The 57,671-nt window shown below is 62.3% G+C and carries 47 protein-coding genes and 1 riboswitch; of the genes, 20 read left to right on the top strand and 27 right to left on the bottom strand.

Going from position 1 to position 57,671, the window contains the following annotated elements:
* Positions 1–319: 319 nt before the first annotated feature.
* Positions 320–1,006, bottom strand: coding sequence for a response regulator transcription factor (locus tag OC446_RS01605; protein WP_262027295.1), 687 nt, complete (start codon positions 1,004–1,006; stop codon positions 320–322).
* A gap of 762 nt (positions 1,007–1,768) precedes the next feature.
* On the opposite strand from OC446_RS01605, the gene OC446_RS30820 reads away from it, so the two are divergent.
* Together OC446_RS30820 and OC446_RS01585 are read left to right on the top strand one after the other, a co-directional pair.
* Positions 1,769–4,936, top strand: coding sequence for an EAL domain-containing protein (locus OC446_RS30820; protein WP_315986472.1), 3,168 nt, complete (start codon positions 1,769–1,771; stop codon positions 4,934–4,936).
* A 765-nt stretch (positions 4,937–5,701) separates the two neighbouring features.
* Positions 5,702–6,577: an aldose 1-epimerase family protein gene (locus tag OC446_RS01585; RefSeq protein WP_262027294.1), complete on the top strand. Its 876-nt coding sequence runs from the start codon at positions 5,702–5,704 to the stop codon at positions 6,575–6,577.
* Between the two features lie 36 nt (positions 6,578–6,613).
* Here the strand turns inward: OC446_RS01585 and OC446_RS01580 are convergent, their stop codons facing one another.
* Positions 6,614–7,000: a response regulator gene (locus tag OC446_RS01580; protein WP_262027293.1), complete on the bottom strand. Its 387-nt coding sequence runs from the start codon at positions 6,998–7,000 to the stop codon at positions 6,614–6,616.
* Positions 7,001–7,071: 71 nt separating this feature from the next.
* Here OC446_RS01580 and OC446_RS01575 point away from each other — a divergent pair, with 71 nt between their 5' ends.
* Positions 7,072–7,332, top strand: coding sequence for a hypothetical protein (locus OC446_RS01575; RefSeq protein WP_262027292.1), 261 nt, complete (start codon positions 7,072–7,074; stop codon positions 7,330–7,332).
* Positions 7,333–7,401: 69 nt separating this feature from the next.
* On the opposite strand, the gene OC446_RS01570 is transcribed toward OC446_RS01575, so the two are convergent.
* Positions 7,402–7,611 (bottom strand): hypothetical protein, encoded by a 210-nt coding sequence (locus OC446_RS01570; protein WP_262027291.1) that lies wholly within the window; start codon positions 7,609–7,611, stop codon positions 7,402–7,404.
* Positions 7,612–7,859: 248 nt separating this feature from the next.
* Here OC446_RS01570 and OC446_RS01565 point away from each other — a divergent pair, with 248 nt between their 5' ends.
* Positions 7,860–9,056: a YihY/virulence factor BrkB family protein gene (locus OC446_RS01565; RefSeq protein WP_262027290.1), complete on the top strand. Its 1,197-nt coding sequence runs from the start codon at positions 7,860–7,862 to the stop codon at positions 9,054–9,056.
* Between the two features lie 135 nt (positions 9,057–9,191).
* Here OC446_RS01565 and OC446_RS01560 read toward each other — a convergent pair whose 3' ends face one another.
* The 7 genes from OC446_RS01560 to OC446_RS01530 all read right to left on the bottom strand — a co-directional run bounded on the left by OC446_RS01560 (position 9,192) and on the right by OC446_RS01530 (position 17,079).
* Entirely contained in the window at positions 9,192–10,217 is a 1,026-nt protein-coding gene (locus OC446_RS01560) for a UDP-glucuronic acid decarboxylase family protein (protein ID WP_262027289.1), read from the bottom strand.
* A gap of 107 nt (positions 10,218–10,324) precedes the next feature.
* Entirely contained in the window at positions 10,325–11,434 is a 1,110-nt protein-coding gene (locus tag OC446_RS01555) for a glycosyltransferase (RefSeq protein ID WP_262027288.1), read from the bottom strand.
* Complete coding sequence (locus OC446_RS01550; RefSeq protein WP_262027287.1) at positions 11,431–12,525, bottom strand: glycosyltransferase; 1,095 nt, start codon at positions 12,523–12,525, stop codon at positions 11,431–11,433. The genes OC446_RS01555 and OC446_RS01550 overlap by 4 nt, the downstream gene beginning before the upstream one ends.
* Complete coding sequence (locus OC446_RS01545) at positions 12,522–13,634, bottom strand: glycosyltransferase (protein WP_262027286.1); 1,113 nt, start codon at positions 13,632–13,634, stop codon at positions 12,522–12,524. Before OC446_RS01545 ends, OC446_RS01550 begins: the two co-directional genes overlap by 4 nt.
* Entirely contained in the window at positions 13,631–14,725 is a 1,095-nt protein-coding gene (locus tag OC446_RS01540) for a glycosyltransferase family 4 protein (protein ID WP_262027285.1), read from the bottom strand. Before OC446_RS01540 ends, OC446_RS01545 begins: the two co-directional genes overlap by 4 nt.
* Before the next feature lie 84 nt (positions 14,726–14,809).
* Positions 14,810–15,925, bottom strand: coding sequence for an SDR family NAD(P)-dependent oxidoreductase (locus OC446_RS01535; protein ID WP_262027284.1), 1,116 nt, complete (start codon positions 15,923–15,925; stop codon positions 14,810–14,812).
* Positions 15,922–17,079 carry an NAD-dependent epimerase/dehydratase family protein gene (locus tag OC446_RS01530; RefSeq protein WP_262027283.1) on the bottom strand — a complete coding sequence of 386 codons (1,158 nt, stop codon included), beginning with the start codon at positions 17,077–17,079 and terminating at the stop codon, positions 15,922–15,924. Before OC446_RS01530 ends, OC446_RS01535 begins: the two co-directional genes overlap by 4 nt.
* Before the next feature lie 367 nt (positions 17,080–17,446).
* Here OC446_RS01530 and OC446_RS01525 point away from each other — a divergent pair, with 367 nt between their 5' ends.
* The 6 genes from OC446_RS01525 to OC446_RS01500 all read left to right on the top strand — a co-directional run bounded on the left by OC446_RS01525 (position 17,447) and on the right by OC446_RS01500 (position 22,775).
* Positions 17,447–18,529 carry an inositol-3-phosphate synthase gene (locus OC446_RS01525; protein ID WP_262027282.1) on the top strand — a complete coding sequence of 361 codons (1,083 nt, stop codon included), beginning with the start codon at positions 17,447–17,449 and terminating at the stop codon, positions 18,527–18,529.
* Positions 18,530–18,615: 86 nt separating this feature from the next.
* Positions 18,616–19,146, top strand: coding sequence for a histidine phosphatase family protein (locus OC446_RS01520; RefSeq protein WP_315986475.1), 531 nt, complete (start codon positions 18,616–18,618; stop codon positions 19,144–19,146).
* Positions 19,143–20,252 carry a glycosyltransferase gene (locus tag OC446_RS01515; RefSeq protein WP_262027280.1) on the top strand — a complete coding sequence of 370 codons (1,110 nt, stop codon included), beginning with the start codon at positions 19,143–19,145 and terminating at the stop codon, positions 20,250–20,252. Before OC446_RS01520 ends, OC446_RS01515 begins: the two co-directional genes overlap by 4 nt.
* A gap of 2 nt (positions 20,253–20,254) precedes the next feature.
* Positions 20,255–21,067 (top strand): nucleotidyltransferase family protein, encoded by an 813-nt coding sequence (locus OC446_RS01510; protein ID WP_262027279.1) that lies wholly within the window; start codon positions 20,255–20,257, stop codon positions 21,065–21,067.
* An 8-nt stretch (positions 21,068–21,075) separates the two neighbouring features.
* Positions 21,076–21,849: a TIGR04290 family methyltransferase gene (locus OC446_RS01505; RefSeq protein ID WP_262027278.1), complete on the top strand. Its 774-nt coding sequence runs from the start codon at positions 21,076–21,078 to the stop codon at positions 21,847–21,849.
* The gene (locus OC446_RS01500; protein WP_262027277.1) at positions 21,846–22,775 is read left to right on the top strand and encodes a beta-xylosidase; all 930 of its coding nucleotides are present in this window, start codon (positions 21,846–21,848) and stop codon (positions 22,773–22,775) included. Before OC446_RS01505 ends, OC446_RS01500 begins: the two co-directional genes overlap by 4 nt.
* A 201-nt stretch (positions 22,776–22,976) precedes the next feature.
* On the opposite strand, the gene OC446_RS01495 is transcribed toward OC446_RS01500, so the two are convergent.
* The 7 genes from OC446_RS01495 to OC446_RS01465 all read right to left on the bottom strand — a co-directional run bounded on the left by OC446_RS01495 (position 22,977) and on the right by OC446_RS01465 (position 30,873).
* Complete coding sequence (locus OC446_RS01495; protein ID WP_262027276.1) at positions 22,977–24,005, bottom strand: Gfo/Idh/MocA family protein; 1,029 nt, start codon at positions 24,003–24,005, stop codon at positions 22,977–22,979.
* Positions 24,005–24,958, bottom strand: coding sequence for an MDR/zinc-dependent alcohol dehydrogenase-like family protein (locus OC446_RS01490; protein ID WP_262027432.1), 954 nt, complete (start codon positions 24,956–24,958; stop codon positions 24,005–24,007). Before OC446_RS01490 ends, OC446_RS01495 begins: the two co-directional genes overlap by 1 nt.
* 171 nt (positions 24,959–25,129) lie before the next feature.
* The gene (locus OC446_RS01485; protein ID WP_262027275.1) at positions 25,130–25,420 is read right to left on the bottom strand and encodes a hypothetical protein; all 291 of its coding nucleotides are present in this window, start codon (positions 25,418–25,420) and stop codon (positions 25,130–25,132) included.
* 65 nt (positions 25,421–25,485) lie between these two features.
* Positions 25,486–25,947 (bottom strand): hypothetical protein, encoded by a 462-nt coding sequence (locus OC446_RS01480; protein ID WP_262027274.1) that lies wholly within the window; start codon positions 25,945–25,947, stop codon positions 25,486–25,488.
* A 101-nt stretch (positions 25,948–26,048) separates the two neighbouring features.
* Positions 26,049–27,593: a SpoVR family protein gene (locus OC446_RS01475; RefSeq protein WP_262027273.1), complete on the bottom strand. Its 1,545-nt coding sequence runs from the start codon at positions 27,591–27,593 to the stop codon at positions 26,049–26,051.
* Positions 27,590–28,897, bottom strand: a complete 1,308-nt coding sequence (locus tag OC446_RS01470; protein ID WP_262027272.1) for a YeaH/YhbH family protein — start codon at positions 28,895–28,897, stop codon at positions 27,590–27,592. The genes OC446_RS01475 and OC446_RS01470 overlap by 4 nt, the downstream gene beginning before the upstream one ends.
* A 29-nt stretch (positions 28,898–28,926) precedes the next feature.
* Entirely contained in the window at positions 28,927–30,873 is a 1,947-nt protein-coding gene (locus OC446_RS01465) for a PrkA family serine protein kinase (protein WP_262027271.1), read from the bottom strand.
* 580 nt (positions 30,874–31,453) lie between these two features.
* Here OC446_RS01465 and OC446_RS01460 point away from each other — a divergent pair.
* From OC446_RS01460 to OC446_RS01450, 3 genes are all read left to right on the top strand, one after another.
* Entirely contained in the window at positions 31,454–32,518 is a 1,065-nt protein-coding gene (locus OC446_RS01460; RefSeq protein ID WP_262027270.1) for an NAD(P)-dependent alcohol dehydrogenase, read from the top strand.
* A 19-nt stretch (positions 32,519–32,537) separates the two neighbouring features.
* On the top strand, positions 32,538–34,298 hold the full coding sequence (locus OC446_RS01455) for a hypothetical protein (RefSeq protein WP_262027269.1): 1,761 nt from the start codon (positions 32,538–32,540) through the stop codon (positions 34,296–34,298).
* 88 nt (positions 34,299–34,386) lie between these two features.
* Positions 34,387–35,301, top strand: a complete 915-nt coding sequence (locus OC446_RS01450) for a YihY/virulence factor BrkB family protein (RefSeq protein WP_262027268.1) — start codon at positions 34,387–34,389, stop codon at positions 35,299–35,301.
* Positions 35,302–35,304: 3 nt separating this feature from the next.
* Here OC446_RS01450 and OC446_RS01445 read toward each other — a convergent pair whose 3' ends face one another.
* On the bottom strand, positions 35,305–37,020 hold the full coding sequence (locus OC446_RS01445) for a catalase (protein WP_262027267.1): 1,716 nt from the start codon (positions 37,018–37,020) through the stop codon (positions 35,305–35,307).
* A 211-nt stretch (positions 37,021–37,231) separates the two neighbouring features.
* Entirely contained in the window at positions 37,232–37,531 is a 300-nt protein-coding gene (locus OC446_RS01440) for an HlyU family transcriptional regulator (protein WP_262027266.1), read from the bottom strand.
* 215 nt (positions 37,532–37,746) lie between these two features.
* On the opposite strand from OC446_RS01440, the gene OC446_RS01435 reads away from it, so the two are divergent.
* Positions 37,747–38,583, top strand: coding sequence for a lytic transglycosylase domain-containing protein (locus OC446_RS01435; RefSeq protein ID WP_262027265.1), 837 nt, complete (start codon positions 37,747–37,749; stop codon positions 38,581–38,583).
* A 59-nt stretch (positions 38,584–38,642) separates the two neighbouring features.
* Here OC446_RS01435 and OC446_RS01430 read toward each other — a convergent pair whose 3' ends face one another.
* From OC446_RS01430 to OC446_RS01420, 3 genes are all read right to left on the bottom strand, one after another.
* Positions 38,643–39,422, bottom strand: a complete 780-nt coding sequence (locus OC446_RS01430) for a hypothetical protein (protein WP_262027264.1) — start codon at positions 39,420–39,422, stop codon at positions 38,643–38,645.
* A gap of 413 nt (positions 39,423–39,835) precedes the next feature.
* Positions 39,836–41,311, bottom strand: coding sequence for an aldehyde dehydrogenase family protein (locus OC446_RS01425; RefSeq protein WP_262027263.1), 1,476 nt, complete (start codon positions 41,309–41,311; stop codon positions 39,836–39,838).
* A 1-nt stretch (position 41,312) separates the two neighbouring features.
* Entirely contained in the window at positions 41,313–42,509 is a 1,197-nt protein-coding gene (locus OC446_RS01420) for a fumarylacetoacetate hydrolase family protein (RefSeq protein WP_262027262.1), read from the bottom strand.
* A gap of 366 nt (positions 42,510–42,875) precedes the next feature.
* On the opposite strand from OC446_RS01420, the gene OC446_RS01415 reads away from it, so the two are divergent.
* Entirely contained in the window at positions 42,876–43,664 is a 789-nt protein-coding gene (locus OC446_RS01415; protein WP_262027261.1) for a TIGR00730 family Rossman fold protein, read from the top strand.
* 62 nt (positions 43,665–43,726) lie between these two features.
* Positions 43,727–45,121 carry a chromate efflux transporter gene (gene chrA, locus OC446_RS01410; RefSeq protein WP_262027260.1) on the top strand — a complete coding sequence of 465 codons (1,395 nt, stop codon included), beginning with the start codon at positions 43,727–43,729 and terminating at the stop codon, positions 45,119–45,121.
* A gap of 47 nt (positions 45,122–45,168) precedes the next feature.
* On the opposite strand, the gene OC446_RS01405 is transcribed toward chrA, so the two are convergent.
* From OC446_RS01405 to OC446_RS01385, 5 genes are all read right to left on the bottom strand, one after another.
* Positions 45,169–45,948 (bottom strand): SDR family oxidoreductase, encoded by a 780-nt coding sequence (locus tag OC446_RS01405; protein WP_262027259.1) that lies wholly within the window; start codon positions 45,946–45,948, stop codon positions 45,169–45,171.
* Positions 45,949–45,971: 23 nt separating this feature from the next.
* The gene (locus OC446_RS01400) at positions 45,972–46,883 is read right to left on the bottom strand and encodes a dihydrodipicolinate synthase family protein (RefSeq protein ID WP_410054987.1); all 912 of its coding nucleotides are present in this window, start codon (positions 46,881–46,883) and stop codon (positions 45,972–45,974) included.
* A gap of 100 nt (positions 46,884–46,983) precedes the next feature.
* Complete coding sequence (locus tag OC446_RS01395) at positions 46,984–47,157, bottom strand: hypothetical protein (protein ID WP_009493188.1); 174 nt, start codon at positions 47,155–47,157, stop codon at positions 46,984–46,986.
* Positions 47,158–47,252: 95 nt separating this feature from the next.
* Positions 47,253–50,039 carry a phosphoenolpyruvate carboxylase gene (gene ppc / locus OC446_RS01390; protein WP_262027257.1) on the bottom strand — a complete coding sequence of 929 codons (2,787 nt, stop codon included), beginning with the start codon at positions 50,037–50,039 and terminating at the stop codon, positions 47,253–47,255.
* Between the two features lie 90 nt (positions 50,040–50,129).
* Complete coding sequence (locus OC446_RS01385) at positions 50,130–51,440, bottom strand: Hsp70 family protein (protein WP_262027256.1); 1,311 nt, start codon at positions 51,438–51,440, stop codon at positions 50,130–50,132.
* Between the two features lie 183 nt (positions 51,441–51,623).
* On the opposite strand from OC446_RS01385, the gene OC446_RS01380 reads away from it, so the two are divergent.
* The 4 genes from OC446_RS01380 (at position 51,624) to OC446_RS01365 (ending at position 57,471) form a co-directional block, all read left to right on the top strand.
* Positions 51,624–53,972, top strand: coding sequence for a Tex family protein (locus OC446_RS01380; RefSeq protein ID WP_262027255.1), 2,349 nt, complete (start codon positions 51,624–51,626; stop codon positions 53,970–53,972).
* A gap of 47 nt (positions 53,973–54,019) precedes the next feature.
* Positions 54,020–54,125: riboswitch (TPP riboswitch) on the top strand.
* Between the two features lie 69 nt (positions 54,126–54,194).
* Complete coding sequence (gene thiB, locus OC446_RS01375) at positions 54,195–55,199, top strand: thiamine ABC transporter substrate binding subunit (RefSeq protein ID WP_262027254.1); 1,005 nt, start codon at positions 54,195–54,197, stop codon at positions 55,197–55,199.
* 9 nt (positions 55,200–55,208) lie between these two features.
* The gene (locus tag OC446_RS01370; RefSeq protein ID WP_262027253.1) at positions 55,209–56,783 is read left to right on the top strand and encodes an ABC transporter permease subunit; all 1,575 of its coding nucleotides are present in this window, start codon (positions 55,209–55,211) and stop codon (positions 56,781–56,783) included.
* Complete coding sequence (locus tag OC446_RS01365; protein WP_262027252.1) at positions 56,770–57,471, top strand: ATP-binding cassette domain-containing protein; 702 nt, start codon at positions 56,770–56,772, stop codon at positions 57,469–57,471. The genes OC446_RS01370 and OC446_RS01365 overlap by 14 nt, the downstream gene beginning before the upstream one ends.
* Positions 57,472–57,671: the final 200 nt, after the last annotated feature.

The raw sequence follows: 57,671 nt of genomic DNA, 5'->3' as shown, positions 1-57,671 counted from the left end.
GCTTTTCACTGCGTCAGACTCTTTGCTGATTCTATCGATGAGGCCGACCCAGAACTGCTCATTCGGCGCTTTTGGCCGCGAGCATTGCTCCGCAGTGTTTACCCCATCCTGACAGCTTCGATCATGACGTTGAGGAAGAATAAGGCTCCGATCCCTGCAATAAAGTTAACGCGTTGAAGAGGAATAGGATTTATTTGTGACGCGAAAAGCAAACGGTCACCGTGAAGGGAGCCCCTTCGCGGTGACCGCAGACAGGTTTCGATGCTTGTCTTAGACCTTGAGGCTCGCATCGTATGCGGCGAGGAACCGGGAACCCTGTTCAGGATGCCGCGCCCACATAGGAGTATCCGATGTACCGCTTGGCGTCGATGGGATCATAGCCGAGACGCTGCCGGAGCTTCTTGCGGAGCTTGCTGATATGCCCTTCGACGACGCTGTCTTCTACATCGTCGCTGTAGATTCCATAAACCGCATCGAAAATCTGCTTCTTGGTCAGACGATGCCCTCTCTTGCGAACGAGATATTCGAGGATGTGCCGCTCGCGACGGGGGAGCGACAGGGGCAGCCCGTCGATTTCCGGATCGCGGCCATCGAAGAAGACCTTCAGGCGGTCGGTGTCGCTCTGTGTCTTCTTACCGGCGCTCGCATTGACCCGCCTCCAGATGGCCTCCGAGCGGGCCAGGATTTCCCGGACGTGGACGGGCTTACGAACGACGTCGTCGAACTTCGCCGTGAAGAGTTCGAGCGTCTCTTCGAGGGAGCGCACATCGCTCAAAGCGATGATGGGAGCCTTGGAATAACGGCGAATGCTCTCAGCGGAATGAACCCGCTCTTCGAAGGTGCCTAGGACGAAGCCTTGAACAGCCTCGAGATCTGCATCGGACGCAGATTCCAGCCAATCGGTAAATTCATCTGCATATAAGCCAAGGGAGGATATGCCTTCACGCTTAAAGCTCGCAACATATCCGGACGTAACCATCTGCCGGTCATCGACGACGATATACATGTTATTCTGCCCCGCCTTAATAATTAAGAGCGTTTTACGTATATTTTACATGCCGCTTTGATTTTTTTACTCAACTCGTTCGTGTCTTGCGGCCACGTCCAGAAACTATAATTTAGCCGCTGCACGGACAATACGTAAATAATGGGAGCGACCGCTTGGTTATGGTTAATGCTCCTTAACCAACCTTAAGCAGTCCTTGAACCCGCCCTCCGTCGCAGAATCATAGGATGACGCCATCCCTTATCGGGACAACGAACTGATAAGACAGGTCTTTTTCAGCAATTTACGTTTCGTAGTTACAATGGCGTTCAGTCAGAGGCTGCTTTTGTAACTTTAATACTACGTAATTTCCGTAATTTCGTTGTACGTAGAACCACCTATTCGCTACCGAACCAACGATCGCAGCAGCTGGCGTCGGCTCGCGAACGCTCGTCAGGTTTAAAGCGTGCAACGAACGTCATCGGGTCTTCGAATCGTGCAAGTGGAGCCGACCACCCGATTACGGCGTTGTGCCGCATGAAGATTGTGCGAGGCATGCCTGCCATAGGAAGGCGGCTTGCTAACTCCTCATGGAACGACCGCAGCGGGAGGACGCGTTCTCCGAGTGCCTATAATCCCCCTGAAAAGAGACTGTTAACCGTAAATCTTGAGGAACCCGTCTGCTTCTTGACCCCTGTCCGATGACGAAGCTATGCCTTGAGCCGACTGCCGTTCAGATGATTGCGAACAATAGGTCGATCAGCACTATGGCGCGCCCGTTTCATGGGCGGCATGACGCTCCGCCATTTTACCGGTTTTGAGCCCGGATACTCTTCGAACAACGGATCGAGTGAACCTCGATGCATGATGCTGTTCCGTTGCGTCGGTGAGATTCCGACATGCCCCGAACAACTCAGGCGCCTCCGAGCGGACAGATTTCGAATGATGGAACGTCCTGGTCCCAGCAATCTTCCTCTCTGGGAGGAGGTCGACCGTCTTGCTGCGCTCCAGAAATACGAGATTCTGGATACGTCACCCGAAGTCGAGTTCGATAATATTTCCAGACTGGCGGCACAGGTTTGCGACACGCCATTCGCATTCATTTCCTTCCTTGATGAGCGCAGGCAGTGGTTCAAATCCCGGATCGGATTTGAAATTGCAGAGACGCCCCGCGAGTTCTCCATCTGCAACCGTGCAATCCATCAGTCGGGTGTGTTCATCGTTCCCGATACTGCGGTCGATCCCCGGTTTGGCGGAAGGCCCGCCGACGATGGCAAGACCATGCCATCGTTCTATGCTGGAACCCCTCTGAGAACGAAGGAGGGGCTACCGCTCGGAATGCTGTGCGTGCTCGATCACGAGCCACGCCCTTGCGGCTTGAGCAAGCGTCAGGAAGAGGCTTTGACGGCCCTGGCCGGGATGGTCATGTCTCAACTGGAGCTCAGGCTCGCGACAAGGGTGGCGGCGGACGGCGAAGAATTCACGCGACGCCTGCTGGCGAGCTCGAACGATTGGATCAAGTTATTCGACCTGAATGGACGTCTCCGCTTCATGAGCCAGGGCGGGCTGCATACGATGGAGGCGGCGGAATTCGCCTCGATCGAAGGGATCGACTGGACGTCATTGTGGAGCGGCGCTGCCGCGGAGGCAGCATCTGCGGCTTTCGAGAAGGCTAAGGTCGGCGAGACCGGACGATTTCAGGCATGCCGCGAGACGGCAACAGGGACACTGAAATGGTGGGATGTCATCGCGACTTCCATGATGGGACGGGACGGAACACCTCAGGGGTGCCTCTGCATCTCTCGCGACATAACGGAATTCCGAAACACGGAACAGAATCTGCGCAAGAGCGAAAGGCGCCTCCGGACGCTCGTTGAAGCGATGCCATTCTCCTTCTCGTCACCGCAGATCGTGTGGTTTAGCGATGGAGATGGTGAGCTCACCTACTGCAGCGATGGCTGGTATGAGTACACGGGATTGAAATCCGACACAGGGTGCAAGGAATGGTGTTCGGTCATCCACCCATTGTACCGTGAGAAGATCCTGGAACGGTGGAAGGGCTACATTAGGGAAGGTAGCCCCTTTGAAATGGAAATGCCCCTCCGGCGCGCATCTGACGGAATGCACCGTTGGTTCATCATCAGGGGAGAACCTCTCGAGAATGAGCAGGGCAAGGTCGAACAGTGGTTCGGCATTGCTTTGGATATTCATGAACGCAAGCAGTCCGAGCAGGCCTTAAGCGAGAGTGAAGAGCGCCTTCAACTTGCGTTGAAGGCGGCTCATATGATCGCATGGGAGCTCAACCCACAGACAGGGGTCACGACACGGTCCGAGAATTCGCTTGCACTCCTCGGCATCCAGCCTGGTGCCGATACGAGCTTTATGACGGGGCTTCATCCTGACGATCATCAAAAGGTGCAGGACTTTCTGCAGCGGATACAGATCAGCGGCTCGGACTCAGTTGAATGCCGGTACATCGTGCCAAGCGGGGCGATCCGTTGGCTGCGCGCGCGAGCGGAACGAGCAGCACCTGATCGGATCGTCGGCGTAACGTTCGACATCAGCGAGCAGAAGGAGGCCGAGGAGGAAATATGGCGCTCGGCCAACCACGATGCGCTGACACGCCTTCCCAACCGCAACCTCTTCCAACGCCGGCTTGAGACGGCCCTCACCTCGGCCAAGCAGAACGGAACATGCGTAAGCTTGCTGCTGATCGACCTGGATGATTTCAAGGACATCAACGACACCCTGGGTCATGATGCAGGGGATGCCCTGCTGCAGGAGACGGCGCGCCGCCTCTCCGCCATGGTCCGCAGCTGCGATACCGTAGCACGGATCGGGGGCGATGAATTCGCCGTCCTCGTCATCGATCCATTGAAGCTCGAGAATGCCACGCGCCTCGGCACTCTGATCGCCGAGATGCTGCGCCAGCCCTTCACTTATCAAAAGCGGTCTCTCGTCAGCCGCGTGAGCATAGGCATCGCGGCCTTTCCGGACCATGACGGGACGCCGGCGGAACTGGTCAAGGATGCGGATATCGCGATGTACCAGGCGAAATCGCAAGGGCGGAACCGTGTCGTGACCTACTCGCCTGAGATGCGCCAGATCATTGAGCAGCGTGTCTCCCTTGGGCGCGGCATGCGTGACGCCATCGCCAACGATGAGATCATTCCGTTCTACCAGCCGAAAGTCAGCCTCGCGACGGGCGAGATCGTTGGTCTCGAGGCGCTGGCGCGCTGGCGCCATCCCACGAAGGGTCTCCTGACGCCTGGCTTCTTCGGGGCCGTTTTCGAGGACCATGAGATTGCGGTCTCTATCGGCAAGCTTCTGACCTCGAAGGTGGCCGCCGATGTGCGCCAATGGCTCGACCAGGATCTTCCGTTCGGACGGATTGCACTCAATTTATCCCCAGCCGAGTTCGGTCAATCGAGTCTCGTCGATACCATGCTCAGGACCCTCGACTGGCTTAAGGTCCCGCCCACGTCTTTCGAGGTTGAGGTCACGGAGACGGTTCTTCTGGGGAGAAACTCCGACAACGTTTCCTCGGCCCTTGCTCGGTTCCGTGAGAGCGGCATCCAGATTGCACTCGACGATTTCGGTACCGGCTATGCCTCGTTGACTCATCTGAAGCAGTTCCCGGTGGATCACATCAAGATCGACCGCAGCTTCGTGCGTGACCTGGAGCAGGATTCCGACGATGAGGCGATCATCACGGCCGTGATCAGCCTCGGCAGAAGCCTGCAGCTCCAAGTGACGGCAGAAGGCGTGGAAACACATGGCCAAGCGCGGCGTCTGCGTGAGCTGGGCTGCGACCATGCTCAAGGTTATCTTTACGCGAAGCCGATGGCCGCTTCACAAATCCCCGACCTTGTGAAGCGCTGGAATGCGATGCTCATAAAGCCGCGCCAGGAGCGAAACGAAAGATTGCTGGGCGGTCGAATGACCCTTTAGGAGAGAGGATCCTGTCAGTCGCCTGTTTCATTCGACGATAGGACGAGGAAAGAGGGCGCCTAACTGCACCCTTGAACAGCTCTCACAGGCACGCCGCCCACAAAGTGAAGTGAAACCTCCACCCGTGGCGCCACATGCCTTTCCCGCTCTTCCATAATCGGTTTGGAACGTCCCACCCTTCAGTTCTCTTATCTTCAAGTATGCTTATGTAAGCTTGGCAAAGGAGCAATCGCGCCAAAGGGTTTACCGAAGAGAAGGTGTACGATGGTTTCTCCACTCGGCCGTCTCCTCAATCATTGCCGTATTCTGGTGGTCGGGGGCGAATATTTCTTCGCCAACGATTTGGCTAAGGCTTTGGAAAGCTTGGTGCCGACGTCATCGGACCTGCATCGGATCAGGAGAAGGCTTTGGACCTTCTCGCCTCGGTATAGAGAATCCATGCCGCGGTGCTCGACATCAATCTTCGTGGATGCACCGCATTCCCGATTGCAGATACTCTCGTCGAGAAGGGGGGTCTCGTTCGTGTTCACGACGGGCTATGCTCCCGCTTCGGTTCCGTCGATTTACGACATCCCCGCTGGGAGAAGCCCTTTAGCTATAACGACTTGGCACAATCTCTCCCGGAACTCGTCAGGAACAGCTAGTGTCCTGGAAGCCGGGAACGAAGGTCGGCGCAGTGCCGTCGACCGGATCCTTGCAATCTAGCCTGCTCCGCCTTTAGCCGATAATCCTTGTCGGGAGAGATTCAAGGCAAGGAGCTGCCGGATGAGCGTTACCCTTTCGAGCCCTCACCTTCGGGCGCAAGTGTCCGAGAAGGGCGCAGAGCTCGTACGCCTTCAGGACGAAGAGGGCCAGGACCTTCTGTGGGACGGCAACCCTGCCTTCTGGACAGGGCGCTCCCCTCTGCTTTTCCCCGTCGTCGGTCGGGTGAGAAACGATCGCATCAGGGTTGATGGAGCGGAATTCGAGCTCGCCAAGCATGGTTTCGCACGCACGTCCCTTTTCAAGATCAGAGAGGCTGAGCAGTCCCACTGCCGGTTCGCCCTTGTTTCCGACGAGACCACACTTGGGCAATATCCGTTTCCGTTCGAGCTCGATGTGACCTACAGGATCGAAGACGCCACCTTGACGATCACCGCGTCGGTGACCAACACGGGCCCCAAGGCCATGCCTGTCTCCTTCGGCTTCCATCCGGCCTTCCGTTGGCCCCTGCCCTACGGAGCCCCGCGGGACGCGCATGCCATCCGTTTCGAGCGTGAAGAAGCCGCACCGATCCGCCGTCCCGTGGACGGGCTCATCAGCCGGGTTGTCGAGGAAAGTCCCGTTCTCGGCCGGATTCTTCGCCTGCAGGATTGGCTTTTCGAGACGGATGCTCTTGTCTTCGACAAACTCGAGAGCAAGTCCGTCACCTATGGCGCACCCGATGGCGGTTCGATCCGGGTCGACTTTCCGGATATGCCGCATCTGGGCATCTGGACCAAGCCCGGAGCGGGGTTCATCTGCATCGAGCCATGGCAGGGCCATGCGGATCCGGAAGGTTTTGAAGAGGAGTTCGCCGCCAAGCCGGGCGTCGTTCTCGTTCAACCGGGCGAAGCGCGAAGCTTTACGATGGCGATCACCGTCAGCCGCGCGGGCCTGTAGCCTTGGCGTCGGACCGCTCCGAGCCTATCTGCCCCTTCAATGGCTCGTCACGAGTTCGCGGATATGCTTGACCACATCCTCGCTTGAGTAGGGTTTCGGCACGAAGCGCCCATCATCCGGGATCTCTTCGGGAAGCGGCTTGTGATAGGCGGACGACAGCAGAAGAGAGATGTGCGGCCAGCGTTGCTGGACACTCTCGGCCAGGTCCAAGCCGTTCATGGATCCCGGCATGTCGATGTCTGTGAAGAGCACCTGCACGTCCCGAGAACAGGTCTCCAATACGGCCAAGGCTAGATCGGCATTCGCGGCCTCCAACACATGGAAGCCCGCATCCTGCAGATCCTCGGCCGCTGCCATCCGCACGAGAAGCTCATCCTCGACGAGGAGAACCACCGGCGTATCATCTGAATAATTGTTCATCATGAGCCATGGAACGAAACTAACATAGGTTAGTTCCTACTGCTCAGGTGGCTTTTAAGCGGGGGAGCCGGGCTATGGCGTCGCACAAGTTCAAGGTCGGGGATCAGGTGCGACTGGTCAAGCTTGCGAGCACGAATACGGTTGAGGCCTTTCTCAACCTTGTGACGGCCATCGATATCACCCGCTCCCAGGACGTATGGAAGATTACGCGCGTTCTTCCCGCCGACAGGAATGGCTTCCAGTATCACATCAAGGGTGATCGTGAGGGGCCGGAGCGCCTTGTTCGGGAAGAGCAGCTCCAATTCGCCCGTTCCGGGAGCGTCGGCCGTCTTTAGAACCCAAGCATCGCCAGATCGCTCACATACCGGCGACGCTTTCTTTCAAATACCGCAACGATGTGCGGCTCAGCTTGCCTTGCGCAGCGGACTTTCATCGACCTGATCGGCGATAGGCATCGTCCGGCTGCGGAACTGGTGCAGCTCTTGCCGAACTGTCTCAAGAACCGGATCGAAGGCCGGTCCATGTTCCTTCGCGATTTCGACAAGCACGTCGATCGCACGGAGCAGGCGCTCCTCGGTCACAGGCTCCCACTTGCGTCCTGACCAATCGTCCATCTCAGACCCTCCTCGTGGCTTGGGAGAGACACTGGTCCAGAGAGTCTTGCATCCGGGTTAAAGGCACCACTCAAAGTGCAGGCATGCACAGCCCTCCGAAGGGGCACTTCCTGCGTTTCCGTACCGGCATCACGAGCCTGCGGGTCGCTCGTGCCTGATAAGTATGTGGAACCGCTGTGTTATTCGAGAGGTTTACGGTTGAACCAGGCCGTTTGGCCAGTACCCGATCAATGAGGCTGTGTCCGACTATGGCAGACAATCCGGCTATCCAGCAAACTGGAACGCGGCAATCCTCCTCCTCTTCGACTGTCACGACCATGTGGGCTGTGGTTCTCGGATGGGCCCTCGTGCGCCTTGTGGCGAGCGGCGAGCGTTCCGCTCCGTCCTCGCCCCGTACCAGGTCTTCCTCATCGACTCCGGCGCAGACTCGAAGGCAAGCGCACAACACCGGTTCGGATATCGGCGAGAAGCAGCACGCTCCGCCTCAGGCGGCTGCCGAGAAGGGCCGCGGGCGCAGCGCAGACACGCCCACGGAGATCCCGGCACGCGGGTGGAAGGATATCCTGTGGCGCACCTATGAGGAGTTCAACAAGGATCGCGTTCTATCCGTTGCTGCCGGGGTCACCTACTACGCCCTGCTCGCCGTCTTTCCTGCCATCGCCGCCCTGGTGTCCATCTACGGCCTCTTTGCCGATCCCGCCACGATTCAGGATCATCTGAACACCGTGTCCGGCGTATTCCCGGGCGGTGCCCTCGACATCATCCGGGAGCAGGTGACACGGATCGCCTCGCAGGGCGGCGGGACACTCGGCTTCGGCTTCATCTTCGGCCTAGGACTGTCTCTCTGGAGCGCCAACGCCGGCATGAAAGCGATTTTCGACGCCCTCAACATCGTCTACGGAGAGGATGAGAAGCGAAGCTTCGTTCACCTGAACGTTCTGTCCCTCACCTTCACCCTGGGCGCCATCGGTTTCATTCTGTTCGCTCTCGCGGCCATCATCGTGCTCCCGATCATTCTGAAATTCATCGGCCTCGGTTCGGGCACAGAATGGCTCGTCTCCCTGTCGCGCTGGCCAATTCTCCTGATTGGAGTCACGTTCGGATTGTCGCTCCTCTATCGCTTTGGTCCCAGTCGCGACAAAGCGGAATGGCGCTGGGTGACGCCGGGCGGGCTCGTTGCTGCCGTCCTGTGGCTTGCCGTCTCCATGCTCTTTTCGTGGTATGTGGCGAATTTCGGAAGCTACAACGAAACCTACGGTTCGCTCGGCGCGGTAATCGGTTTCATGACATGGATCTGGCTGTCGACGACCGTGGTTCTGCTTGGTGCCGAGATCAACGCCGAAATGGAGCATCAGACCGTCCACGATACGACCGAGGGCGTTGATCAACCCATGGGTACACGCGGCGCCCGGATGGCTGACACGATCGGCGTCTCGAAAAGCTGAGCCCCGGCATCATTCTTCTCAAAGGCGCTCCCCTGGGGCGCCTTTTTCTTTCCAAACCTGTGCTGAGAACAAAGAAAATGCGCCGGCAAGATGCCGACGCATTTCAACCTGTCGGGAAAATGGTGAGCCTCGAACCTACCCAGCCGAGACAGCATCCCTCAGGTTCGGCGCCTTGTTGGCCCGTCCCTCAATGGCATGGTCCTCGGAGAACCAAGTGATCGTCGATTTCAGACCGGCATCGAGAGACATCCGCGGCGACCATCCGAGAAGCTTCTTGGCGAGAGTGATGTCGGGGCGTCGCCGACGCGGATCGTCCACCGGGAGCGGCCGCTTGACGACTCGGGAGGAAGAGCCCGTCATCGCCAGAACCTTTTCGGCCAGGTCGCCGACGGTGAGCTCCACCGGATTGCCGAGATTTATAGCTCCCGGGAAAGCCCCCTCATAGGCCATGAGGCGCAGGAATCCTTCGACGAGATCCGACACGTAGCAGAACGAGCGTGTCTGGCTCCCGTCCCCGTAAACGGTGATGTCCTCGCCTGCGAGAGCTTGGCAGATGACGTTCGAGACGACGCGGCCGTCATCGGCCCGCATGCGCGGGCCATAGGTATTGAAGATACGTGCCACGCGCACATCCGCACGCCCTGCGCGATCGAAATCGAACGTCAGCGTCTCCGCGGCTCGCTTTCCCTCATCGTAGCAAGCGCGCGGGCCTGTCGGATTGACGTTGCCCCAATAGCTCTCAGTCTGCGGATGAACCTCCGGATCACCGTAGATTTCGCTCGTCGACGCGAGGAAGAATCGCGCACCGATCGTTTCTGAGAAGGTGAGAAGGTTATGTGTCCCGACAACGCTCGTCAGCATGGTATGCTCAGGATCCGCCTGATAATGCGGTGGCGACGCCGCACATGCGAGGTTGAAGACCTCGTCGATCTTCAGACGCTTGGAACGCAAGCGAGCCGGCAACGGCTTGATGATATCGCCGTCGAGAATGTCAAAACGCGGCTCACGCTCGAGATGACGGAGATTTTGCTTTCGCCCCGTTTGAAAGTTGTCGAGGGCGATCACGTGAGCGCCTTCACTGAGAAGAGCATCGCAGAGATGAGAACCGAGGAATCCGGCTCCACCTGCTACGAGAACATGCTTACTTTTGCTATTCTTCATGAGAACGCTCTCCTTTTCAGATCCGTCTGGATCCAAAAGTACAAACTGGCTCTGCCCCAAAATTGACGCGTGGCATGTTCATGCCTTCTTAGAATGTATTCGTAAGGTTAGGACTCAACCGCCAAAGCGAACGGCTGTTCCTGGCGCCGGTGTCGAATAGCCTCATGGAGATCCCGCTCCATAGAGGCGGCCCGGTGAGCGGCAGTATGTTCCGCGAGAATGCGCTGACGCGCTCTTTGCCCCATAGCGCTTCTCTGATCTTCGGGCCATGTCGCGAGCACATCGATGACCTCTTCCGGCTTGGAAGCCAGGAGGATCTCGTTCGCCGGTTCGAGAAGCGTCTCAATGCCGTCCCAAATGTCGGAAATAATCGGCGTTCCGCAGGCGGCTGCCTCGAACAGGCGAACGCTCGGGCTGTATCCAGCCCGGATCATATCGGCACGCGTGACGTTGAGCGTATATCGGCTCTGTGCATAGAAAGTCGGATGGTCGTCCGGCGGCACATGGTCGATACGCTCGACATTCTCCGGCCAGTCGGTCCCTTCAGGATATTGCGGGCCAGCCACGGCAAAGCGCAGGTGAGGAGCGCGGCGCGCGGGCTCGATCAGGAGCCGTTCCAATGTCGGCTGCCGGTCGGGGCTGTAGGTCCCGAGATAGCTGAGATCCCAGCGCTTCTCGCGATCCAGGATCGGATAGGATTTCGGATCGACAGAGCAGTACAGGGCTCTTGCGGCAGGTGATCCGTACCGCTCCATGAGAACATCGAGCGTCGGCCCGCCAGTGAAGGAAAAATAGACGTCATAATTAGGAATAAGGCTTGGTGACAAATATTCGTAATCGCCCCGTTCCATCTTCGCGAGCGTGACCGGGGTATCGATGTCGTAGAATGCCACGATGCCATTCGCCAGACGCTGGACATAGCGGCCGACGTCGGTGCCATCCGGCACGTAGGAGCCGACGATGACCGCGTCGGCGTTTCCGATCACATCCCGATACCGGTCGAGATCTTTTAGATCGGAATAGAGTTCCAGGCGGCAGAAGTCCGGACTCGTCAGATCTCGGTGAGCGGCGTACCACGGCACGTCGCGCTCAAGAAACAGAACGTCATGCCCACGGGCCGTGAAGGCTCTGAGCAAGGCGCGAAAGGTCGTCGCGTGACCGTTTCCCCACGAAGAGGACAGACTCAACCCCAGGACAACGACACGGAGCTTGGTCACGCCACGCTCCTCTCGCGCTTCTGGGCAGCTTCTTCGCGCAGAATGACGTCGACCTCTGCGCCGCGCCGGGTATAGGTGTGCTCGGCCATGATCCGCGCGCGTGCGGCGTCACCGATCGCGCGGGCACGCTCGGGGGTTAGGGCTTCGACATGGTCGGCGACATCCTTGCCGTCACGCGCCACCAGAACCTCCTCGCCCTCCTTCAGGAAGAGTTCCAGGCCAATCCACGCATCGGTGATGAGACAGGCGCCTGCACCTGCAGCCTCGAAGACGCGGGTCGCGGGCGAGTAGCCTGTGCTGGCCATGGAGTCGCGAGCGATGTTAAGAACCGCCAGCGGACTCGTGTTGAAGGCGTTGTGATCACGCGTGTACACATGTCCGATGTGATGCACGTTTGACGGCATGCCTTTCGTCTCCCAGCCATTGCCGCCAATCAGGAAGCTGCGGTTCGGCAGGCGTCCGGCCGGCTCGAGGAAGAACTGCTCCACCCGCGCCTCGCGATCGGGCAGGCGGTTCCCCAGGAAGGACAGATCGGCCCGGAAGCGCTCATCCGCTGGGACCGGATGATGGGTCGTCGGATCGCAGGCATTGTAGATCGGGACGCAGCGGCGCGCGCCAAATCCCTCGTAGGCATCGATCACCGGTGGGCCGCCTCCATAGGTGAGCACAAGGTCGAGCGCCGGCATGGTGCGGTGAAGCGGATGATCGGGGCTCTCGCGCAGTTCGGCCAAGGTGGCAGGCGCGTCCACATCCCAGAAGATGCGGACGGCTTCGGGACGTGAGGCCGCCATGATCCCTTCGAGCAGTTCGTTGTCGAAGACACCGACTCCGGAGGCCTTCACCACGACGTCGGCCTTCGCAGCCTCGGCCACGACGCTGCGCATCGCCTCCTCCGTTGCGGGATAGACCTTCACCTCGGCCCAGTCCGGCGGATCGATGTCCCGGTGCTTCTGACGATCGAAGGCATCAGGTTCATAGAAGGTGATGCTGTAACCGCGGCGCGCCAGATCGCTCAGGAGGCCGCGATAATAGGTGGCGGCCCCATTCCAGTACGACGACAGAAGGCTGGAACCATAAAAGGCGATCTTCATGCAGACATCTCCATCGGCACCGAAGCGCCGTGACTTGCAAGAATGGCGAGGAGTTGATCGACCCGATGGGCGCAGGAATGGCGGCTGCGAATGGCCTCGAGACCATTCTCCACCAAGGAACGGCGCAGATCGGAATCGTTGAGGATCGCCGTCATGTGGCGCTCCATCTGCGTCTCGTCCCGAGCAACCAGATAATCCGTTCCTGGATTGAACAAGTTTTCCGAGTCGTTCCACGGCGCCGAAATCAGGGGGATGCCGCAGGCGAGAGCTTCGAAGACCCGGATCGTGGGGATACCCGGGAGCATGTCGACGTAGAACCGCCTCGGCACATGCACGGTCGCAAGGTGCTTCGCGAACACCTCGGGTGCGCGGGCATTCGGCAGCCAGCCGCGATAGGTCACGCCATAGCGGTCGAGCGTTTGGAGCGCCGCTTCCGGGTAGCGGACGCCATAGATGTCGAGCGGCAGGCCGACCTTTTGCGCAGGTCGAAACAGAAAGCTCTCCAGTTCCGCGCTTCTCTCGCCGTCGCCCCAATTGCCGATCCAGACCGGCCCTTCCCGCTTCGTCTCCTGGGCGGGAGGATGGAAGAGCCTTGTGTCGGCGGCCTCGTGCCAGACATGAACCCGGTCGCCCCAACCCCAGCGGCGATAGACCTCTGCGAGCGTTTGGCCGAAGGCGAGAACGCTGTCATAGCCGTCGAGATCGAACTGGCGGATGGCATCGGGATCGCTCACCGCCCTGTGGTGCGTGTCGTGGAAGATTAGCTTGAAGCGCCCGCCCTGTCGCCGCGCTCGGCCGATGGCGGCAACGAGCCAGGGCTCGTTCCATTCGTGGACGATCACCACATCCGCATCGGACAGGGTCTCTCGGATGTCGAGATCGGGATCGAAGATCGTCGAGGACAGTTCCGGATAAAGGTCACGATAGGCATGAAGCCCCGCCTCTCCATGATCCCTCCGGAGGTTCTCCAGGCTCCAGGCGCCCCGCGGCTCATAGGCCATGACCTCATGGCCACGGTGAATGAGCTCACGCAGGACTCCGCGCAGGAAATGCGCGTTGCCATGATTCCAGCAGGAGGCAAGGGAATGCGTGAAATAGATGAACTTCATGCAGCAGCTCCCTCAAGGGAGGATGTCGGAGACTTGCAGCGCAAGACGGAATGGTAGGCGCGCAGAACGCCCGCGCTCATGGCCTCGACCGTATAGGCGCCGGCTCGCTCTTGCGCGGAACGACCCATTGCGGCACGGGCTTCCGGATCGTGCAGAAGCCGCTCGATCTCCTCAGCCGCCGCCCTCTCGTCATCGGGAGCGACAAACGATGCAGCACCCTCCCACAACTCACGGAATGTCGGAATATCGGAGAGAACGAGTGCGCATCCACGTTGAGCCGCCTCCAGGACAGCAAGGCCGAAAGGCTCGTACCAGGCCATCGAAAGAAAGAGTGGCCTCCCGCTCAAGTGTCGCGCGACCTCTGAATCGTTCAAGCAGCCAAGCGGCCGCGCATGAGACACGTCGACACGAGTGCCGTTCGGACCATCGAGCGGCCCCGCCGCGAGAACCGGTACCGCAAGCTGGGATGCGACCCGGTCGATGGCGGTGAAATTCTTGCCTTCGTCCCAGAGACGTCCGGCCGTGAAGACGAAATCTCCACCGGGTTCCTGTCTGCCCAGCATCGCGGAGCGCCTACCGTTCCTGACGACACGCGGGGCCTGGACGAGACCATAAGCCTGGGCTGTTGCCTGCGCGAAGGCCAGCGTCGGAGCGAGAAGCCGGTCCGCGGACGCATAGCCCTTCGCGACGAGGTCCGTGCGCCAGACGAATTCCTCTGGCAGGGGACCACCCTTGACGGACTGCCACCAGGTCGCCACGCACGAATGGCAGACTGCCACGACCGGGACGTCGAACGGCACATGGGCTGCCAGAGCCGGGGAATTGAGATGAAGGAGATCGGGCCCGATCTGCGCCGCGATGCGTGCGACGGCCCGCCCCGTCTCCTCGACCTCGCGCACGCTGTCAGCCGTCCAATCGAGTGGAAGCCCTGTCAGGATGAGACTTGCGCCCATGGCCTCGGCCATGGCCTGCTGGTCTGCGGAGGGAGAGGGCCCCAGCACGGCGATTGTCGTCCTGACGCCTTCCGAGCGCAGGCCGTTCGCGAGATCCAGCGCGTATTGCCAGACGCCGCCGACCGCATCTGCCGTCATAAGTACATGCAGACCTGCGGCTTTGTCAGGCCCTTCCATGGCTGCCCTCGATTTTACGCAACGCGGAGGCGACGGAACCTCGCATCACAAAGCCTCTGCATTCTGGAGACGCGAAGGAGATGAACCCGAACGTGTGAGCCCCCGCTCCTCCTGCAGCCACTCCGCCAGAGCAGCCACACCCTTGAGCCAGCTGACCGGCTGCTTCAAACCAAGCTCACGCGTCGCGAGGCGCGCATCCGATACATAGTATCGCTGATCGCCGGCACGCCACTCATCGTAGACGGTCTCGACGGGACGGCCGATGACCTCCTCGATATGGGTGAGAAGCTGGCGCAGGCTGATGGCATTGGACGGGCCGCCGCCGAGATTGAAGGCTCTTCCCTGAACCGCATCGATCCGCTTCCATGCCGAGGCATAAGCGGAAACAGCATCGGAGATATCGAGCACGTCGCGGACTTGGCAGCCATCGCCATAAATCGTGATGGGCTCGCCCTGAAGCGCACGGATCAGGAAGTGGGCGACCCAGCCCTGATCCTCGGTTCCCATCTGGCGCTGACCGTAGATGCAGCTCATCCGCATGACGCAGGTCGGGATCCCGAACGAGCGGGCATAATCCAGCACGTATTGATCGGCCGCGCCCTTCGAGCATCCATAGGGTGTGTGAAAATCGAGCGGCCGGGTTTCACCAATTCCAACGTCGCGGATTGCAGGATCGCGCGGCTTGTAGGCGTCGTTGGTCTTCTCCAATTCCACGTCGGCGAGGTCGCCGTAGACCTTATTGGTGGAAGCGAAGATCAAGGGAATCCGCTCGCCTCGCTGTCTCAGCGCATCGAGCACGTTCAACGTCCCGCGAATGTTGATCTCGAAATCCTCGCGGGGGTCGGCGAGACTGGTCGTCACCGCAACCTGCGCGGCCATGTGGAATACGGCCTGTGCATCACGAATGGCATCGGCAACCGACGCCTCATCGCGTATGTCGCCGATCATCGCTGAGACTTTTTCGGGATGCCGTTTCTTGAGCCATTCGAGGTTCCGGTCGACGCCGGGGCGCGCGAGAGCGTCGTAGATCAGGACGTCATGACCTTCACTGGCAAACCGGTCGGCAAGGTTGGATCCGATGAAGCCCGCGCCCCCGGTCACAAGAATCGGGCGGCGACGGAGGACGGGCGGCGCCGAGGCCGTTGTGTCTGACACCGTCATGCCACCAGACCTCGCGCTTCAAGCTCCTTCCGGGCTTCGTTGACGAGATCCTTGGCTTCCTGCTTAGCGACCCATTCGGCAAGTTCTGCCAAGCCCTCGGCAAAGTCCTTTCTCGACTTGTAGCCTAATTCCTGCTGGATCCTTCCAATATCGGCGATGCAATGACGGATGTCGCCGATGCGCGTCTTGCCGGCGATTTCCGGCGCCATTGGACGGTTCATCGCCTGGGACAGAAGTTCCGCCACTTCGGATACGGTGCGATCCTGCCCGCTGCCGACATTGTAGACGCCGCCCGGAGCATTCTCATGTTCGAGGGCCAGGACGAATGCCTGCGCGACATCCTCCACATGAACGAAGTCACGACGTTGCCGACCATCTTCGAATATCATCGGCGGTTGACCGTTGTGAAGTCGCGATGCGAAGATGGCGAGAACGCCCGTATAGGGATTGGAGAGAGCCTGCCCCGGGCCGTAGGCGTTCCACAACCGCAGGGCCACGCCCTCCATGCCGTAGGCCGGACACAGAGTCAGGGTCAGCCGCTCCTGAACATATTTCGAGAGCGCGTAAACAGAGGCCAGCGCAGGCTTTTTCCACTCAGGTGTCGGAACGGGAATGAGCGGGCGGCCCTGATCGTCTAGCGGATCCCACGGATCGCTCTCACTGCGGCGGGGCACACGAACGACATCCTCATGGATGCGTCCATCAGCATCCTTATAGAGGCCCTCGCCGTAAATGCTCATGGATGACGCCACGACCACCCGCTTCACCGGATTGTCGATAAGTTGCTGGAACAACACGGCGGTACCGTAATCGTTGACGGAGACATAGCGATCCACCGCATACATGCTCTGGCCGACGCCGACCTCAGCGGCAAGGTGGACGACTTTCGTCGCTCCCTTCAGAGCCCGAAGGAGCGCCGCCTCATCGCGCACATCGCCGACCACCACCTCCACGTCCGGATCGAGGCCCTCGCTCTGATTCCGGTTGCCGTGAACCTGTTCGATCAGACTGTCGAGTACGCGCACCTTGTGGCCACGCTCCAGGCACGCCTGTGCAACATAGCGTCCGATGAAGCCCGCACCGCCTGTAATGAGGATCGTATCCGTCACAAAATATCTCCAGATTGGTTTCTGGTCTAAGCGCCGATGGTTCATACAGGAGACGGACAACCCATTCCCAAGCTGGAAATGCGACGCGGAACATGCACATCATCCAGATTGGGAACAGGTCCAGAAGCGGACCTCGCCAAACGAGGCCTGCGCACTATGTCCCCTTCAACAGCTTGAGCTTGCGCAGAAGAAACTACGCATCTACATCTTTGTTCCTGACTTGAGCACTGTAGTTTAGGCGCTCGGCTCGGAAGACAAGAGTCACAGACCCGGAATCTGAGCGGAACAACAAACCTTCTTCAAACGTTGAAGGCCACGCTTTGGAAAAAGGTCGAGGCTTGGTGCCTGCGGCCTACGAAGCGCTTTGCCTGAAAAGAAAACACGTAGCGGGCCGTACAAGGGAGATTTAGTCATGAGTTCGAGGAAGGTCCGCGTCGGTATCGTGGGCGTCGGGAATTGTGCCTCGTCCTTCGTGCAGGGTCTCACCTACTACAAGGATGCGAAAGGCAACGAGCCGGTGCCTGGCCTGATGAATGTCGAGCTTGGCGGATATCATATCAGCGACATCGAACTTTCCGCCGCCTTCGACGTGAATGTCTCGAAGGTGGGGCACGACGTCTCCGAAGCGATCTTTGCCGAACCGAATAATACGCAGCGTTTCTCAGCCGTTCCCCCGAGCGGGATTATCGTCAATCGGGGCAAGACGCTCGACGGCCTCGGCAAATATCTTCATGACGTGATCGATGAATCCCCCGATGAAGAGGCCGACGTCACGGAGATCTTGCGACAATCCAAGACGGATGTTCTCGTCTCTTACCTGCCCGTCGGCTCGCAGAAAGCAACAGAATGGTACGCCGAGCGCGCGCTCGAGGCAGGCTGTGCGTTCGTAAATTGCATCCCCGTCTTCATCGCGTCGGATCCGGAATGGCGCAGGCGGTTCGAAGAGCGCGGGCTCCCCATCGTCGGCGACGACATCAAGAGCCAGGTGGGTGCCACTATCGTCCATCGGGTCCTCGCCAATCTCTTTCGTGAGCGCGGAGTGCGTCTCGACCGCACCTATCAGCTGAACTTCGGCGGTAATACCGACTTCCAGAACATGCTGGAGCGCGAGCGTCTCGAATCGAAGAAGATCTCCAAGACGCAGGCGGTCTCGAGCCAGCTCGATATTCCGCTTCCCGCAGACGATATCCATGTGGGGCCGAGCGACCATGTTCCGTGGCTCACCGACCGCAAATGGGCTTACATCCGCCTGGAGGGAACAACCTTCGGCGGGGTTCCGCTGAACATGGAGGTGAAGCTCGAAGTCTGGGATTCGCCGAACTCCGCCGGCATCGTGATCGACGCGGTGCGCTGCGCGAAGCTTGCCATGGATCGCAAGATCGGCGGCGCACTCACCGGCCCATCCAGCTACTTCATGAAATCACCGCCACAGCAATTCACCGACAACGAAGCCCGCGACAGGACGATCCGCTTCATCGACGGCGATGAAGATTAGAGCGCGGGAGGGTCGCGGTGACCACCACGTTCTTTCTCGTCCGCCATGCCGCTCATGATCGAGTAGGAACGGTTCTGTGTGGCCGCATGCCTGGCGTTCATCTTGGCGCACCAGGCAGAGCCCAGGCGGATCGTCTGGCTCAGCGCTTCGCGGGCGAGAACATTTCCGGCATTTTCACCAGCCCTCTTGAGCGAGCCTTGGAAACCGCACAACCAATTGCAGCGCGCCTCGAACAATCCCCTCAGGTTTGCGATGCCATCACTGAAATCGAATTCGGCCGCTGGACGGGTCTGAGTTTCGAATCCTTGAATCAGGATCCGCTCTGGTCGTCCTGGAATGTGTCGCGCAGCACCAATCGCGCTCCCGAAGGGGAGACCATGCTGGAGGCTCAAGGGCGCATTGTCGGGATCCTGGAACGGATACGCCGCCGCTACGCTGAGCGCTCTGTCGTTCTCGTGAGCCACAGCGATGTCATCAAAGCTGCGCTCCTTTACTATCTCGGCATGTCCCTCGACGCTTATGGCCGCCTTGAGGTGGAACCCGCCTCGATTACCACTCTCGTCGTGGGCGATTGGGGATCAAAGCTTTTCCGACTGAACGAAGTGGTGGCCGCATGAAGATCCTCATATTCGGCCTCACCATCTCGTCATCTTGGGGCAACGGCCACGCAACCCTGTGGCGTGGCTTGTGTCGCGCTCTCGGGAAGCGAGGGCACAGGATCGTGTTCTTTGAAAAGGATGTTCCCTATTACGCCGCGAACCGCGATCTTGTGGAAATCCCTGGAGGCGAGCTCGTCCTCTACGAGGATTGGGAGAGCATTCGCGCTCACGCGGAAAGGGAACTTAAAGATGCGGATGTGGCTCTGGTCACGTCCTATTGTCCCGACGGCATCGCGGCTGGTGATCTCCTGTTTTCCGCTCCGCGCGCCATCCGGGCATTCTACGATCTCGACACGCCCGTTACCTTCTCGCGCCTCGATGCGGGCGAGCCGATCAGCTATATCGGCCCAAGCGGTCTGAGCGAGTTCGATCTCGTTCTGAGCTATACGGGCGGCCGGGCTCTTGAAAGGCTGCAGACCGACCTCGGCGCACAGCGCGTTGCCCCCCTTTATGGCCATGTGGATCCGGATGTGCACCACCCGGTACAGAGGATCCAGCATTACACTGCCGATCTTTCCTATCTCGGCACCTACGCAGCCGATCGACAGGATGCCCTGCAGCGGTTGTTCATCGATCCTGCCGCCTGCCGGCCGGATCGACGCTTTCTGATCGGCGGTGCGCAGTATCCAGCGGATTTTCCATGGCAGCCCAATATCCATTTCGTCCAGCACCTGCCGCCGCCGGAGCATCCCGCCTTCTTTTCGTCCTCTCGTCTCACGCTCAACATCACGCGGCAAGCAATGGCCGAGATGGGATGGTGCCCATCTGGTCGTCTGTTCGAAGCGGCAGCCTGTGGCGCGCCCATTCTCTCGGATTGGTGGGAAGGCCTCGACAGCTTCTTCAAACCCGGCAGAGATATCCTGATTGCTGCCAACATCGACGAATCCGTCGCAGCGCTCGACCTCACGGACGACGAATTGATCCGTATTTCCAAGGCGGGTCGGGAGAGAACCCTGGCCGAGCATACGTCGGATCACAGGGCGAAGGAACTTGAGATCCTGCTCGAGGGCACCACATCCCTTTCGACCTCGGCCGGCGGATCCGCCGTCATGATGGAGGCCTGACCATGTGGGGAATCATACCTGCTGCGGGCATCGGAAGCCGCATCCAGCCTCTGGCCTTCTCGAAAGAGCTCCTGCCCGTGGGCAGCCGCCTCGACAATGGCATCGAGCGTCCCTGTGCCGTCAGCGAGTATCTCGTCGAGCGCATGATCTATGGCGGGGCGGAAAAGATATGCTTCGTCATTTCTCCCGGCAAGTCAGACATCATGGAATACTATGGCGCAAGCTACGGCGGCGCTTCCATCGCCTATGTGGTCCAGCCGGAAGCACGCGGCTTGTGCGACGCGATCTTCCAAGCGGCTCCGCTCATTCCAGCCGATGAGAGCGCGATCGTCGGTCTTCCGGATACGGTCTGGTTCCCCGAGAAGGCCCTCGCGGAGCTGCCGGAGGATTGTCTCTCCTTCCTGCTCTTTCCGGTCGAGAATCCCGAGGTCTTCGACGCGGTGATCCTGGATGAGAGCATGCAGGTGCTAGAGATCCAGGTGAAACAGGCCGATGCCGCCTCACAGTGGATCTGGGGTGCGTTCAAGATGCCCGGCCATGTGCTCGAAACACTGCGCAAACTCTGGATGTCGCGCAATCGCGATGACGAATTCTTCGGCACCCTCGTGAATGCCTATCTGGCTGAAGGCGGGAAGGCCGTCGGCGTGAGAGCGGGCCAGTCCTATGTGGATGTGGGAACATTGCATGGCTATCGCGCCGCCATCGGCCTACTGAGCGATGCGGCGAAGCACGAAACCATTACAGGCGCGCGCGTCGCCCTCGGCTGGCCGGCCGGACGGCTGCCGCGCGGACTTCATGATTTGAACAGGGAGTAATCGTCACGATGAATGCCGTCGATCCCATGCCGCTTGAAGAAATCCGTCAAAAAGCCGAAGCGCTCGGACCCTGGTTCCACAACATCGAGCTCAAGGGCGGTGTCTGGACCGCACCGAACCATTTTCTCGGCAACTATCCTGCGGTGAAGTGGCAACGATTTGCCGACGCGATCCCGCAGGACCTCACTGGGAAAAGCGTTCTCGACATCGGCTGCAACGGCGGCTTCTACTCCATGGAAATGAAGAAGCGCGGTGCGGAACGCGTACTCGGAATCGACTTCGACGAGGCCTATCTCGCGCAGGCGCGATTTGCCGCGCAGACTATGGGTTACGACATCGAGTTCCGGAAACTGTCGGTCTATGACCTGGGGCAACTCGGCGAGCGCTTCGATGTCGTTCTCTTCATGGGCGTGCTCTATCACCTGCGTCATCCCTTGCTGGCCCTCGACCTGATTCACGAGAACGTCGCCAAGGATCTTCTGGTGTTCCAATCGATGCAGCGTGGATCCACGGAGGTCATGCCCGTCGACGAGAACTACACCTTCTGGCAGACGGATCACTTCGACGATCCGCGCTATCCGAAGATGCACTTCATCGAGCACCGTTATGCCGACGATCCCACCAATTGGTGGGCGCCCAATTCCGCCTGCGTCGAGGCCATGCTCCGCAGTGCCGGGTTCGAGATCGTCCAACATCCTGAAACCGAAGTTTACATCTGTCGCCGTGTCGATGCCCCACCCGGTGCGGGTGCGGTCTACCCGGCGCAAGGGAGACACGCATGATCGAAGCCGCAATGATCTGGAACGAGCCCAACAACAAGTCCCACTGGGACCCGGAGATCGATCCAGATTGGAAGCTTTTCTCCGATATGGTGATCGCCTCGGGGCAGGCCATCAAGGCTGAAAACCCCAATCTGCCGCGCGTTCTCGGCGGCATCTCGCCCATTGATCCCGGCTTCATCAGGAAGCTGGAAGAACACGGCGCTCTCGAGCACTTGGATGTCGTGGCCGTTCATGGCTTTCCGCTCGATTGGAACCTATGGCAGATCCACGAATGGCCCGCGAAGATCGACGAGATCCGCGCGGTGACGGACAAGCCGATCTGGGTCAGCGAAGTCGGCATCTCGACCTTCGGCGCCGAGGAAGTGCAGGTCTGGGGCCTGAACCGGACCGCCGAACTCCTGATCGGCAAGGTACCTAAGATCCATTGGTACAGCCTGTACGATCTTCCCCGCGCCTGGGAGGCCACGACGCGGCACAGGGAAGCCGAGGGCTCGTCCTATTACCGGCACTTCTACATGGGGCTCCTGCGTGAGGACGGTACGCCAAAGCCTTCTCTCGAGGAATTCGCCAAATACGCGCCGCAGATGGGCCTGTGCCAGTGGTTCCACTATGAAGACCATCGCCTCGACGAGGCCGTGGCATGGATGAAGCGCCTGGGCGTCAAGTACCTTCGCACCGGCCTGTCCTGGGCCGACAGCTACCGCCCGAACGCGCTGGCTTGGTTCGATCGGCAAATGGAGGCTCTCCAGGATTTCGACGTGACGGTGACCTTCTGCTTCACCCCGGAACATCGCGGGATCGCGCCACACCACACAAGTGCGCCGCAGGTGAAGGAGGAGTTTGCGGAATTCTGCGCCAGCATGATCCGCCGCTATGCACCTGCAACCCCGGCTGCTCAGTCCAGCAAGGTTCTGGAAATTCTCTGAGGCAAACGTCGCCCCCTCTCACATCATGGCCGGCCCTGTGCCGGCCATGATGTGCATGAATGATACGGGTGACGGCGAAATTACTCTCTTGCTCGAGCGAAAGCATTGTACGTGCTTTCGAACACAGGTCCGATGCCTCAACTTATCGATTTAACGCATCTTTCCACGCAAAGCCGTTTCCCACTTTTTGCATCCGATTCTCTATCGTCCATAGATCCGGTCGAGCACCTTTGCGACACTAACAAGATGGTCAGCAGCCGGATCGAACCGCTCCCCCGTCGCAAGCCGTGAAGCCCAGTCGGCTGCCGCGCGGCCACCCCATTCGTCCGGCGGCGAGGTCAATGTCTCGCGAGACGTGCCCCAATAGCGCTCCGTCGTAAAATCATAGAAGGATCCATTCACGTTGCGCAACGATACTCCACCCTGCGTTCCATAGAACGTGGCGGAGATGATCGCGTCGCATCCGGCCTGAAGCCGCCAGGAACAGGCGAGTTGCACCACGCTGCCCGTGTCCAGCTCGACGGTCGCGACGGCATAATCCTCCACCTGCGATGCAGAATCCTTGAGCGGTGCACCGCCCGCAAAGAGCTTGCCTGTGACGCTCCCCACTCCGGGGTTGTTCAATGTCCAAAGGGCAAGATCGACCAGATGCACGCCGAGATCCATCACACAGCCGCCGCCGGACAAGGCTGGGTCGTAGAACCATTGCTTGTCCGGTCCGTAGGCGTTGTGGAACACGAGATCCACGGCATAGACGTGCCCCAGTTCGCCCGAATTGATGATCTCGCGGATGCGCCGCATGCCTTCCGTGAAGCGGTAGGAGAGATCGACGCATAACAGTCGGTCGGCCTTTCGCGCCGCATCGACCACCGCTTGCACCTCGGCCTCTGTTCGTCCGAGCGGCTTCTGGCAGAACACGGCGACGCCACGCTCCAGGGCTCGGATCGACTGCTCCGCGTGCAGGGCGCTTGGAGTCGCGATCACGACGCCGTCGACGCCGAGATCGAGGATGTCGTCGAGGCTGGAAACCCGTTGCGCGTCGGGTGCCAACGTACCAGCCTCGGTGACCATGTCGGGCGATGGGTCGGCAATGGCAGCGACATCGACGGCCCCAGTCCCGAGGATCGCCTGCATCCGATGCCGGCCGATCCAGCCGACGCCGAGAAAGCCGACGCGCGGACGAGCAACGGAAGATTCGGAATTCGTCTTGAGCACAGCCTGTTGCACCATCAGTACGTCACCAGGGCCTTGAGGAAACCGTCCGGGCGGTCGCGCGTGGCATCGAGTGCTTCGTCGAGCCGTTCCAGAGGATAGGTGTGGGTGTAGAGGAAGCTCGGATCGAGGCGGCCCGACGCGATGGCGTCCACGGCCTCACGCAATCCATCCACGTAGACCTTCGGGTCGCGTTCATGCGCGTTGATCACATCGATGCCGCGCCAGTTCCAGAGCCACATGTTGACCTGCCGTGGGCCATCCTGGTGGTAGCCGGCCACGATCAACTTGCCGCGCTCGCGGGTCAGCTCGCCCGCGAGATCGAGCGGCCATTGCTTGCCGACGGCCTCGATCACCCGGTCGCAGAACGTGCCGCCAGTCAGCTCCTTGACCCGCTCGATGATCGCATGGTGATCCTCCATCGGGATCGTCTCGGCCGCGCCCATGCGGCGCGCGAGATCGAGCGAGAACGACCGTCGCGAGATCGCGATCACCCGCGCGCCGGCGTCGGAGGCGAGCTTCGTGAGAATGGCGCCGAGAAAGCCGATACCGATGATGGCGATCGTCTGCCCGGCCACGATGTCGCTACGCCGGAAGATATTCATCGCACAGCCGAGCGGCTCGCCGGGAAAGGGCTGGCCCGCCAGGGAATCAGGCAGGCGAACCACGGCGTCGGCCTCGGCAAGATCGTATTCCGCATAGGACTTGTAGGAGAGTGCCGCGACCCGGTCTCCGATCGACAGGCCCTCTACACCATCACCGACCGCGTCCACGAAACCCCAGGCCTCATGCCCGAGAGCGCCCGGCTCGGTTGGATATTGCATCCATTCGGGGCCGGCCCAAGGCGTCAGGTTCGAAGCGCAGACGCCGCAGCCTTCCAAGCGGAGCCGCACTTGCCCCTGCCCCGGCACGGGACGTTCAACCTCGTTGATCTCAATCTTCCCGGGTCCTGTAAGGATGGCGGCCCGCATCGTTCCCGGAGCCCCGGCCGGCTCATCGCTCCCTCTCGACGAAGAAGCGGCAATGTCGTTGCCGGCACCACTCTCTTTCAGCAAGTTTGCCCCTCCACCATACCGCCCGAGCAATTAGGGACAGGGGAGGAGACTTCAAGGCTAGGCTATTTGTGACAGGGTCTGGTGAGCTCACGCCGTCATTCGAGCGCACATCTCTGCTACGTATGTCGTGCGCGCCTTACCGTCAGGCTCCAAGCCCTGCTCGGCGCACCATTTCGCGAAAGCAGCGGGCTCGATCAGGATACGTTCGATTCGAAGCCCGGCCTGTTGTCCGACGGTCTCGTTGTTCTCGGCTGAGGCCAGCCACATCTCGTAGGTCGAGGCGAGATTGTGCCGGTCGGTCATCATGGTGCGGATACGAGGATAATCCTCCCGGCTGTACCAAGGCAGGCCAATCCGGCGGGGTGGCGCATCCGTCATTCATCAAGTCTCCAAACGATCGGCACCGGGCCCGCTGATCAGAGGCTCGGTGCCGTAGCCTTCTTTCAGCTCAGCAGGTAGAACACTGCCGGGGCGGCCGTGAGCAGCCCGGCCGTCGTGAACAGCATGAGCCGATGATCGGGATTTGCGATGCGATGGACCTTCCGTGCCGTAGAGCCTGCTTCCATGCTCCAGCCGTTCATGCAGGAGCAGAGAAGGCGATGGGAGGCTCCTTCCGACAATTCGAAAAATTCCATGGCGTCCCCAAGCGTGTCGCCCTTCAGGCCGGCGGCGCGCAGGACCGGATCTTCAAACGCGACCGTAATGGGAGATTCGTCCGACCGCAATTCCGGCCGCTTGTCCTTCGGGACGAACTCGATCTCACCCAGTGACCTCAAGCGCCGTTTCGGCTGGCGCTCCAACACTTCGGCCCAACGCTCGAGGCGCTCGCGCCGTGACAGGAAACCTTGGCTCAACTCATGCACTTCAGCGACGCTACGCAGCTTCTCTACAGGCTTGTGTTCCATAGGTATTCTCCTGCAAGGGAGCCGACCCTCGAAACCAGGGCCGAGCCCAGGGAAACCTATGATCGCGTGAGTCCCTGGCTTTTTTGCGTCAAAGTGTCCTTTTAGAAAAGCGTTTCGTGCGGGTGAGCCACGTGCTCCTGGAAGATCGCCCCGGTGGCTGGCTCCACCTCTTTCAGCACCACGGCATAGCCCCAGAGATTGGCTACCATCTGAAGCACCCGCTGGGCGTCGTCTTTGTGCAGCAGGGTGCGATTGAGAACGTGATGATGCAGGATGAGGCGCCTGTCTCCGGCAAGGTCCACGTCAACCACTTGGATGTCGGGATCGCTCCAGCCGACATCGTAATGGCGAGAGAGCGAGCGTCGCAGACGTCGATAGCCCCGCTCGTCGTGAATCGCCTCGATCATGAGCTCGGGCTGATCCGGATCGTCGACGAGATGGAACATGCGCCATTGCCGGATCAGGTGAGGGCTCAGGAACTGAGAGATGAAGCTCTCGTCGCGATAGTTCGCCCACACGTCACGCAGCACCGCCATGGCATCGCCGCTGCCCGCGATGTCGGGGAACCAGTCCCGGTCCTCCGCGGTCGGCTGGGCGCAAATGCGCTCGATGTCCTGCATCATGCCGAAACCGAGGGCATAGGGGTTGATGCCGCCGTAATGCGGATCGTCGAACTCGGGCTGCCGGGTCACGTTGGTGTGCGACTGCAGGAACTCGAGGAAGGAACCGTCGCTGAGCTGTCCCGTCTCGTGCAGGCGCGTCATGATGCGGTAGTGGCAATAGGTGGCGCAGCCCTCGTTCATGACCTTGGTCTGCCGCTGCGGGTAGAAGTACTGGGCAATCTGGCGCACAATTCGCAGGATCTCCCGCTGCCAGGGCTGCAGGCGCGGCGCCGACTTCTCAAGGAAGTACAGGATGTTCTCCTGCGGCAGTTCGAGAAGGGCGCGGCGACGCTCCTCGCTTAGCGGCGGCTTCGCGGCCGCTCCCTTGGTGGGCACCGTGCGCCACAGGTCGTTGAAGGTCTGCTCCTGGTGGAGATGGCGCTCCCGCTCGCGACGCTCCTCCGAGCGCAGGTCGGGCCGCTTCTTGCGCGGATAGCGGTGCACGCCGTGAGACATCAGGGCGTGGGCGGCGTCGAGAACGCGCTCCACGGCCGCATGTCCGTAGCGCTCCTCGCAGCGCGTGATGTAGCCCTTGGCGAATTCGAGATAATCGAGGATCCCGTCCGCGTCGGTCCATTCCTTGAACAGGTAGTTGTTCTTGAAGAAATGATTGTGACCGAAGGCCGCGTGGGCGATGACGAGGGTCTGCATCGTCGCCGAGTTCTCCTCCATGATATAGGAGATGCACGGGTTCGAGTTGATGACGATCTCGTAAGCCAGGCCCATGAGTCCCTGGCGATAGCTCGATTCATGCAGGGCGAAGCGCTTGCCGAAGGACCAGTGCTTGTAAAACAGGGGCATGCCGATCGACGCATAAGCGTCGAGCATCTGCTCGGCGGTGATGACCTCGATCTGGTTCGGATAGACGTCGAGCCCCAGCTCGCCAACGCCGATGGTCTCGACGGCATCGTGGATGCGCTGGATCGTTCCGAAATCCCAATCGGCACCGTGGAAGAGCAGGTTGTCGTCCAGGGTCACGCTCATGGCACCCTCGCTCCTGCTTCCGCATCGCGTCGGCGAAAGAGTTCACGGAAGACCGGATAGATCTCGCGGCGGTGATTCACCTTGCGCATGGCGAGGTTGGCCCCCTCCTCCAGGAGTGACTCGTAGGTCTGCCACAGGGAGGTCTTGTGGTTGATGAACCCCGTCTGCATCCGGTCGCTGTCGCTGCCGACCTCGAGATAAGCGTAGTACTGGCAGACCGGCAGGATCACGTCACGCAGCAGGGCAGCGCTGGTGGCGCCGTCGTTGGGCGAGTTGTCGCCGTCGGAGGCCTGCGCTGCGTAGATGTTCCACGCATCCGGCGAATAGCGCTCCTCCACGATCCGCTGCATCTCCCGAAGGGCCGAGGACACCACCGTCCCGCCGGTCTCGGGACTGTTGAAGAAGGTCTCCTCATCCACCTCCTTGGCCTCGTGGGTGTGGCGGATGAAGACGATCTCCACATGCTTGTAGCGTCGCGTCAGGAAGATGTAGAGCAGCATGTAGAAGCGCTTGGCCAAGTCCTTCATGTGCTCGGTCATGGAGCCCGAAACATCCATGAGGCAAAACATGACCGCCTGGGCGACAGGCTTCGAGACCGGCTCGAAGCGGCGATAGCGCAGGTCGATGGGATCGATATAGGGGAAGCGCCGGGTGCGCAGCTGGAGCTGCTCAAGTTCCGCGCGCAGGACGGCCAACCGGTCGGACGGCCCTTCCAGTGCCTCAAGGCGGTCGATCTCCTCCTGAAGGCGGAGCAGATCCTCGGATTTCGGCCGCCGCATGGCGATGCGGCGGGAGAGGGCGTTGCGCATGGAGCGCAGCAGGGCAAGGTTGACGGGGGAGCCGGTGACCGTATAGCCGGCCCGCCGCATGCCTTGCGTCTCCACCGTCGCGACGCGCCGCTTGGCGAGATCCGGCAGTTCCAGGTCGTCCAGGAAAAGGTCGAGGAACTCGTCGCGGGTCAGGACGAAGCGGAAATCGTCCTCGCCCTCGCCACTGTCTCCACCCGCTGAACCGCCGCCACCGCCGCCGGGGGGCCGCTCGATGGTATCGCCTTCCACGAAGCGCTTGTTGCCGGGGAGGATGTGATCGTGCACGCCGCCCTCGCCGGACCGCCGGAAGCTGGGCTCGCGAACACCATCGGCCGGGATCGAGACCTCCCCTCCCCGTTCGAGATCGGTGATGTCCCGATCGCCTGCGGTCTGACGTACGGCCCGCTGGATCTGCGCCTTGGCGCGGCGCAGAAAACGTTGGCGATTGGCCAGACTCTTGCCCCCTGGGTTGAGGCGCCGGTCGATGATGTACATAGGAACGCCTGATCTGCCTCCGTCTTCCGTCAGCCCGCCTGCTTCACGCGCATGTACCACTCCACCAAGCGACGCACCTGGCGCTCGGTGTATCCGCGCGCCATCATCCGCTCGACGAACTCCCCATGCTTCTTCTCGGTCTCGCTGTCCTTCTTGGAACCGAAGCTGATGACAGGCAGCAATTCCTCGACCTGCGAAAACATGCGGCGCTCGATCACGTCGCGGATCTTCTCATAGCTCGTCCAGGACGGGTTGCGGCCCTGATTGCCGGCCCGCGCTCGGAGCGAGAACTTGACCACCTCGTTGCGGAAATCCTTCGGATTGGCGATGCCGGCCGGCTTCTCGATCTTGGTCAGTTCCTGGTTCAGGAGCTCCCGGTTCAGGAGCTGGCCGGTATCCGGATCTTTGAAGTCCTGATCCTCGATCCAGGCATCCGCATAGGCCACGTAGCGGTCGAAGAGGTTCTGGCCGTAATCGTGGTAGGATTCCAGGTAGGCTTTCTGGATTTCGTGGCCGATGAAGTCCGCGTAGCGGGGTGCCAGCTCGGCCTTGATGAATTCCAGGTACCGTCGCTCCACGTCCTGGGGAAGTTGCTCGCGCCGCAGGGATTGCTCGAGCACGTACATGAGATGGACCGGGTCGGCCGCCACCTCGATGGTGTCGTGGTTGAAGGTGGCGGACAGGACCTTGAAGGCGAAGCGGGTCGAGATCCCGTCCATGCCTTCGTCGACCCCGGCGGAGTCCTTGTATTCCTGCAAACTGCGTGCACGAGGATCGACCTCGCGGAGGCTCTCGCCGTCATAGACGCGCATCTTCGAGAAGAAGTTCGAGTTCTCATGCGCCCGCAATCGCGACAGGACCGAGAAGCGGGCCAGCATTTCCAGCGTGGCCGGGGCGCAGGGGGCGCCAGCCAGCTCCGAACTGCGGATCAGCTTGTCGTAGATCTTCTGCTCCTCCGTGACCCGCAGGCAATACGGCACCTTGATCACGTAGATGCGGTCGATGAAGGCCTCGTTGTTCTTGTTGGTGCGGAAAGTCTGCCATTCCGCCTCGTTGGAATGCGCCAGGATGATGCCGCTGAACGGAATGGAGCCGATATTCTCGGTGCCGACATAATTCCCCTCCTGCGTGGCGGTGAGCAGGGGGTGCAGCATCTTGATTGGCGCCTTGAACATCTCGACGAATTCGAGAATGCCCTGGTTGGCGCGATTGAGGCCGCCGGAATAGCTGTAGGCGTCAGGATCGGCCTGGGACAGGGTCTCGAGCTTGCGGATATCGACCTTGCCCACGAGGGACGAAATGTCCTGGTTGTTCTCGTCGCCGGGCTCGGTCTTGGCGATGGCGATCTGCCTTAGCCGCGACGGATTGATCTTCACCACTCGGAACTTGGAGATATCGCCCTTGAATTCGTCGAGCCGCTTGATGGCCCAGGGGCTGAGCAGGTTGGTCAGGCGCCGGCGCGGAATGCCGTACCGCTCCTCCAGGATCGGCCCCATCTGCTCCGGGTCGAAAAGGCCGAGAGGGCTCTCGAAGACCGGGCTGATCTCATCACCTGCCTTCAGGATATAGATCGGATTGACCTCCATGAGCGCCTTCAGGCGCTCGGCGAGGGAGGATTTGCCGCCGCCGACGGGGCCGAGCAGGTAGAGGATCTGCTTGCGCTCTTCGAGGCCTTGGGCGGCGTGGCGGAAGAAGCTCACGATCATCTCGATCGTCTCTTCCATGCCGTAGAATTCGGAGAAAGCCGGGTAGACCCGAATCGTGCGGTTCATGAAGATGCGGCCGAGGCGTGCATCCTTGGACGTATCGACAAGCCGAGGCTCGCCGATGGCCGCCAGGATGCGCTCGGGAGCGCTCGCATACATCATGGGATCGTTGCGGCACCCTTCCAGGTAGTCCGCCAGGGACATCTCCGCCTCGCGGCGGGTTTCGTATGTCTTCAGAAAACTCGAGAACAGGTCGTCGGAATGATGCATGGCGCCACCGAAATCCAATCCCTCTCAGAGACAACTATTGTGCACCGCTAAGGTTGCCCAGACCAGCGATACTGACGATGCGGTCAAATGATGCGGCGTACTCCTTTTGTCATGGCGGAGTAGAAAGCATGTCGCGACAGGTTCGGCTCTGTCCGGGTCAACCCGTTCGACTTGAAGATAGGCCCGCCCTCGGCATCTAGCCTCGCGGATTGCGGGCAGGACAGCAAGCTAAAGTTTCTGGCAGACATCCGAAAATCCACTGTGCCGCATGGCCGCCTGCATATGATGTGGTGGTCTGCCGTGCGTTCCTGCAAGGCTTTCACCGGCAGGCAACCCATCAATTGAGCGTTACCTTGATTGAACCGCGGCGGTTCTTAACCGCGGCTGAACCCGGCTCTCCACCCATGGGGGCACAGGATCCATACCCGTGGTCGGGCAAATGCCTCGAACAAACATTCCGCTCATCGGTTGACGCGGGGCCGGTCGCACCTATCGTCTGTTGCGCCTGAGTGTTTGGCAGCCTCCCTGAGCAAGGCAGGTGCTGCCCTTTTCGACGCCCGGTAATTCGGAGATCTTTCCCGTGATCAAAGCTTTCGGCTATGCCGCCCAGGATGCGACCACCCCGCTTGCCCCCTTTAGCTTCGAGCGTCGGGAGCCCCGTGAAAACGACGTTCAGATCGAAATTCTCTATTGCGGCGTCTGCCACTCCGATCTGCACACCGCGCGCGAAGAATGGGGTGGCACTCTCTATCCCTGTGTGCCAGGCCACGAGATCGTCGGCCGCGTCACGCGCGTCGGACCCGGGGTGCCGAAATTCAAGGAAGGCGACCTTGTCGGCGTGGGCTGCATGGTCGATTCCTGCCGCACCTGTCGCAGCTGCCGCGAGGGCTTGGAGCAGTACTGCGAGGTCGGCTTCACGGGCACCTATAACGGCCCCGAGCAGGACACGGGCGCCAATACCTATGGCGGCTATTCCGACAGCATCGTCGTCGATGAGAGCTTCGTTCTCAAGGTGCCCGAGGGCATGGACCTCGCCGCCGCAGCGCCTCTTCTCTGTGCAGGGATTACCACCTATTCCCCCCTGCGCCGCTGGCGCGTGCAGCCCGGCCACAAGGTCGGCGTGGTCGGTCTCGGCGGCCTGGGCCACATGGCCGTCAAGCTCGCACGGGCCATGGGCGCGCACGTCGTCCTGTTCACCACCTCCCCGAACAAGCGGGAGGACGCGCTCGCCCTCGGGGCCCACGAGGTAGTCGTGTCGCGGGATCCCGTAGCCATGAAGGAGCACGTGAACAGCTTCGATTTCATCCTCGACACCGTCGCCGCCCCGCACGATCTCGACAGCTACCTCGTGCTGCTCGCCCGCGACGGCGCCATGGTGCTCGTCGGCGCACCGGCCGAGCCGCACCCGGCCACGACGGTATTCAACCTGATCATGAAGCGCCGGCAGCTTGCCGGCTCCCTGATCGGCGGCATCGCCGAGACCCAGGAGATGCTCGATTTCTGCGCCCAGCACGGCATCACCTCGGAGATCGAGATCATCCCGATCCAGAAGATCAACGAGGCCTATGAGCGGATGCTGAAGAGCGACGTGAAATACCGCTTCGTCATCGACATGGCGTCGCTGAAGCAGGAGGCGGCCCCGTAAGTCAACGGCTCGCGCCTCCATGCTGGTCTATGGTGATGTGGAACATGCCGTTACGGTAGGCGCTAAGCAGACCGCCATCGAGAGCACTCTGTCCGAGATCCATTCCATGCCGCCCGGAATCACGCGGCATGGAGCATTGGTAACGGCTTTCGTCGACACCAGCGAACTCGTTCAGGGGCTCATCGATGCCGAGTTTCAGGAGCTTGGCGCGGATACGCTCTCTCCTGTCCATCGGAACGGCATGGACGGGCTTTCCTTTCTCGCCTGTGCGATCGACCGATCCTGGCGGAGCGGGTTCAGGGAAAGCTCATTGTCGCGGGAGTTTCTCGAAAAACTCCATAGCTTTGACCCGTCGCGGATGATCCACGCCAAGCAGGCGGAAGGCTACGCATTCTACGCCCTTTATCCGGAGAACTATCTGGAAGCCGCCAGAGCTTCGGGTTTAGGCGCCGACACGCAGGTGATCGGCATCCGCAGTATCGGCGCAGGTCTCAGCGCCTTGGTGGCAGCCGCCATCGGGGCTCCCCCACCCTTCACCCTTCGCCCCACGGGCCATCCCTTCCGACGGGAAGTGAAAGTGGATCCGGACCTTGCGAGACAACTGACAGGCCGGGACAGGTCTTTCGCCATTGTCGATGAGGGCCCCGGCCTGTCCGGGAGTTCGTTCGGAGCCGTTGCCGACTGGCTGGAAGAGGCCGGCGTGCCGCGGCACAGGATTCACTTCTTTCCCAGTCATGAGGGCTCGCTGGGCCCCCAGGCCAGCCCCCGCCACCGGGAACGCTGGAACCGGGCTCCGCGCCACGTCCGCACCATGGACGACCTCCTGCTCGGCGGCTCGCCGCCTCACGATCTGGCCGTCTGGGTGGAGGACCTCGTTGGGCCGTTGGACGGCCCGCTCGAGGATCTATCGGGGGGGGGATGGCGTCGGCACCACTACCGCGATGAGGCGAGGTGGCCGCCGTCCAATCTCCAGCAGGAGCGCCGGAAATTCCTAGCGCGGACCAAGGGCGCATCCTGGCTGGTGAAATTCGCGGGCCTGGGAGAGACCGGGCCCCGAAAGCTCCGCATGGCCCGGCAACTGCATGAGGCAGGGTTTGCGCCGGATGTCGCGGGCTGGCGCCACGGCTTTCTCGTGCAACGCTGGCATGAGGATGCGCGAGGGCTCGATCAAATTTCCATCGACCGCGATCAGTTGATCGAACAGGTCGGAGCCTATCTAGGCTTTCGCGCCCGCCATTGTCCGTCCGGAGGGCAGCCAGGCGCTTCGTTGGACGATTTACGCCATATGGCGCTCTACAACGCCCAGCAGGCCCTGGGGGACGATGCAGGGGCATTCCTGGACTGGTCCCTGCCGCCTCCGGACGCCCTGGAGGGCAAAATCCGTCGGGTGTGGTCCGACAACCGGATGCATGCCTGGGAGTGGCTGGTTTCCGGCGACCGACTCATCAAGGCCGATGCCCTGGACCACAGCGCCGCCCACGACCTGGTCGGCCACCAGGACATTGCGTGGGACATCGCCGGGGCCATCGTCGAGCTGGACTTGTCCAGGCCGGAGGCGGCCCGTCTCTGCGCCATCGTCGAACGGGAGAGCGGATACCCGGTTTACCCAGACCTGCTGGCCTTCCTGCTCCCCTGCTATTGCGCCTTCCACATGGGGGCCCACCTGATGGCCGCAGGCGCTCTCGGAGGCGGAGAAGAGTCCCGCCTGCGCAGGGCGGCGGACCGTTATGGGCAGCTCCTGCAGCGCCATGAAAGCTTAGGCCTGGAGCATCGACCTTAACAGGAACAAGGGAAAGTTCCTGTCCGTTAACGGCCAAGGCAACACATTCACCATGCCGGGCCCGGCCCGGCAGGATCGGTCCCATCCTATGTTCTCCGAGACTTGGCGGCTTTTGAAGGTGGCATTCGCGGGATGGTGGAACGACCGCGCCATGAGCCTCGGCGCCTCCATTGCGTTCTTCACCGTCTTCTCCCTCGCGCCGATGCTGCTCGCAGCCATTGCGGTCGCCGGCTTGGCCTTCGGGCGTGAGGCCGCGCAGGGTGCGATCGTCGGGGAGCTTGGAGGGTTGATCGGGACCAAGGAGGCCTCCGCTCTCGAGGCCATGATCGCCAGCGCCAGCAATGTGGGCTCGGGCCTCATCGGCACGACGGTCGGCATTGCGACGTTTCTCCTCCTGGTGACGGGCGCCGTGGTGGAGCTCCAGGACGACCTGAACATCATCTGGAAGGCGAAACTGCCTGCAAGCTATGGAGTTCTGGACTTCGTCCGCACGCGGCTCGTCAGCCTCGCCTTGATCCTGGGCATCGGCTTCCTGCTCCTCGTATCGCTCGTCGTCGATACCGGGCTGACGGCGATCGGGCACTATCTCGAATCCAATTTCTCGGGCGCGACGATCATCCTGCGCTTCCTGAACAGCGTCGTGGCTTTCGCCATCGCGACAATCCTGTTCGCCATGATGTTCAAGATGCTCCCGGCCGTAGACCTGAGATGGAGCGACGTATGGACCGGCTCCCTGGTGACGGCCCTCCTGTTCACCATCGGCAAGTTCCTGATCGGATACTACCTCGGCAAGAGCAACGTCGCGTCGAGCTACGGCGCCGCCGCCTCCATCATCACGATCCTGCTGTGGATCTATTACTCGTCCCTGATCCTGCTCTTCGGAGCCGAATTCACGAAAGCCTATGCCGAGAGCCGCGGGAGCCGGTGCCCGGTGCGCTGTGCGGAGCCGGAAAAGGAAACGGGCCGGGAAACCCCGACCCGCTTGCCTTCGAGCACGGCCTGAAGCCTATTCGGCCGCCTGACGCGTGGCCGGCTCCGTCGGCACATTGCGCATGCCGCCGAGCACCTCCTGGGCCGAGGCCTTGTAGTTCTTCACGGAGCTCGTCCACTGACCCCATACGGTCGAGTCGATCTTGTCGCCGTTCCGGCCGAGATTTTTCAGGCGGCGCTGATCCTCTTCGGTCAGGACCTGCTTCGAAAGCGGCGGAAGATTCTTCACGTCGTCGGCCTTGATGCCGAGCATCTCGCCAACACGGGTCCCGTAATCGTCGTGCACCAGCAGGAGGTGCCACACCATACGCTCCTGCACGTCCCGCTCGCACTGGCCCAGAAGCGTGCCCAGGTTGAGGACGAGGTCGTCCCGCTCCCAATCCATCATGGTGCAGTAGCGGCCCCGGGCGTGGACGTAATCGTTGCGCCGCTCGATCACGCTGCGGGTCAGCCGCCCGCGGATCTCCGGCGGGTTGTTGGGCTCCTCGCGGGGCGCTTCATGCAGGCCGTTATGCATCGACGGCTCGAAGTTGATGTGTGGGTTCTGCCCCGGCGCCAGATCGCGGCGATAGGACATCTGGCCGCCGTTCAGGTTGGTCGACACCTTGGCATTCTTGGCCTGGTTCACCGGTAGCTGCAGGTAGTTCGTACCGACGCGGTAGCGCTGCGTGTCGGAATAGGAGAAGGTCCGGCCCACCAGCATCTTGTCGTCGGAGAAGTCGAGACCGTCCACGAGGACGCCGGTCCCCATGGCGATCTGCTCGTTCTCGTTGAAGTGATCCTCCACGTTGCGGTTCAGGGTCATGACGCCCGCGTGACGCAGGGGGAAATCCTTCTCCGGCCAGATCTTGGTGTCATCCAGCGGATCCCATTCGAGTTCCGGATGGTCATGGTCTTCCATGATCTGCACGTACATGTCCCATTGGGGATGCTCGCCGCGCTCGATCGCCTCATAGAGATCCTTGGAGGCCGAACCGAGATCCTGCCCCTGCACCTTGGCCGCTTCCTCTGCCGTCAGGCTCGCCAGCCCGCAGCGCGGATGGAAATGGTACTTCACCAGCACGGTGTCGCCCTGGGCGTTGACCATCTTGTAGGTGTTGACGCCGAAGCCCTCCATGTGCCGGTAGCTCGCCGGAATGCCGCGCGGGCTGAACAGATGTGTCAGCATGTGCATGGATTCGGGCGTCTGACTCATGAAGTCGAAGATGCGGTTCGGCTCCTGGCGGAAGGTGACGGGATCCGGCTTCAGGGAGTGGATCACATCTGGAAACTTGATGGCATCGCGGATGAAGAACACGGCCAGGTTGTTGCCGACGAGATCCCAGTTGCCGTCCTCGGTATAGAACTTCACCGCGAAGCCGCGCGGATCGCGCGCCACTTCCGAAGAATCGCGACCACCGATCACGGTCGAGAAGCGGATGGCCAGCGGGGTCTTCTTGCCGGCGGTCTGGAACAGCTTGGCGCGGGTGTATTTGGACGCCGGCTCGTCGCCGATCTTGCCCGTCGCCTCGAATTCGCCATAGCACACGAAGCCGCGAGCATGGACGACCCGTTCCGGAATACGCTCACGGTCGAAATGGGTGATCTTCTCAAGGAATTGATAGTTCTCGAGCGTGGCCGGGCCACGGCTGCCCACGGTGCGCTGGGACTGGTTATTGGTGATAGGATGGCCCTGCCTGTTCGTCAGGACCTGATCGGACGTTCCCGACGGCGCTTGAGGATTCTTGGCCATGGCGATCTCCCTTGAATGACCAGTGATGGCGACACGCCCCCAATTAGGATCGTAGGGGCGAACGGCAATCAGCGCCAATCGATATTCCTGACCGGCCTGATCAGATTATCTGATTGCGCGCAATTTGCCGTGGAGGCACTTTGCCGGAGGCAACATTTGGATCGCGCAGGTGTCGCGCGGGAGCAGGCTCCACGCGCCAATTCGGCGCCGTTCAACGGAAGACGCGATCGCCCTGCTCGTCGATGATCTGCTTGCCCTTGGCGATCGCGAAAGTGGCGGCATCGTCCTTGCTGGGATGCGTCTCGGCCCGCACGAAACGGTGCTCCTTCATGCCGGTATCGAAATCCTTCTCGATCACGCCAGCGGTCTGATACCCGCCCTTGGCGGAATACGGCGCGGGCCGGATGCGAAATCCCTTGTACTCCACCGCCTCTGCGGCAGGCTCCTCACGCTCGCCCGCACTGCCTCCGCCCGACAGGCGCTTCCAGAGGTCCTTCAAGATCGATGCCATCGCTGTCCCTGAACAAGGCTTGATTCGAGGGACGAAGCATAGCGGGGTCCCGGCGAGGGAGCGAATCCTGCCGACTTTCAGCCAGAACCATTACCATGCCGTCGTTTCCCTCATGGCCTGGATCATCGTGCCCTTGGCAGGACGAATGATCGCCTATCTGTAGCTTGGCACGTCGTTTCATGCGTGCGCTCCTCAGTTTACGAGCGGGGTCCTTCATGCGCTTCCGGCTGGCGCTTTGCGGAATTTTTCTCTGCTGCGGCACTGCCATGGCCAATCCCGGCCCCTCGTCGGAGAGTGTCGAGCAGGCTCTGTGCCGGCTGATCGAAGGCGCTGCGCGCAGCCAGCGGGTCCCCCACGATCTTCTCACCAAGCTGATCTGGCAGGAGAGTTCGTTTCGCCCCCATGTCGTCAGCCCTGCGGGCGCGCAGGGTATCGCCCAGTTCATGCCGGGCACCGCCCGGGAGCGGGGGTTGACCGATCCTTTCGATCCCGAACAGGCGATCCCCAAGGCCGCCGAGTTCATCGCCCATCTGTCGGAGCAGTTCGGCAATCTGGGCCTTGCGGCGGCTGCCTATAACGGGGGACCTGCGCGGGTGACCTCCTGGCTCGCCGGCCAGGGAGGCCTGCCGTCCGAAACCAGGAATTACGTCATCGCGGTCACGGGCCGGTCCGCCGAGGACTGGGCGGCCGATGCCAAGGAGCGGAAGAGCGCCGATTGGGATTCATCGGGGCAGACTTGCCAGCAGATCGTCGCCACCCTGCGGATTCCCGGGCGCCGCGATACGATAGAGGCGCCCTTTGCGCCTTGGGGCGTTCAGCTCGCCGGCAATTTCTCGAAGGAGCGGGCTCTCTCCACATTCAGGCGGACAAGTCAGGCCTACGCGTCTCTCCTGAAGGATGTGCGCCCGATGATCATCGGGACGCGGCTGCGCTATCGTGGGACACGCACCTTCTACCGCGTCCGCGCACCGGCGGAGACGCGGCAAGCCGCAGAGCAACTGTGCCGCAACATCCGTACGGCAGGCGGCAGCTGTATCGTGCTGCCGAGCTGAAAAAGCCTGCACCACGAGAATGGCGCAGGCTTATGTCTCGATCCTGGCGGGGAGGCCGATCAGCGACGCTGGGGCCGGAGCGAACGAGCCAGCTCGCGAATGACATTATCTTCGATGTTGAGGTTCAGATCGTTGTCGTCGCCGGTTTCATCGTCTCCGAGATCCACATCGGCCGTGGCGGCCGGGCGGGACAGAACACCCCGTTGCGGCTGCGCCGCTCTCTCAGGTCCCTGCGCGGGAGCCGACGGCGGCGCATTGCGCTGCTGTCCCGCCCCGGCCTGAGCGGGTGCGTGCGGGGTATAGCCGCGCGGAGCCGAATAGCGGTTCTCCAGCGTGTCGAGCAGGCTGTTGAGGGCCGCGTTCGACATCGGAACGTCGGGCGCCTGGGGCGCCCCTTCCAGAGCGATGGACCGGTTCTGATAAGCCACTTCCGTGGTGACATCCGCACCGAACCAGGACAGGGGACGGAAATCCCTGGCCTCTTCCTCGCTCTCGAACGGAACGGAGATCAGGTCCAGCGGACCCGGGGTCACGAAACGAACGATCTGAATGTCCCGCGTGCCGACGGTAAGATGGGTGAGCAGATAGTCGAGTTTGCCGGGTGTGACGTCGAGAAGAGCCTCGGCATGGGCACGCGGCACTTCGGTGCGCTCTTCGATAGGTCCGTTCGGACCCGAGTGAAGCAGCACGAGGCTGCCCTTGTCGCCTTCGACGACAACGAAGGAGCTGCGATCAGCCTGATTGGGGAAGTGGCCTTCCGTGACACGATTGCCTCCCCTCTCCTTGCGGATCAGACGCGCAAGTGAAGAAGCAATGAGATAACGCCGGGAAGTAACCATATTAATTTCTCTACTATTGATGGAGTGCCGCTCACCGGCTCGCAGAACTAGCAGCATCCATTCTCAATAGAACGAAGTTGCAATTCAGTTCTCCATGCCGTTAAGCCTGGATTTGAACGCAACAACGTTTACCACTGCAGGAGTTCGAGCCTGTAAGTACCGGTCCTCTTGATAGCCTATGATGGCGTTCCCATGGCAAAGTTCAATGCATAGAGCCAAAAGCTGCCTGAGTTTTGTCGATAAAGTTAACGCCGCTCCAAACAGAGCACCGGCACTGCACCCAAACCAGAATGATTGCCGTTTCGCCTCGTCAGATGCGGCGAGTAGGCTTACTCAGCTATCACATAAGTTAAAGGCCTCGGCATCCCGATCAACGAAGTGCCGAGGCCACGCAGTGAATGACGGTAATTAGGTTACTCGCTGCCTTTTGTTTTGGGCACGAAGGGGGCGTTGCCGTCGAAGGTGTAGGCGGTCTTCACCGTGGTGTAGAACTCCTGCGCGTACCGGCCCTGCTCGCGCGGCCCATACGACGAGCCTTTGCGCCCGCCGAACGGCACATGGTAGTCGACGCCCGCCGTCGGCAGGTTCACCATCACCATCCCGGCTTCCGCATTGCGCTTGAAGTGCGAGGCGTGCTTCAGGCTCGTGGTGCAGATCCCCGACGACAGCCCGAACTCGGTGTCGTTGGCCAAGGCCAGCGCCTCGTCGTAATCCTTCGCCCGCGTCACCGTCGCCACCGGCCCGAAGATCTCCTCGCGCGCCACCCGCATCGCGTGGCTCACCTCGGTGAACAGGGCCGGCGCCAGGTAGAACCCAGGCGTGTCGCGCTTGAGAAGCTCGCCGCCCGCCACCAGCCGGGCGCCCTCCTCCTGGCCGATGCGGATGTACTTCAGATCCTGGTCGAGCTGGCTCTGGTCCACCACCGGGCCGATCTGCGTGCCGGCCTTCAGGGCATCGTCGATCACCAGCCCCCGCATCCGCTCCTGCATGGCGGCCACGAAGCGGTCGTGAATGCCCTCGGTGACGATCAGGCGCGAGGACGCCGTGCAGCGCTGGCCGGTGGAGAAGAACGCCGAGTTGACCGCGCAGTCCACCGCCACCGTCAGGTCGGCGTCGTCGAGAACCACCATCGGGTTCTTGCCGCCCATCTCGAGCTGCACCTTCTTCATCGGATCGGCCGTGATGCAGGTCTGGGCCACCTTGCGGCCGGTCGGCACCGAGCCGGTGAACGAGATCGCCGCCACCTTCGAGCTCTGCAGCATCGCCTCGCCGACCACCGAGCCGCGGCCCATCACCAGGTTGAACACGCCCGCCGGCACGCCAGCCCGGGCGATGATCTCGGCCAGCGCATGGGCCGAGCCCGGCACCAGGTCGGCGGGCTTGAACACCACGGTGTTGCCGTAGGCGAGCGCCGGGGCGATCTTCCAGGCCGGAATGGCGATGGGGAAGTTCCAGGGCGTGATCAGGCCGACGACGCCCACCGGCTCGCGGGTGATCTCCACATCGATGAGCGGGCGCACCGAGGGCAGCTTCTCGCCGGCCAGGCGCAGGCACTCGCCGGAGAAGAACAGGAAGATCTGCGCCGCGCGGGTGACCTCACCGATGCCCTCGGGCAGGGTTTTGCCCTCCTCGCGTGAGAGCAGCCGGCCGAGTTCTTCCTTGCGGGCCAGAATCTCGTCGCCGACCGCCTTGAGAATGTCATGGCGCTGCTGGATCGAGGAGCGCGACCATGCCGGAAAGGCGTCGTAGGCCGCCGCAATCGCGCGCTCGGCCTCGGCAGCGGAGGCGCGAGCGTATTCGCCGATCACGTCGGCCGTGTTGGACGGGTTGATGTTGGCCGAGGCCTCCGTAGCCGAGACCCACTCGCCCGCAATGTAGTTCTTCGTCATCTTAACCTGCCTGTCTGGTGTTGAGGAGGCCCCGCCGGGCCAGGTTCGACATGAAAGCCCCGAGGCCGAAGGTCCACGGCTCGCATTCGGAGCTCGGCTTCATTCGGTTCACGAGCGCTCCGAGCTTGGGCGCTGAAATGGTGACGATGTCGCCGTGCTTGTGCGTGAAGCCCATGCCGGCCTCGCCCCGGTCCTGCGTGGGCGCGAACATCGTTCCAAGGAACAGAGCGAACCCATCCGGATACTGGTGGTGAGCGCCGACCGTCTGCGCCACGAGATCCTCAGGATCGCGGCTGATCTTGGTGATCGACGACGAGCCCTCGAGCTTGAACCCGTCCTCGCCCTCGACCGTCAGCGTCACGTTGGTCCTGCGGACATCGTCGAGGGAGAAGGTCTCGTCGAAGAACCGGATGAACGGGCCGACCGAACAGGACGCATTGTTGTCCTTCGCCTTCGAGAGAAGCAGCGCCGAGCGGCCTTCGAAATCGCGCAGGTTCACGTCGTTGCCCAGCGTCGCGCCGACGATTCTGCCGTCCGCCGTGACGATGATCACCACTTCGGGCTCTGGATTGTTCCAGGTGGATTTAGGATGCAGGCCCGCATCCATGAACGTCCCGACTGCCGAAAGGGTCGGCGCCTTGGTGAAGACCTCCGCGTCGGGACCGATTCCCACCTCGAGATACTGGCTCCAGGCCCCTTGCGCGACGAGCACGTCCTTCAGGGCCATGGCCTCGGGCGAGCCCGGCTTGAGCCGGCTCAGATCATCGCCGACGAGGCGCAGAACCTCGGCCCGAATGGCCGCCGCCGCGCTGGCATCGCCCCGGGCCCTTTCCTCGATGACGCGCTCCAGCATGGAGATCGCGAAGGTGACGCCGGCCGCCTTGACGACCTGGAGGTCGATGGGGGCGAGCAGCCAGGGTTTCGACGGATCCCGACGGTCGGGTGATGTATTGCCGGCGATCTCTTCCAGGGAACCGACCCGCTCGCCCTCGGTGGTCTTCAGCACGCCAGCCGGATTGTTCATGGCGGCGAGGCTGCTGACCGTAGCGCAGATAGCGGTGATATCGAAGAGGCCATCTTCCCTCACGGCTACGACCGATGGCCCGACACCAGGACGCCACACGCGTCCGACCAAGGCGCCTTGGAACCCATCCGTCGGCAGAATTCGGGCTATGTTCGTCGAAGACAGATGGTCCATCGCCTGGCGCTCGCTTTCCGTTTCGCTGTTCAGAGTCGTTTCCCCGGAGCACGGGCCTGATGGGTCCGATGCCCTCTTGTGTTGGGCGCATGGTTCAGTGCAGGACCGTCAAGCCTGCACGATGCGCTTTGCGTCCTTGATATAACCGCCGGGGTACGAGGGGCTATAGGGAAAATGACTTTCTCGGTCTTCAAGCGATGAAAGCGTGAATCGGCACCCATTTTGCATCATAGTTGCAAATCTTGGAGCCATGGGGACTGCCCCGGAGCCCGGGAATCGTTTTGCGGACCCGTCCGGAGAGCGGAGAGTTAACCCGGCCTCGAAAGTGTGCTTTGTGCAGGGCCTCGAGTCACGGGAGCTTTCTTCATGAACGATGCCAAGCCTTCGAATGCGGCCAATATCGCTTCGCCTTCCTATCGGCTGGCGGCGATGGATCAGGATTTTCTCCTGGGCGATTCCATGCGGGGCGTCCGGTTCATGCTGGAATATGCCAAGGCCGAGGAAAACCTGCGGATTTGGGGAGTGCGCTCCACCATCGTGGTCTTCGGCAGCGCCCGCGTGCGGGAGAACGGCCCAGGAAAGCACGCTTTCTGGTACGAGCAGGCCCGTGCCTTCGGGGCCATCGCATCGCAGCGCGGCGGCGCGCTGACCGACAACGGCGGAAAACGGGACAACGTGATCGCCACCGGCGGCGGCCCGGGCATCATGGAGGCGGCCAACAGGGGAGCCTTCGATGTCGGAGCCCCTTCCATCGGGTTCAACATCACCCTGCCCCACGAGCAGGAGCCCAATGCCTATTCGACCCCGGATCTGACGTTCCGCTTCCACTACTTCGCCATGCGCAAGATGCACCTGGCGATGCGGGCCAACGCCCTGGTGGTGTTCCCCGGCGGGTTCGGCACCTTCGATGAATTGTTCGAGCTCCTGACCCTGCGCCAGACCGGCAAGGCGCCGCCCCTGCCCATTGTCCTCTTCGACCAAGCCTACTGGCAATCGGTCATCAAGTTCGATGCGCTGCTCGAACACGGCATGGTGAGCGAGCATGACCGCAAGCTCATCAACTACGCCGAAACCGCGGAGGACGTATGGCGAACCCTCATCGACAACGGTCTGATCGTGCAGACGATGGAACGGAAGCCCGACGAGGAATTCTAACACGGCCGTCAATCTGCGGAGGCAAACGATGAAAGCCGAGGCATGGCACCGAAGGGCGTGACGTGAGCAGGACCGTACAAACCTCAGGCAAAGGGACTCAGGCCGCGCCGGATCATGGCGTCACGCTGCGCGAGGCCTTTCGCGTCTGGCTGCGGGTCGCGGCCTTGAGCTTCGGCGGACCGGCCGGGCAGATTGCCGTGATGCACAGGATCCTGGTCGAAGAGAAGCGCTGGATTTCCGAGAGCCGCTTTCTCCATGCCCTCAACTATTGCATGCTGCTGCCTGGGCCGGAGGCGCAGCAGCTCGCCACCTATGTGGGCTGGCTCATGCACCGCACCCTCGGCGGCCTCATGGCGGGCGGATTGTTCATCCTGCCCGGCATCGTGGCTATCATGGGCTTGAGCTGGATCTACGCTCTTTACGGCAAGATCGGCATCGTGGCGGCGCTCTTCTTCGGCCTGAAGGCCGCCGTGCTCGCCATTGTGCTCGAAGCGGTGCTGCGGATCGGCAGAAGGGCGCTCAAGAACCGCATCCTGATCGGCCTCGCCGGGGCAGCCTTCGTGGCGATCTTCTTCCTCCATGCGCCCTTCCCACTGATCGTGTTTACGGCAGGTCTGATCGGCTTTTTAGGCGGGCGGGCGGGCCTTCCGCAGTTTCAGCCGGGAGGGTCCGGCAATGGCTCAGGGGACCATGGCGACCTTCTGGGTGACTCTCTTCCTGCCCACGCATCTCCGAACGTGAAGCGAAGCGTCCAAGTGGCGGCGATCTGGCTGACGCTCTGGCTCGCGCCGGTTCTGATGCTTGTGCTGTTTCTCGGCAGAGGCGACGTATTCAGCCAGATTGCGGTCTTCTTCTCCAAGATGGCGATGGTCACCTTCGGCGGCGCCTATGCCGCCCTGGCCTATGTGGCGCAGCAGGCGGTGGATACCTATGGCTGGCTGCGGCCCGGCGAGATGCTCGACGGCCTCGGCATGGCCGAGACGACGCCCGGACCGTTGATCATGGTGCTGCAATTCGTGGGCTTCATGGCGGCCTTCCGGGACGCCGGCACGCTCAATCCCCTGCTGGCCGGCACCCTGGGCGGTCTTCTCACCACATGGGTGACGTTCGCGCCGTGCTTTCTTTGGATTTTTCTCGGCGCTCCCTACATCGAGATCCTGCGCGGCAACCGGGCCTTGAGCGGTGCTCTCTCGGCCATCACGGCCGCGGTGGTCGGTGTGATCCTGAACCTGGCGATCTGGTTCGGCATTCACACGATCTTCGGCCAGGTTCACGAAGTAGCGTGGGGACCCTTCCGGTTCGACGCGCCGATCTGGGGCAGCGTCAACCTTTGGGCGCTACTGCTCTCGGGGGCTGCCATCCTGGCCATGTTCCGCTTCCACGTCGGCATGCTGTCGACGCTTGCCGCCACTTCGGCGGCCGGGATCGCTCTTTACTGGGCAGGGATCATCGCCTGATCGAATGAGGTGAGGCGGTTTCCCGCCTCACCTGGAGCCTGTCCGCGTCAGGTCGTGGACGAGATCTGCCCGCCGTCGACGCGCAGGATCGAGCCCGTCATAAATGAGGCCTTCTCGCTGGCGAGGAAGACGGCCGCGGCCGCGAACTCCTCGATCTCGCCGTAGCGGCCCGCCGGAATGCCGGCGCGCGCCGCAGCCGCCACGTCTTCGACGGAGCGATTGGTGCGCTCCGCATTGGCGGCATCGAGCTGCTTCAGGCGATCCGTGGCGATACGGCCCGGCGCGATGGCGTTCACGGTCACGCCCGAGGACGCCACTTCGCTCGCCAGTGTCTTGCCCCAACCTACAAGCGCGGGCCGAATGGCATTCGAGATGGCGAGGTTCGGGATCGGCTGGATCACCCCGGAGGAGATTACGGAGATGATGCGGCCGAACTTGCGCTCGATCATGCCGGGGAGAAGCTGATCGGCGATCCGCACGAGATTGACGAACATGGCCTCGAACGACTGGCGCCACTGGTCGGACGACACGCCCTGCGCCTTGCCGGGCGGTGGGCCGCCGCTGTTCAGCACGAGAATGTCCACGCCGCCGAGCGCAGCCGTCACATCCTTCACCAACGCGTCGACCTGATCGGCCTTGCCGGTGTCGCAGATGAAGGGAAGAACATCCCTGCCGATCTTGTCGGCGGCCGCCTTCGAGCCCTCCATCGTGCGGCTGGCGATGGCGACGCGCGCACCCTCCTCCGCCAATCCTTGAGCGATGCCGAAGCCCAGCCCCTTGCTCGCGCCGAGGACGAGCGCGCGCTTTCCTGTCAACCCTGTTTCCATTCGTCAAAGCTCCTTCTGCAAACTTACGAGCGCTCGATGCGCTCCATCAGCCACTCGATCTCGGCAATCGTCTCCGGGCTCAGCTTCGGCCCGGGCTTGCGCAGCGTGTCGGACGCGATGATGCCGCGCCGCTTCAGCACGTATTTGCGCACGGCAAGTCCCAATCCGGGCTGCGTCTCGTAGCGCACCAGCGGCAGGTGGCGGTCGAAGAGATCGTGCGCCTCCTTCCGCTTGCCCTGGTTGATGAGGTTCACCACGCCGACCAGCATTTCAGGATAGGCATAGCCCGTCATGGCTCCATCGGCGCCGCGCTCCATCTCGAAGGGAAGGAACATGCCGCCGTTGCCGCAGAGAATGGACACGCGGCGCACCTGCCCGGCGTCGCTGGCACGGCGCAGGGTCGTGATCTTGTCGAGACCCGGCCAATCTTCGTGCTTGAGCATCACGCAGGAGGGGCTCTGCTCGATGATCCGCATGATCACTTTGGGCGCCATGACCACATTGGTCGTGAGCGGATAATCCTGGATCACCCACGGCACGTCCGTCCCGATGGCTTCCACCGCATCGGCATAATAGGAGACGATCTGGTCGTCGGTCTTGAGCGTCGAAGGCGGGGCGATCATGACGCCGGCGGCACCCGCATCCATCACCTTGGACGACAGGCCCGACATGGCGGCGAAGCCCGCGGCCGAAACACCGACGATGACGGGAACGCGCCCGGCCACTGTGGAAATGACCTGACGGGCGAAGGCAAGGGCTTCGTCGGCCGCCAGCTTGGGCGCTTCGCCCATGATGCCGAGAATCGTCAGCCCGGTGGCGCCGGCTTTCAGATAGGCCTCGACCATCCGGTCGGTCGAGGCGACATCCACGCGCCCGTCGCTCTCGAAGGGCGTGGGACAGATGACGTAGACGCCGGCGGCAGAACTCGTGAGCAAGGCTTCCTCCATGGCAGGATCGGGCGGGAGAGATCAGGCCCCTCCATACACCCGCTTTCCGCCCGGCGCACTACCTTAGCTGCCGTCGGCCCTCATACCTTTAGCGGTGGCCGGAACCGCCCTTCTTGCCGCCGCCGTCCTGCTTGTTGACGGTTGCCCAGGCACGACGCTCGGCTTCCTTCTCCGAGACACCGCGATTCTCGTAGCCTTCCTCGATGTGCTCGGCCTTCCGTTTCTGCTTGTCCGTGTAAGCGGACTTGTCACCGCGGGACATGGATCTCTCCTCTCAATCTCAGGGCGCACCCCGCCGGGGTGCGCTCTCAAGAGACTCAACCGGGAAGATTCGATCGGGTTCCGCAACTCTGTTGCCTAACCGCTGTTGCGCAGGCCCGCCGCGATGCCGTTGATGGACAGGTGAATGCCTTGCACGACCTGCTCGTCGGCATCGCCGGAGCGGTGACGCTTCAGCAGCTCGATCTGCAGATGGTTCAGCGGATCGAGGTAGGGGAAGCGGTTGCGGATCGAGCGGGCGAGAAGCGGGTTGCCGTCGAGCAGGGATTGTTGCTGCATGATGGCGAGCAATTGCCTGATCGAATCCTCCCATTCGTGGCGCAGGAGCGGGAAGATGGCCTCGCGCAGGCTGTCGTCCTCGACGAGGTTTGCATAGCGCGACGCGATGGCGATGTTGCTCTTCGCCAGTACCATGTCCATGTTCGACAGAAGCGCCTGGAAGAAGGGCCACTCGCGATACATCTCCTGCAGCAGCGCGAGGCCAGTGTCAGGGTGCTTCTCGAGCCATTCGTTGACGGCGGAGCCGAAGCCGTACCAGCCCGGCAGCATGAGGCGGCACTGCGCCCAGCCGAACACCCAGGGAATGGCGCGCAGATCCTCGATGCGCCGTGAATTGGTGCGCGAGGCCGGCCGGCTGCCGATGTTCAGGTTGGCGATCTCGCCGATCACCGTGGATTCCCAGAAATAGCGCTCGAACCCTTCGGTCTCATAGACGAGCGCGCGATAGGCCTTGAAGGCGCTGTTCGACAGCTCCTCCATGGCGTTGAGATATTCCTCGCGCGGCGCCGATTGGCCCGAATGCAGCAACGAAGCCTCAAGAGTGGCGGCCGCCAAGATCTCGAGATTGCGTCGCCCCAGATCCGGGTTGGAGTACTTGCCCGCGATCACTTCGCCCTGTTCCGTGATGCGGATGGCGCCCTGCACGGCCCCTCCGGGCTGCGCGAGGATCGCCTGATAGCTCGGACCGCCGCCACGGCCCACCGATCCGCCGCGCCCGTGGAAGAGGCGGAGAGCCACGCCATGACGCTTGAACACCTCAATCAGCTCGATCTCAGCCTTGTAGAGCTCCCAGCCCGACGTGAGGAAGCCGCCGTCCTTGTTGCTGTCGGAATAGCCGAGCATCACCTCCTGCGCCTGACCGCGGCTGCGCAACAGGCGCATGTAATCGGGCAGTGCGAAGAGCGCATCCATCACGCCGCTGCAATGCCGCAGATCCGCGATGGTCTCGAAGAGCGGGATGATGTTCACGTCCATTGCGCCGTCGCGTGGACGCAGCAGGCCCGCCTCCTTCAGCAGAAGGGCCACTTCCAGAATGTCCGAAGGATCGCTTGCCTTGGAGATGACGTAATTCGGCACGGCCGCGCGACCGTAGCGGCGATGCGCTTCTGCGGCCTCGTGGACGATGGCGAGTTCGGAAGAGGTTTCCGGCGAGTATTCGAGATAGGGCGAGGTCAGGAGGCGCGGTGTCGCAAGCTCTTCCAGGAGCAGCGCGACGCGCTTCTCCTCCGGCAACCCTTCGTAGTCGGTGCCTGGGATCGCCTTTTCGAAGAGCTCTGCGACCACGCGCTGGTGAACGTCCGAGTTCTGCCGCATGTCGAGGCTTGCCAGATGGAAACCGAACACATCGACGGTCCGGCGCAGCTTGCGCAAGCGGCCCCGCGACAGTGCGCCCGAACCGTTCGAGCGCAGGGAGCGGTGCAGGATCGACAGGTCGCCTTCGAATTCCTCGACGCTGCCATAGGCCGGCGCGTCACCCACCGCATGACGCGCCACGTCGCCATGTCCCAGGCGCGCGGCGGTTGCCGCAAGGCGCGCATAGATACCCGAGATCGCCCGGCGATAGGGCTCATCCTGGCGATGGGGCGAAGGATCGGGAGACGCCTTGGCGAGTTCCTGGACCTCGTCGGACACATTCACATAGCGCCCGTCGAGCGACAGCTCGGCACCCAGGCAGTGGAGTTCCTCGAGATAGAAGCCGAGCGCGTGCTTGCTTTGCAGCAGCAGGGCCTGACGCAGAGCGTCCGCCGTCACGAAGGGATTGCCGTCGCGGTCGCCGCCGATCCAGCTTCCCATGCGCAGGAAGGACGGAAGCTCCACATTTTCCCAGATGGGATCCATGGCTGCAAGCTGGTCCTCCAGGGCGGCATAAACGCGGGGCAATTCCTTGAAGAAGGTGTAGTCGTAATAAGAGAGGCCGTTATTGACCTCGTCGATCACTTTCAACCTGTTCCGGCGCAGGATGCTCGTCTGCCAGAGGGTGAGGATGGCGCGGCGAAGGCCCTCCTGGCAGGTCGCCTCCTCGTCCGGCGTCAGATGCTGCCGGTCGCGCTGCGCCAGGATCTGGGAGATCTCCATCTCCCGGTCGATGGTGCTCTTGCGGCGCACCTCCGTCGGATGCGCGGTCAGGACCGGACAGACGAGAGCGGAGCCGAAGAAGGCCTGCAGCGCGTTGTGGCTGATGCCGGCTTCCCGGATGAGCTTGAGGGCTCGCGCCAATGTTCCTTCGCGTGGCGCAGCAGCCTCGATGGCATGAGCGCCCGCCATGGCATGGGCGCGGGAGCGGCGAACGTGGTGCTGGTCCTCGGCAATGTTCGCCAGATGCGAGAAATAGCTGTAGGCCCGGATGATCTGGTTGGTGCGCCCGCGCGAGAGGCTGTTCAGGATCGTCTCGAGCTCCCGGCGGGCGATTTCGTCCTCGTCGCGGTGGAAGCGGATCGAGGTCTGCCGGATGCGTTCGACGATCTCGAAAGCTGCCTCGCCTTCCTGTTCGCGGATCGTGTCGCCGAGGATGCGCCCCAGGAGCCGGATATCGTCGCGAAGGGGAAAGTCCTTCTCGGGTGTGACGTCGGGGTTGATCAGGGACATGGGAGGGCTCCGCTTCAGGCGCGTATGCTGCACTGCGAAATAAAACCCTTTGTCACCCTGCGGCAAGCGTAATTATATTTTAAAAATCGCCTAATTCGTGACAGACCAGCGCTCGGGCGCCTCGGATTGGCCGATGAGCGCCAGCCCATAGGCGATGGACTCAAACTGGTCCGCGGAAGTCAGCCGGGTCTCGCCGAATCGGTCGACGAACAGGCGGCGGATGGCCGGAACGAAGGAGGTGCCGCCCGTGAGGAACACCCGCTCGATCTCCCCGGGCTTCACGCCGGCTTTGACGAGCGCCTCGTCGACCGTCTGGGCAATCCGGTCCACATCCTCCGCGATCCAGGTCTCGAAATCGGCGCGGGAAATCTTTGCCTGAATATCGACGCCCTCGCCCTGGAAGCGGAAATCCGTCTCCTCCTGGCTGGAGAGCGCCACCTTGGCCGACGACACGGCCCGGTAGAGGGCGAAGCCTAAGTCGTATTCGATGATATCGATGAATTTCTCCAGCGGCACGGGCTCCAGGGCGACGCGGGCGAGTTCGCGCAGCTCCTTCAAGTCGCCGCTGCCCTTCATCATGGCGAGCTGGTTCCAACGGGCGAAATTCGCGTAGTAATGGTTGGGGATCGACAGGATCTTGTCCATGGAGCGGTAGAGCCCGCCCTTGCCGAGGCGCGGCGACACGACCTTGTCGACGATCCGATAGTCGAAGGCGTCGCCCGCAAGGCCGATACCGGCATGCCCAAGGGGCTCCGCGCGCAGCGCGCCGCCGGACCTCGAGAACCGCATCACCGAGAAGTCGCTGGTGCCGCCGCCGAAATCCGCCACGAGCACGGTGGCGTCGTGGTCGAGCTGGCGCGCGTAGAAGAAGGCGGCGCCGACCGGCTCATAGACATAGCGGGCCTGCTCGGCCCCGAGCCGCCCGAAGGCGGTCCGATAGCGCCGCATGGCGAGATCGTCGTCCGGATTATAGCCGGCGAACTGGACCGGCCGGCCGATGACCACATTCCCGGCGCCCCAGTCCAGCCGGGAGCCACCGTGCTGCGCGAGCGTACGCAGGAACGCGCTCAACAGGTCCTCGAAGGCATAGCGCTCCCGGAAGATGCGGGTTTCCTTGAAGGTGGCGCTCGCCGCGAACGTCTTGAAGGACTGGATGAAACGGTGGGCATGGAGCCCTTCGAGGAACTGCTCGATGGCCCAGGGGCCGCCCTCGACCTCCGTGCGCAGGCCGTTGCCGTGCCGCTCGTCCCAGAAGCAGAGCGCCGTGACATAGACCTTGAGGCGCTCTCCCCCGTGCTCGAAGGTCAGCGCCTCCACATTCCCGTCCGGATCCGCGATGGCCACGACCGTGTTGCTGGTGCCGAAATCAATGCCGATGGAAAAATCAGGGGATTGGGGCATTTGGACCTCGGAGGACGGCTGGAAGGGCCGGACGGTCTATACGCCAAGGCCAGACAAGCCAAGAGGAAAAGTCAAACAGTCCCTTACCCAGCGGCACTGCGACCCCGGGGCTGTGGACGGCCCGTTGACCGGGGGGCGCCCCGCACCGTAGAAGCCGCGCCTTACGCTTTTTCGGAGACGTCCATGCTATCCATCGGTCAGCGCATCGCGAACGAACTGAATGTCCAGGAATGGCAGGTCAAGGCGGCCGTCGAGCTGCTGGACGGCGGCTCCACCGTTCCCTTCATCGCGCGCTACCGCAAGGAAGTCACCGGCACCCTGGACGATGCCCAGCTGCGCACCCTGGAGGAGCGTCTGCGTTACCTGCGCGAGATGGAGGACCGCCGCAAGACGATCCTCGACAGCATCCGCGAGCAGGGCAAGCTCACCGACGAGCTGGCGCTCCAGATCAACAATGCCGACACCAAGGCGCGGCTCGAAGACCTCTACCTGCCCTACAAGCCCAAGCGGCGCACCAAGGCGCAGATCGCCAAGGAGGCGGGCCTGGAACCCCTGGCCGATCTCCTCCTGAGCCAGCCTGCCCGCGAGCCGAAGGAGGCCGCCGCCGCCTTCGTGAACACCGAGAAGGAGGTCGCGACGCCCGAGGCAGCCCTGGAGGGCGCCCGTTCGATCCTGGTCGAGCGCTTCTCGGAAAACGCCGAGCTGCTGGGCTCCCTGCGCGACATCTACTGGGAGCGGGGCAGCCTCACCTCCAAGGTGCGCGACGGCAAGCAGACGGATGGGGCGAAATTCTCCGATTACTTCGACTTCGCCGAGCCGCTGACGAAGCTCCCCTCCCACCGCATCCTCGCGCTGTTCCGCGGCGAGAAGGAAGAGGTGCTCGACCTGCGCATGGAGGAGGAAAAGGACGCCGCCGAGCCCGGCTATGTCAGCCGCTACGAGGGCCGCACGGCGCTTGCCTTCGGCATCGTCGACCAGGGCCGCCCGGGCGACAAGTGGCTCCTGGAGACCGTGCGCTGGGCCTGGCGTACGAAGCTGCGGTTCTCCATCGAGCTCGACATGAAGATGAAGCTCTGGCAACTCGCGGAAGACGAGGCCGTGAGGGTGTTCGCGGGGAACCTGCGCGACCTGCTGCTCGCGGCTCCCGCCGGCGCACGCCCGACGCTGGGCCTCGACCCGGGCTACCGCACTGGCGTGAAGGTGGCCGTGGTGGATGCGACCGGAAAGGTCGTGGCAACCGATACCATCTACCCACACGAGCCGAAGCGCCAATGGGATGAATCCCTCGCCACGCTGGCGCGACTCTGCCGCGTGCATAAGGTCGAGCTCGTCGCCATCGGCAACGGCACGGCCTCCCGCGAGACCGACAAGCTCGCAGCCGAACTGGTGTCGAAGCACCCGGACCTGAAACTCACCAAGATCATGGTCTCGGAGGCGGGCGCATCGGTCTACTCCGCCTCGGCCTTCGCTAGCCAGGAATTGCCCGGTCTCGACGTATCCTTGCGCGGCGCCGTCTCCATCGCCCGCCGCTTGCAGGATCCGCTGGCGGAACTCGTAAAGATCGACCCGAAATCCATCGGCGTCGGGCAGTACCAGCACGATCTCGCGGAATACAAGCTCTCCCGCTCACTCGATGCCGTCGTTGAGGATTGCGTGAATGCGGTCGGCGTCGATCTCAACACCGCCTCTGCACCACTCCTGACGCGTGTTTCGGGCCTCGGCGAATGGGTGGCGAAGAACATCGTCGAGCACCGCGATGCCAATGGGCCATTCAAAACCCGCAAGGCGCTGACCAAGGTGTCGGGCCTCGGGCCAAAAACCTTCGAGCAGGCGGCGGGCTTCCTGCGCATTCCCAACGGCGACGATCCGCTCGATGCCTCCGGGGTTCACCCGGAAGCCTACCCGGTCGTGCGCCGCATTCTCGAAGCGACGAAGAGCGACATCAAGGTCGTGATCGGCAACGGGGCAGTCCTGAAGAAGCTCGACCCGCAGGCCTTTACGGACGAGAAGTTCGGCGTGCCGACCGTGAAGGACATCCTGAGCGAGCTGGAGAAGCCCGGCCGCGACCCGCGCCCCGAATTCAAGACCGCCACCTTCATGGAAGGCGTGGAGAAGATCAGCGACCTCAAGCCCGGCATGGTCCTGGAAGGGGTCGTCACCAACGTGGCCGCCTTCGGTGCCTTCGTCGACGTGGGCGTGCACCAGGACGGGCTCGTGCATATTTCGGCGCTCGCCGACACCTTCGTGAAAGACCCGCGCACCGTCGTGAAGCCGGGCGACATCGTGAAGGTGAAGGTGCTCGAGGTCGACGTTCCGAGGAAGCGCATCTCGCTCACCATGCGCATGGGCGATCCGGCCGAGAAGCGGCCCCAGGGCCGCCAGGACGACAACCGGGCCGCGTTCCAGAAGCATCGTTCCCAGAGCGAGCGGAAGCCGGCTCCACAGCAGGCTCCGGCCTCCGGCGGAGCGCTCGCCGATGCCCTGCGCCGGGCTGCGATGGCAGGCGGCAAGGACAAGGGAAACCGGAAATAAGCCAGACTGGGGCGGCTTGTGGCCGCCCCTGAACTGCTTTAGAAGCAAGGCGTCTCACGGGGAGCCCATGCGGGGCTGAGAGGTGGCAAGGCCGCCGACCCGTCGAACCTGATCCGGGTCATGCCGGCGGAGGGAATGAGCATGCGACATCGCCAGAAAAGCCATGCCCCGTGCAATCTGCGCCGCCGGTCCCGGCCTGCCTCATGCATGGGAGCGCCCCTGATGTTACGCCGACTTCTTCTCACCCTCGCGACGCTCGGGCTCGCGACAGGCCTTGCCCAGGCCCAGACCAAACCCACCCTCACAGTCTACACCTATAGCTCGTTCGCCGGGAAATACGGTCCCGGCAAGACCGTTAAGGAGCGCTTCGAGGCGACCTGCGGCTGCGAATTGAACTGGATCACGGCCGAGGATGCCGGGAGCCTGCTCGGGCGGCTGCGGCTCGAAGGCGCGAATACCAAGGCCGACGTGGTGGTCGGCCTCGACATGAATCTCATGGCGGAGGCCAAGTCGCTCGACCTCTTCGCCCCCCACGGCGTGGATGAAAGGAATCTGGCACTTCCTATCACATGGAGTGACAGCACCTTCCTGCCCTTCGACTGGGGCTATTACGCCTTCGTGTACGATGCCAACAAGCTCGCCCATCCGCCCAAGAGCCTGAAGGAACTGGTCGAGGATCCGAACGGCCCGAAGGTGGTCCTGCAGGACCCCCGCACCAGCGCCCCGGGCCTCGGCCTCCTGCTCTGGATGCAGAAGGTCTACGGTGACCAGGCCGGCGAGGCCTGGGGCAAGCTCAAGCCCCGCATCGTCACCTTCACCAAGGGCTGGTCCGAGGCCTATGGCCTGTTCCTGAAGGGCGAGGCCGACATGGTGATGTCCTATACCACCTCTCCGGCCTATCACGTGGTCGCGGAGAAGAAGGACAACTACAAGGCCGCAGCCTTCTCGGAGGGCCATTACCTTCACGTGGAGCTGGCCGCCATGACCCGCACGACGAAGCAGCCGGATCTCGCGAAGACATTCATGGCCTTCGTCCTCAGCGAGCCGTTCCAGTCGGCCATGCCAGAGGGCAACTGGATGATGCCGGCGAAAACCCCGGCGTCCGGCCTGCCCGAAGCCTTCAGGAACCTCGTGAAGCCGGACAAGGCGCTGCTCTTTACGCCCGAGGAGGTGCAGCAGAACCGCCGCGCCTTCACGGATGCCTGGCTCAACGCCACGGCGCGCTGATCGCCGCCCATGGTCCTGAAGCTGCCCCATCCCGGAAGCCTGGTGGCGTTCGCCATCTTAAGTCTGGTCGCCGGCGGCTTCGTGACCCTCGCCACATTCGGTGGAGGGACGCCCGCGCTTCTCTCCATCGGCCCCTATCTCGGGCGCGTGCTCGCCTTTTCCGTCGTCCAGGCGCTGCTCTCGACCGCTCTCTCCCTCGTCCTCGGGATCGGCTTGGCGCTCGCGCTGGCGCGCCGGAGGTTTCCGGGGCGCGATCTCGTCCTGGCGACGTTGAGCACCACCATGGTGCTGCCGACCATCGTGGCCGTCTTCGCGGTCTTCGCCGTCTACGGCCGCAGCGGGTGGATCGCCGAAGGGCTCGCGCTTCTCGGCTGGAAGAGCGGCTTCAGCATCTTCGGCTATCCGGGCATCCTGATCGCGCACGTGTTCCTGAACGGTCCCTTCGTCGCCCGGATCACCCTCGACGGATTGAACCAGGTCCCGGCGGAGCACTGGCGCCTTGCCGGAGCCTTGGGGTTCACGCCCACTCAGGTGTTCCGCCATCTCGACTGGCCGGTGCTGCGGGCGGAGCTGCCCGGGGTCGCCGGCCTCATCTTCCTCCTGTGCTTCAAGAGCTTCGCCATCGTGTTGGCGCTCGGCGGCGGACCGAGCCGCTCCACGCTGGAAGTGGCGATCTACGAGGCGCTCAAGATCGATCTCGATTTCGGCCGCGTCGCCTGGCTCGCCCTGATCCAGCTCGCGATCTGCCTGTCGATGACGGGTCTGCTCCACTGGGCCTTCACGCGCCCGCCCGTCGGCCACACGATCCGCAGCCTCGTTCGTCGCCCCGATGCGAAGAACCGGCGCCTGAAAATCCTCGATGCCTTCGTGCTCGTCGTCAGCGCACTGTTCATCGGGCCGCTGGCCTTCAGCGTGCTGACGGGCCTTCGCAGCCTGCCCGCCGTGCTCGATGCCGATCTGCTGCGCGCCTTCGTGACGAGCCTGACGATCGCGAGCGCCGCCGCGATCCTGGCCTGCCTTCTCGCTTATGCGCTCGCCTCCGCGGCGCGGCGGCAGCGCATCGTCCTGCGCTCACCGAGGGTCGCCGCCTTCTACGATCTCCTGCCCGACATGCTGCTCGCCGTTCCGCCCTTCGCCCTCACGGCCGGCCTGTTCCTGCTGATCCGGCGCTTCGGCGATCCGTCGACGGCGGGCCTCATCCTCCTACCTCTCATCAACGGGCTCGCCGCCGTGCCCTTCGCCTACCGCTATGTGGCGCCGCATCTCCTCACCGCGGAGGAGCGCTACGGCCGCGTGGCCGCGTCCCTCGGCCTTACCGGCTGGTCGAAGCTGACGATCATGGACTGGCCCGCCCTCAAGCGTCCGCTCGCGGCGGGCTTCGCGCTCGCCATGGCTTTGTCCTTCGGCGATTTCGGCATCATCGCGCTCTTTGGCGGTACGGAGCTGGTGACCCTGCCCTATCTCCTCTACGAGCGCCTCGGGGCCTACCGCCTGGACGAAGCCTCGAGCATTGGCCTCGTTATAGTCCTCTTCGCCGTCCTGCTCGCTCACGTTTCCGGTCGATTGTCCCATGCTGGTGATTGAGAAGTGCCGCCTGACCTGGCCCGATTTCACGGCCGATTACACGCTGATCGTCCCGGCGGGACAACTCTGCGCGGTCATCGGACCGTCCGGCGGCGGCAAGACCACCCTGCTCCACATGATCGCCGGGTTCGAGGTCCCTGAGAGCGGCACACTGACCTTCGACGGCCAGGATCTCCTGCCGCTGGAACCGGCCAAGCGCCCGGCGGCTATCGTGTTCCAGGACCACAACCTGTTCCCGCATCTGAGCGCGGCCCAAAACGTCACCCTGGGTCTGCGCCCGTCCCTGCGCCTGAGCGCGGAGGAAAAGCACCTCGTCGGCGAGATGCTCGACGCCGTCGGCCTCGACGGCTTCGAGGAGCGCAGGCCCGGCGAGATGTCGGGCGGGCAGCGTCAGCGCGTGGCACTGGCGCGCGCGCTCGTCTCCGGCCGCCCGCTCATCCTTCTCGACGAGCCCTTCAGCAGCCTCGATCCCGGCTTACGCCGCGACATGATCCTCCTCGTCGACTCCCTGAGGCGCAAGCGCCCCGTCACGATCCTCATGACGATCCACACGCCCGAGGACGTGGCCGATGTGGCCGACCAGATGGCTTTCGTGGCCGACGGACGCGTCGTGGCCTCGGGCAAACCCGCCGACATTCTCACGAGCGCGCTCGCGCCGAGGATTGCGGCGGCGGTGTCGGATTCGTGAGGATCGGCGATCCTTATCGTCTAACTCCATCCTCATCCTGAGGAGCCTGCGAAGCAGGCGTCTCGAAGGATCGTCCAGAAGGCACTGGATACGCCCTCGTGCCCGGACATCGTCCGGGACCTCGAGTCGGTCACTCACGTGACCTCCTCAGCGACTGTGTTTTTCGTCAAGCGTTTTGCCACGGGGTCTGATCGCGTAGG

The sequence above is a fragment of the Microvirga sp. Mcv34 genome, assembly GCF_024519725.1.
Lineage (GTDB): Bacteria > Pseudomonadota > Alphaproteobacteria > Rhizobiales > Beijerinckiaceae > Microvirga.
The sequence above is the reverse complement of the archived record's forward strand: the minus strand, read 5'-3'. Positions and strand labels throughout refer to the sequence as shown.

Excerpts from the sequence above, each read along its gene's own strand:
- OC446_RS01605 (WP_262027295.1), bottom strand. The coding sequence starts at position 1,006 with ATGTATATCGTCGTCGATGACCGGCAGATGGTTACGTCCGGATATGTT.
- OC446_RS30820 (WP_315986472.1), top strand. The coding sequence starts at position 1,769 with ATGGGCGGCATGACGCTCCGCCATTTTACCGGTTTTGAGCCCGGATAC.
- OC446_RS01585 (WP_262027294.1), top strand. The coding sequence starts at position 5,702 with ATGAGCGTTACCCTTTCGAGCCCTCACCTTCGGGCGCAAGTGTCCGAG.
- OC446_RS01580 (WP_262027293.1), bottom strand. The coding sequence starts at position 7,000 with ATGATGAACAATTATTCAGATGATACGCCGGTGGTTCTCCTCGTCGAG.
- OC446_RS01575 (WP_262027292.1), top strand. The coding sequence starts at position 7,072 with ATGGCGTCGCACAAGTTCAAGGTCGGGGATCAGGTGCGACTGGTCAAG.
- OC446_RS01570 (WP_262027291.1), bottom strand. The coding sequence starts at position 7,611 with ATGGACGATTGGTCAGGACGCAAGTGGGAGCCTGTGACCGAGGAGCGC.
- OC446_RS01565 (WP_262027290.1), top strand. The coding sequence starts at position 7,860 with ATGGCAGACAATCCGGCTATCCAGCAAACTGGAACGCGGCAATCCTCC.
- OC446_RS01560 (WP_262027289.1), bottom strand. The coding sequence starts at position 10,217 with ATGAAGAATAGCAAAAGTAAGCATGTTCTCGTAGCAGGTGGAGCCGGA.
- OC446_RS01550 (WP_262027287.1), bottom strand. The coding sequence starts at position 12,525 with ATGAAGATCGCCTTTTATGGTTCCAGCCTTCTGTCGTCGTACTGGAAT.
- OC446_RS01545 (WP_262027286.1), bottom strand. The coding sequence starts at position 13,634 with ATGAAGTTCATCTATTTCACGCATTCCCTTGCCTCCTGCTGGAATCAT.
- OC446_RS01540 (WP_262027285.1), bottom strand. The coding sequence starts at position 14,725 with ATGACGGCAGATGCGGTCGGCGGCGTCTGGCAATACGCGCTGGATCTC.
- OC446_RS01535 (WP_262027284.1), bottom strand. The coding sequence starts at position 15,925 with ATGACGGTGTCAGACACAACGGCCTCGGCGCCGCCCGTCCTCCGTCGC.
- OC446_RS01530 (WP_262027283.1), bottom strand. The coding sequence starts at position 17,079 with ATGAACCATCGGCGCTTAGACCAGAAACCAATCTGGAGATATTTTGTG.
- OC446_RS01525 (WP_262027282.1), top strand. The coding sequence starts at position 17,447 with ATGAGTTCGAGGAAGGTCCGCGTCGGTATCGTGGGCGTCGGGAATTGT.
- OC446_RS01520 (WP_315986475.1), top strand. The coding sequence starts at position 18,616 with ATGCCTGGCGTTCATCTTGGCGCACCAGGCAGAGCCCAGGCGGATCGT.
- OC446_RS01515 (WP_262027280.1), top strand. The coding sequence starts at position 19,143 with ATGAAGATCCTCATATTCGGCCTCACCATCTCGTCATCTTGGGGCAAC.
- OC446_RS01510 (WP_262027279.1), top strand. The coding sequence starts at position 20,255 with ATGTGGGGAATCATACCTGCTGCGGGCATCGGAAGCCGCATCCAGCCT.
- OC446_RS01505 (WP_262027278.1), top strand. The coding sequence starts at position 21,076 with ATGAATGCCGTCGATCCCATGCCGCTTGAAGAAATCCGTCAAAAAGCC.
- OC446_RS01500 (WP_262027277.1), top strand. The coding sequence starts at position 21,846 with ATGATCGAAGCCGCAATGATCTGGAACGAGCCCAACAACAAGTCCCAC.
- OC446_RS01495 (WP_262027276.1), bottom strand. The coding sequence starts at position 24,005 with ATGGTGCAACAGGCTGTGCTCAAGACGAATTCCGAATCTTCCGTTGCT.
- OC446_RS01490 (WP_262027432.1), bottom strand. The coding sequence starts at position 24,958 with ATGCGGGCCGCCATCCTTACAGGACCCGGGAAGATTGAGATCAACGAG.
- OC446_RS01485 (WP_262027275.1), bottom strand. The coding sequence starts at position 25,420 with ATGACGGATGCGCCACCCCGCCGGATTGGCCTGCCTTGGTACAGCCGG.
- OC446_RS01480 (WP_262027274.1), bottom strand. The coding sequence starts at position 25,947 with ATGGAACACAAGCCTGTAGAGAAGCTGCGTAGCGTCGCTGAAGTGCAT.
- OC446_RS01475 (WP_262027273.1), bottom strand. The coding sequence starts at position 27,593 with ATGAGCGTGACCCTGGACGACAACCTGCTCTTCCACGGTGCCGATTGG.
- OC446_RS01470 (WP_262027272.1), bottom strand. The coding sequence starts at position 28,897 with ATGTACATCATCGACCGGCGCCTCAACCCAGGGGGCAAGAGTCTGGCC.
- OC446_RS01465 (WP_262027271.1), bottom strand. The coding sequence starts at position 30,873 with ATGCATCATTCCGACGACCTGTTCTCGAGTTTTCTGAAGACATACGAA.
- OC446_RS01455 (WP_262027269.1), top strand. The coding sequence starts at position 32,538 with ATGCTGGTCTATGGTGATGTGGAACATGCCGTTACGGTAGGCGCTAAG.
- OC446_RS01450 (WP_262027268.1), top strand. The coding sequence starts at position 34,387 with ATGTTCTCCGAGACTTGGCGGCTTTTGAAGGTGGCATTCGCGGGATGG.
- OC446_RS01445 (WP_262027267.1), bottom strand. The coding sequence starts at position 37,020 with ATGGCCAAGAATCCTCAAGCGCCGTCGGGAACGTCCGATCAGGTCCTG.
- OC446_RS01440 (WP_262027266.1), bottom strand. The coding sequence starts at position 37,531 with ATGGCATCGATCTTGAAGGACCTCTGGAAGCGCCTGTCGGGCGGAGGC.
- OC446_RS01435 (WP_262027265.1), top strand. The coding sequence starts at position 37,747 with ATGCGCTTCCGGCTGGCGCTTTGCGGAATTTTTCTCTGCTGCGGCACT.
- OC446_RS01430 (WP_262027264.1), bottom strand. The coding sequence starts at position 39,422 with ATGGTTACTTCCCGGCGTTATCTCATTGCTTCTTCACTTGCGCGTCTG.
- OC446_RS01425 (WP_262027263.1), bottom strand. The coding sequence starts at position 41,311 with ATGACGAAGAACTACATTGCGGGCGAGTGGGTCTCGGCTACGGAGGCC.
- OC446_RS01420 (WP_262027262.1), bottom strand. The coding sequence starts at position 42,509 with ATGGACCATCTGTCTTCGACGAACATAGCCCGAATTCTGCCGACGGAT.
- OC446_RS01415 (WP_262027261.1), top strand. The coding sequence starts at position 42,876 with ATGAACGATGCCAAGCCTTCGAATGCGGCCAATATCGCTTCGCCTTCC.
- OC446_RS01405 (WP_262027259.1), bottom strand. The coding sequence starts at position 45,948 with ATGGAAACAGGGTTGACAGGAAAGCGCGCGCTCGTCCTCGGCGCGAGC.
- OC446_RS01395 (WP_009493188.1), bottom strand. The coding sequence starts at position 47,157 with ATGTCCCGCGGTGACAAGTCCGCTTACACGGACAAGCAGAAACGGAAG.
- ppc (WP_262027257.1), bottom strand. The coding sequence starts at position 50,039 with ATGTCCCTGATCAACCCCGACGTCACACCCGAGAAGGACTTTCCCCTT.
- OC446_RS01385 (WP_262027256.1), bottom strand. The coding sequence starts at position 51,440 with ATGCCCCAATCCCCTGATTTTTCCATCGGCATTGATTTCGGCACCAGC.
- OC446_RS01380 (WP_262027255.1), top strand. The coding sequence starts at position 51,624 with ATGCTATCCATCGGTCAGCGCATCGCGAACGAACTGAATGTCCAGGAA.
- thiB (WP_262027254.1), top strand. The coding sequence starts at position 54,195 with ATGTTACGCCGACTTCTTCTCACCCTCGCGACGCTCGGGCTCGCGACA.
- OC446_RS01370 (WP_262027253.1), top strand. The coding sequence starts at position 55,209 with ATGGTCCTGAAGCTGCCCCATCCCGGAAGCCTGGTGGCGTTCGCCATC.
- OC446_RS01365 (WP_262027252.1), top strand. The coding sequence starts at position 56,770 with ATGCTGGTGATTGAGAAGTGCCGCCTGACCTGGCCCGATTTCACGGCC.